Source organism: Aliivibrio sifiae, assembly GCF_002954705.1.
Classification (GTDB): domain Bacteria; phylum Pseudomonadota; class Gammaproteobacteria; order Enterobacterales; family Vibrionaceae; genus Aliivibrio; species Aliivibrio sifiae_A.
In genome coordinates, this window is the sequence record NZ_MSCO01000002.1 from 236496 (window position 1) to 294166 (window position 57671).

Sequence of the window (57671 nt, forward strand, 5' to 3'; positions counted from 1 at the left end):
CATCAACAAGATGCATGGATACAACAACATGTTCCAAGTCTTTTAATTTGGTCCTTAAATACTCAAGATAATTTATGGGCGTCTTATTCTACTGGTAAAGAGATGCTAGGAAGTGGTATTTCGGCGATGCCAAGCATGCATGTCTCGATGTCAGTGCTTATGGCACTAGGTGTCAGTTCATTGAATAAAAAACTAGGGTTTGCTTTTTGGGGTTTCACCTTAATTATTTATATTGGTTCATTTTTACTCGGTTGGCATTATGCAGTAGATGGCTTGGTGAGCGCTCCGATTACCGTATTTATTTGGTATTTTTGTCGCTCTAAATACGTTTAAGATAGGAAGAGAGTAGGGTAAATTCTCTCTTTCTATCAACTGATTATGATTTAAATAAATGAGATATTATAAGATCTAGACTTTCATTATCGATAGGTTTGGTTAAATAACCATCGCAATATTTTTTGATTTCAGTTTCTTCATCGAGCATTCCTTGGGCCGTAATTGCGATTACAGGGATATGCTTGGTTTTTTCTAAATCTTTTATTATTCTAGATAATTCAATCCCATCCATTACTGGCATTTTTATATCAGTAAAAATGACATCAGGAAGCCGTTTTTCATTCAATTTATCGAGAATGTCTTTACCATTACTGCCCTCTATAATGTTAAAATCATAAGGTTCTAATTTTTTCTTTAACACCTCACGGTTGAATGCAATATCATCAACAATAGCAATGTATTTTTTTGATTTTAACTCGTGAATCTCTCTTCTCATGTGGTGATACTTATTTACTATTTTACTTTTTATAACTTCTATATCTTTTAAGGTAATATAAATTGAAGTTCCAGTACCAACTTCACTTTCGATCGATATATTTCCGTTCATATCCTCGATTATTTTTTTTGTAATAAATAAGCCTAATCCTGTTCCTTGATCTTTATCTTTATCATATATTTGTTCAAAAGGATTAAAAATTCGTTCGATGTCTTTTTTTTCGATCCCTCTACCGTTGTCTGTAAACTCTAGCATTAAATCAGTCGATAGATTAGTGGAATTAAGATATTTTACTTTTATATTTATGTTTCCACCATTATCGGTAAACTTTATAGCATTACTTAAAATATTCATTACTATTTTATTTAGATTTTTCTTATCTATATTTAAATGGCTGAATTTGTTTTCTTTATAATCAATATTTATATTCTTTGAGTTAGATTGAAAACTTATTATATCAATGATATTAGTTATTATATTATCTATAGAGTTTGGTTCATTATTGGTTATTGTTTTATTCGCTTCAATTTTACTTAGATCTAAAATATCATTTACCATCTCTAATAAACCTTCTCCTGCTTTATATAATGTATTTAATGTTTTCTTTTTTTCTTCATCATCTTCTTTCTCAATAAGATATAAACTAAGACCTAAAATAGCATTAAGCGGAGTTCTAAGTTCATGAGATATATTTGCTATGAATTTTGATTTTTTTATGTTTGCTGACTCTGCTAGTTCTTTTGATTTTTTTAATCGATTAGTTCTATCATCTATTTTTTTTCTAAATCATAAACTAAAGTAGAGATATGTTGAGCCATTAAAGATACATTTCTTGCGAGTGTTCCAAGTTCATCTTTTCTATATAATAGAGGGTTATTATATTCATAGTTACCATTTTGTATTTCTCTTATCCATTGACTAAATAAAATTAATGGGCCTTTAATATAATTAGTAATTAGTGTTGATATAAATAGAGTAAATATTGTTAGCATTATAATAGAGCTTATTATTTTTTTTATAAATTCATTGGAGTTACTATGAATCTTATTTGTTATTTCTTCGCTATAACTTTTTGCTGTTTTTTTCTTAATTAACACAGCTACATTCCATGGATAATTATTTATAGGTTGCGTTGCAACAATATACAGTTCTTTCCCTAATCGGATCTCTGAATCCCAAGCCTTTTTAGTCGAGATGTTTCTCATTGTGATCATTTCATTAAATGTTAATTCTTCTATTTTTGTTATATCACTTAATTTTTCTTTATACTCTGATAGATACTGTTGTGCTTTTTTATTTTTAGTTACGACATTCATATCTTGATCAATAATTAATGAAATGAAGTCATTTCTAGTTTGGCTCTCTGAAATTGAATAGACAAGCCTTGTGATGTTTGTTTTAAAAGTGAGGTAAGAGCCATTACTTACTTTATATTGTTTAATAGTAAATTTATCATTTTTATTATTAAATATTATTTTATCATTCATTAAATATGTTGATGTAGAGTAATTTCTAAGTTCTTCATTTGATTTATTTAATACATATTCGATATTACGACTGTTTTTTTTTAGCATTGTGGCGTATTTTTTTGAGATGCGCTCTATTTCTTTTAATTTTACATTTAAATGGTTACTCATATCGTTTGCGTAGTGCGACACATTTCTGTGTATATACTTGTTTTCAACGTTTGTTGTGACTGATGTGATTTCTTTTTCATTGATTGCAATTATTTGATAGGTGGCGACAGATATGAGAATTGAATAGATCGTAATTGTACCGGTAAGAGCTACAAAGAATTTATTTTTTAAAAGCATTAATTGGCCTTTATTTATTATTATGTATGATAAAGAGTAATCTTCTTTTTAACTGTATTTTTTAGCATTTTTACTGGAATAGATTCTCTAAAATTGTTTTATTCGAGGTATTATATTGCTTTATTTCTCTTAATTTTTCAAATGATCCCATTAGGATGAAATTTTTTGTTCTGAGAAGGGGTAGTATGAATTGTTATTTAAAAATTGCATCTTATCTTTTATAGAGTATTTTTCGCTATCAAGATCATAAACAACAAGGTCTGGAAGGGGGAGGTCATGCGTGTCTCTCGTGGTTAAGCTGTGAAACTTAGCCACATTCATTGTTTTTGTTTCATGTACATCATTGAGTTCACGCAGTACTTTATTTGCTACTTCTTTGATTAGAAAATAATTACTTACTATTAATATATTCACGATTTGCTCAGTATGTATTGAATGTCAACGGACGATAGTAGTGATTATTGACTTTTGTATTGATAGCATTTTCTTAGATTGTTTATTTTTATGTGCCTATTGAGGAATAGAATGCTATGCGTGGAATGTTAAGGCATGAAAGGTAATGAGCAGTACTAGTATTGTACTGCTTAAATTAAAGGGGTTGCCTTAGAAGGTAAAGTTTACACCGACAAAGTGAATGCGGCCGTCGAAAGTACCATTTACTTTGACGTTAGGGCGGTTCATATCTACAGACCCAAGGTCTGCGTATTCGTAAAACATGTCCATCGTGATGTCATCCCATGAGGTAGATGCCCCCACTGAGTATCGGTATTGCTCGCCAACGGGTAAATCAACCCATTGGAGAGAAGGATCATCTTGCGGTGACGTTTCATGCGAGAAACCAGCTTTTAAGCGCCAATCAGAATTTAAGCGATAATCTGTACCTATTGCAAATTTCCATACATCATCCCAATCTCGTTGGATTTCCACACTTGGTAAATTTGAATTTACACTTAAAACGGTAGAATCCCAGTGACTCCAACGATGGAATTGTATGCTCGTAAGTAGGTTTAGATCTTTATTTAATGCATAGCTTGAGCTTATATCAATAATGTCAGGCATAATCATTTCACTAGACAGCTGTTGATCTATTCTAGCCAAGTCATTTTTAAATTCATGTTCTAGCTTTGAGCGGTAACTAAGACCAACAGACAGTTTTTCTGATGCTTGGTACATAGCGCCAAGATTATAGCCATATGCCCAATCAGAGTCTTGCTCTGCAGTGATTCCACCGCCCATCGATTGTTCGAAAGAAGCCCAACTTAATTGTAAACCAGCTCCAAGTGATAATTGGTCGTTAACTTTGTAGCTTAGTGTAGGGTTAATTTGCATGGCGGTTAAGCTGATGTCCTCTAATAAGTGGCTTCCTGCCCACTCACTGCCATAATCAAGGCTTGAACCTCCAATTGCCCCAAGAGCTAAACCAACATGTAATTTGTCCGTAATTTGCTGAACATGAAACGCACCAGCAGAAGGTAAAATAGAATGTGCTTTTCCATCTGCTGAACCATTTTGATCATTGAACTTCATTTCTAAATCAAAAGCCATGGTATTGATTGTTGTTTTGTTCTCCCCCATGTAAGACATCGTTGCAGGGTTTACCCACATTGCCGCTGCTGATTCAGTGTAAACAGCATCACCAGCGCCAGTTGTACCTGCATTGGCCACAACGGCTTCTTGAAGAAATAGTCCGCTAGAAAAGGCATTAAAACTAAGAAGGATAGCAGAGGCAGTTAAAGAGTAGTTAAAAATAGATTTCATGAAAGTGCTCTTATATCGATTGAAAATAGTATGAGAAAACCCCATCCTTAAATAAATATGGAACCTTTCCATATTTATCTTTTTTAATGATAAAGAAAAACACATAATCTTTAGGAATAATAAATATTCCAAATGGTTATAATGGTTCATTTAGAAGTGGTATGTAATATATGTATTACTCTTAATGTATATAATTAATGTCTCGTCATCTTAGGTGGTAAGATATTGTCGATTAGTTTTTCGAATCAATTAAATTTGGCCGAGTTCATGTATTGGCTGTTATAGGCTAATGTTATTTTTATTTCATGTCGTTTTAAATCACCCTCTACTTTGATTAGCGCGTATTTTTCTGGCTCTAAATTGTCCATTAAGCCTTGTGGTGTAATGAATAACATATCCGAGCTTTTTATAGTTTTTAGAATAGGGTTGACGTGCTGGCAACGAAGCATTGGTTTTTTATGTATGTACTGATTAACTAAGTGATCTTTTTACGCTAATCTGCCGTAATACTAAAAATATAAAGTTAAGGGGACTAACGATGATAAAACGTATAACAAAAATAGGTTTCATAGGAACAGTATTATTAATGCTAAGCGGCTGCTTAGGGATGCCAAAGGGCGTTGAACCCGTATCAGGGTTTGAGTTAAATCGCTATTTAGGAAAATGGTATGAAGTGGCGCGATTAAATCATTCTTTTGAAGAAGGGTTGAGTAAAGTCAGCGCCGAGTACAGCGTTAATGAAGACGGAAGTGTTAAAGTCATTAACCGAGGCTATTCAAAAGAAGACCAAGAGTGGAATGAAGCAGAAGGGAAAGCTAAATTCATTGGTGCAGAAGATCAAGGTTATCTTAAAGTATCGTTTTTTGGCCCTTTCTACGGTTCATATGTGGTGTTTGAATTAGATAAAGAAAATTACCAATATGCGTTTGTATCAGGCCCTGATCTTGATTATTTATGGCTACTCTCTCGAACAAAAGAAGTTGACCAAGAAGTGATTGAGCGTTTTGTATCAACGGCTCAATCATTCGGTTTTAAAACAAATGAACTTATCTTTGTTGAGCAATAATTAATTGTCGCGTTAGTTAACTGATATTGGATAGTCCAATCTATTAATTAGCGCGCTAATTTATGATGCGCACGAGAGAAGTGCCCTGCGCAAAACGCACCGACAATCGATAACTCACCTGCCAAACATAGAGCAGCACACACTTCCGCTAACGCTTGCGATTTGCCTGCACCGTACAGTCCCATCAATTCTAAACAGGCTTTTTGGCTTGGTAATCCAGTTCCACCGCCAACCGTACCCAGCATTAAGTTTGGCAAGGTTACACTAGCGTACAAGTCGCCATTTTTATCCACTTCAATTCGTGTCATACCAATAGCAGATTCAGCCACACATGCAGCGTCTTGCCCGCAAGCGATATAAAGTGCCGCAAGGGCATTGGCATAATGCGCATTAATACCGATAGTTCCACTGAGCGTTGCACCAACCGTACTCATTTGAGTAAATTGCATCATTTTTTCAGGAGTAGTGTGTAAGTATTTTTTCACTAACTCAGCGGGAATATGCGCTTCGGCAGTGACTTTTTTGCCGCGAACACTGCGTAGAGTTTGGCTGCTTGCTTTTTTGTCCCCTGATAAATTGCCATCTAAATAGGCATTTTCTGGAGTAATTGGAGAGTTCTCCATGATATAGCTAAACACGGCATTGGTGGCAATGGTTACCATGTTCTGGCCAGAAGCATCACCGGTTAAAAATTCAAAAACTAAGTAAACGTGATTGCCTTCAATACTGATATTAATGTCGCTGAGTTTCCCATGTGATGTGGTGGATTCTGCCAGTTGCTTGAACGTGTCGTATTGAGTAACAGCCCATGCAACAAACTGTCCGGCTTCAGCTAAACCATAGAACGCAAACGCAGGCGTGCGAGTAACCCCTTCATTTAATAGCATGGCACTTGCGCCCCCACTTGCCGTTAGCAGTTGTGCCCCTCGATTATAAGAGGCCACTAAAGCCGCTTCTGTAGTTGCAAGAGGTACTAAGTAATCATCATTGGCAAATAATCCATTCACACGTAATGGGCCAGCAAGACCTACTGGTAATTTCACCGTGCCAATAAAATGTTCGATATTCTTTTCGTACACATAGCTTTGGGCTTGAGTGTGCGGATCGAGTAATTCTGATTGTAGCTCGGGCTTTGCTAGTTTATCCCAACGGCGAGTAATGTTCTTTTCTGTTAGATAAGGGCTAGGAGTGATTTTATTGGTTGGTTTTTCAAAATGAGGATTGAGCGATTGCTCTAATTTATCTGCGGAGATATCGCCTCCTAAGATAGATACATAGTCACGGCGGTGCAGATTCAATTTTGGCATAAAACATATTAATTACAGCAAATGTTGAGAGGGATTTTACTGGGTAATGAGAGAGAAACAAGAGGCAGATATAAACGGTTACAGTTTGCTTCTATTTGTGACGCTGATTAGAGCGAAAATGAAGTGATAAAATCGCATAATAAAGATCACATTTATCGACAAGTTTTTTTGATTATCACGATAAATATTCATTATTGGACTACCTTTTAATTATGTTAGTTAATGCCGTCAACACTTCGCTAGATTGCGATGTTTGTTGGGTTATGCCTCGATATTCCAACGAGGTATTTTCTGTTGATGGCCCTATTGTGTGAGGTCTCTAGATTTGGAACATTCGGTTAATTTGGAACGCATCCGTGCTGAGTATAATGTAAAGCATTGGAGCCAAGGTTTTTACGGTATTGATGATAATGGTGAAGTGTATGTATCACCACGTAGTGAGGCAGATCATCAAGTCCCATTAAGTCATATTGTGAATCAGTTAGAGCAGCGAAATATTGGATTGCCTGCGTTGGTTCGTTTTCCTCAAATCGTACATCAGCGTGTGCATAGTATTTGTAATGCATTTAACCAAGCGATTGACGAATATCAGTATGAAAACCACTATTTGTTAGTGTACCCAATTAAGGTAAACCAACAAAAAGAAGTGGTTGATGAGATCTTGGCAAGCCAAGCGCAATTAGAACAGAAACAACTTGGCTTAGAAGCGGGCAGTAAACCAGAGCTATTGGCTGTTTTAGCACTTGCTCAAAAAGCAAGCTCTGTGATTGTATGTAACGGTTATAAAGACCGTGAATACGTACGTCTTGCGCTTATCGGTGAGAAGCTGGGTCACAGTGTTTTCATTGTATTAGAAAAATTATCAGAATTAGATTTGGTGTTATCTGAAGCAAAAGCATTAGGAGTAACACCAAGGTTAGGCCTACGTATTCGTCTTGCATCGCAAGGGGCGGGTAAATGGCAAGCAAGTGGTGGCGAAAAATCTAAATTTGGCTTATCTGCCTCTCAAGTACTAACAGTAATTGAGCGTTTAAAAGCAGAAGACCAATTGGATATTCTAGAGCTTGTGCATTTCCACCTTGGTTCACAAATGGCAAACATTCGTGATGTGCGTAATGGTGTAAGTGAAGCGGCTCGTTTTTATTGTGAATTACGTGATATTGGCGCAAAACTAAAATACTTAGATGTGGGCGGCGGCTTAGCTGTCGATTACGATGGTACGCGTAGTCAATCGTCTAACTCAATGAACTACGGTTTGGCTGAATACGCACGTAATATTGTAATGACCATTGGTGATATCTGTCAGTTGTATTCACAACCAATGCCAGTGATTATTTCTGAATCGGGTCGTTCATTGACGGCGCATCACGCAGTCTTAATTACTAACGTTATCGGTACAGAAAGTTATACACCAGAAGCAATAGAAGCGCCTCATGGTGATGCCCCTCTATTGTTACACAATATGTGGCGTAATCTAGAGCAACTAGAGAATGGTAGCGATGACCGCGCGTTAATTGAGATTTATAACGATACACAGAGTGATATTTCAGAAGCGCATAATCAGTTTGCTACGGGGATGATTAATCTCCAACACCGGGCGTGGGCTGAGCAAATGTCATTACGCATTAACTATGAACTTAGTGTGAAAATGTGTACGAAGAACCGCTACCACCGCCCAATTTTAGATGAGTTGAGTGAGCGTTTAGCTGACAAGTTCTTTGTTAACTTCTCACTATTCCAGTCATTGCCTGATGCATGGGGTATTGATCAAGTTTTCCCTGTATTGCCATTAAGTGGATTAGCCAATGCGGACGAACACCGAGCGGTAGTACTGGATATTACGTGTGATTCCGACGGCACGATTGATCAATACGTTGATGGTCAAGGCATTGAAACTACGTTACCAGTACCAGCGTGGAACCCAGATGAACCTTATTTAATGGGCTTTTTCTTAGTGGGAGCATATCAAGAAATTTTGGGTGATATGCATAACCTATTTGGTGATACCCACAGTGTGGTGGTTAATGTTGATGAACATGGTGCTGCAAATATTGACTACATTAATGAAGGCGATACCGTTGAAGATATGATGCGTTACGTGCATATTGATGTAGATTTGATCCGCCAAAACTACAAAGACATGGTCATGGCTAAAGTGTCAGCAGAAGAACAACAAAGTGTGCTTGAAGAGTTAGAGCAAGGCTTGATGGGTTACACTTATTTGGAAGATTTTTAATGAACGATTTATTCACTAAAAAAGATTATTCATTGTACTCAAATGCAATGACATTTATGCGTCGTCCATTGGTACAAAACCCAATCGATAATGATGCAGACATTGTTGTTTTAGGTGCACCGTTAGATATGGCTACTTCAGGTCGTCCGGGTGCTCGTTTAGGTCCTGATGCGATCCGTCGTGCGTCTGTGAATCTTGCGTGGGAAGGCAAAAAATTCCCATGGGATTTCAATGTATTTGAACACACTAAAGTGATCGATTCGGGCGATCTAGTGTTTGATACCGGTGATGCAGAAGACTTTACTGTGCGCTTAGAAGCGGCTGCTGATGCGATTTTAGATAGCGGTAAGACGTTATTAGGCTTAGGTGGCGATCACTTTATCACGCTTCCATTACTTCGCTCTTATGCTAAAAAATACGGTGAAATGGCATTGATTCATTTTGATGCTCATACGGATACCTATAGTCATGGTAGCCGTTACGATCACGGTACTATGTTCTATCATGCACCAAACGAAGGGTTAATTTCACCTGAGCATTCAGTGCAAATTGGCATTCGTACTGAGTATGATCAAAAAGATCATGGCTTTAATGTTATTAACGCGATGCAAGCGAATGACATGAGTGTTGATGTAATCATCGAGCAAGTGAAAGGTATTGTTGGCGATAAGCCAGTTTACCTAACGTTTGATATTGATTGTCTTGATCCTGCATTTGCACCGGGCACAGGAACACCTGTGTGTGGTGGCTTGAACTCAGATAAGATCTTAAAGATCATCCGTGGTTTACAAGGTATAAACATGGTTGGTATGGATGTGGTCGAAGTATCACCTGCGTATGACCAAAGTGATATCACTGCACTAGCAGGTGCGACAATTGCTTTAGAATTGCTTTATGTTTGGACTGCGAATCGTTTAAACAAATAAGGGTTCTTAGAGTTAAGTAAATAATATAAACCCGTTGAATGAGAGTTCAACGGGTTTATGCTTTTCAGGATTCAGGATTCAGGATTCAGGATTCAGGATTCAGGGTTTAAAACAGCGAGCTTGTGCTACTTGTGCTTTCTTGTTTATCGCTTGCATAACAGCATTAGGGTTGGCTTTATACAGTCGATTCAAAGACGTCGTTGTTTTTAATTCGGCCTGTAAATATGACGTGTAATCTTTGAATTCATTCATACGTTCAGTACCGTAATTCTGCTGACATGATTGAACCCAATTAGCGTAGTTCGTAAAAAACGTTGATGCCTCTTTAGTTGGCATTGCTGTCATCAAATACGCCATGTCTCGGCTGGTTTGAAAGTGCTGGAAATCAATCGGCGTATCCCAGTAGCCACCCCAATAAATGAATCCGTTTTTAGCAAAGATATTTATTACTTCCTCTGCAAATCCCTTTCTGTCTTCTTTACCTAAGCGCTGTAACATTCGGTTTGAATATTCATGACCTTTAAGTGGCTTAAATGTAGCGGTTCCCCAAGAGGTAAATTCAACAAATGGGTTTTGTAATGGGTTGATATCGACGGCTACACCATAAGCGTGTAATGAAAGAGAAGATTTACCAGTAATAGGGCGATAGTTGAATGCAGAAGTGTTATTAGCATCCATCGATTTGATATCGTCACCAGAATAGTTTTCGATTGGTTTTGCTTGAGCGATAGGAAAGCGTTGTTGGTATAACTCAGTAAAAATGTGATCAACATATGGAGCCACGGCATCTAAAACAACGATCTGACCTGTTGCTGTTTTTCCTTTAAAGTCATAATGCTTAAATGTGACATTCTTTAGACGATTACATTGTATTGGTGCTTTTGGTGTTATGACATTCTTATTTGTCATTACTTGGCATTGTGATGGTGTAACGTTTGAAACTTCCGCTATCGCAGATGCAGAGCAAAGCCCTAGAATTAATGAACCAATAAGATGAATTTTATTCATAAACCGTCCTAGCTATGAGTGTATTTTTGATTATCGAAAGATAATGCCATGCTTTCTAAATTGTTCCTAGAAACAAGAATACGAGTATTATTTACTCATGAATTGTCGTGATCTTTATTCCAAACCAGATATATTAAAGTTTTGCGAGCTGATAGGGTAAGAGTGGTAGACATACCAATGCGGGAGGGATAAAATTTTGCGCATTACTTAATGTCGACAGACAAAAAGTAACAACTATTGTAGTCATGGCATTGATGAGCATTCTTCAAAATTAGCCAGAGAGTCATACTTATCTGAATAGATTTCTTAAACGAGAGTTATCCAGATGAGTATCATATTATTGTCGATATAGACGTAGGAGTAGATAGTCATAATGTCGAACAAATTTAAAGCCGCCGTTGTAAAGTTTCGTGCTTTTCCTAGATACGTTCGCTGGAGTACTTACACGTTAAGTGCATACCTTTTTTACGCTGCTTTATTAGGGCTACTTGTTCCTTACATTGCGAAGCAACAAATTCCCGAGCAATTATCAGCCTTGATTGAACGTCCTGTTATGTTAACTGATATTACTATCAACCCTTTTACACTGCAGCTTGATGTTCACCAATTCGCTATTTTAGAAGATACGAAGCCTTTTGTTCAATTTGAACATGCCAGCGTTCAGGTTAATTTTTGGCAATCGATTTTTAATGCCGCTATTTCGGTTGAATATATTTCTCTTAATAAGCCTTACATTAATCTCGAACGTTTAAATAATACGAATGATTTGCTGTTTAATTTTAGTGATATTATCGATGCTGTTGCTCGTAATACGGTGACGACAGAAGAGCCAGAACTAAAGACTGATGAAGTCATTGATAGAAAAGCCCCGTTATTTCCAGTATTGATTAAACACACCGCATTAACTCAAGGTGATATTCGATTATTGGATGGAGTCACAGGAACTCAGCTTGCTTACCCAAATATTAATATCACGCTTGGTGAGTTTTCGACTCAAAGCTTGCTTACGGATGCAGAGAAAAAGAACGATTACCGCTTACATATTACTGATGTAGATTCTGGTACGGTTGAATTGACGGGCCAAGTGCAATTAAAGCCATTAGAAGTTGTCGGTGATATTGATGTTCAGCATATTCAATTACCACGTTTATGGGGATTCATTGAAAAAGACATCATCGCAAAACTAACGTCGGGTGAAGTGAGCTTCTCATCAAATTATCATATTGTGCAAACGATTGGTGAAACAGAAACGGATGATTCCATGAGTATCTCAACCGCAAAAGGAATGTTCTCGCTTAATGGTTTGAATTTTAATGCAAAAGATAAATCTATCGTATCGTTACCAAATCTTTCAGTGAATAATATTGCGACTAATGTTGAAAATCAGACCGTCAATATTGCTTCTATTACCTCTCAAGGACTGAATGTATCAGCGAAAGTAGACGATAAAGGCGCTGATTTAGTGACCTTATTCACGCCTACATTTATTTCTCAAGAGTCAGAGGCGCCAAAAGAGAAAAAAGAAGTCACACCAACAAAACCAGAACCTGAGAGTAATTCACCTGCGTGGTTAGTCACTCTTGATGGGGTAGAAATAAAAGATTACCAATTAAACGTTGAAGAGAAAGTCGTTACTAAAAAAGCCAATCAATGGCAGATCTCTCCAATTAATTTAACCACAAGTCAGATTGTAAGTGATTTATCTAAACCGATTGATTTTGATTTCTTTACCTCTATAAATGGTAAAGGTGATATTAGTGTTAAAGGTCAGGCTGATGCTAAGCAACAAGCAGTATTAGCCAACATTGATGTAAAATCATTGAAGTTAGCTCAGTTCCAGCCCTACTTGGCAACAGCGGTTAATACGACCTTAACCAAAGGTGAAGTGAATACACAAGCTAAATTGAATGCTAACGCAGAAGGTAGCGTTGAAGTTAGTGGTGGTCTGCAAGTCAATCATCTTTCAATTAGAGATAACAAGCTAAGAAAGCCATTTGTTAAGTGGCGTTCGCTGGCTGTGAATAAGTTTAATTTTGATTTACAGAAATCGAAATTAAACATTGATACATTAAGTTTAAACCAACCTTATGCTCGAGTTGTGATAAATGAAGATCGTAGTACTAATATTGGCGATTTAATCGTTCCTCAACCAAAATCAAAAAAAACTAAAACGTCATCGAAGAAAAAGAATGAAAAACCGTTTGATCTGAGAGTAAGAAAAATTGCGTTTAATAATGGTTCGGCGTTCTTTGCAGATAACTCATTAACTCCTAACTTTTCATCAGGAATTGAACAGCTAAAAGGCAATATTGGTCATGTGTCTAGTATTCCGGGTACAAAAGCAACGGTTGATATCAGCGGCAATATTGAAAAGTATGCCCCAGTAAAAGTGAAGGGTGAAATCAACCCATTACTTAAAGAGCCTTATTTAGATCTCGATGTAATCTTTAAAAGTGTTGAGCTAACTACGGTAAACCCTTATTCAGGTACGTACGCGGGTCATTACATTGATAAAGGACAATTAACGTTAGCGCTTAATTATCAACTAAAGAAGAATCAATTAAAAGGCGAAAACCATGTCATTATTGACCAACTGCAATTAGGTAAAGCCAGTGACAGTGATGTCGCAACCTCACTGCCGTTAGAGTTGGCTATTGCCTTATTGCAAGATAATAACGGGGTAATTGACTTAGGTGTTGAAGTGTCTGGGGATGTAAACGATCCTGAATTTAGCCTTGGTGCCGTTATTTGGAGTACGATTTCTAATATCATAACTAAAGCCGTGACTGCGCCATTTTCTTTTATTGCTGGTCTTGCTGGCTCAGATGAGGAATTGAATATTATCGCTTTTGATTTTGGTGCCAATACATTAACGGCTGAAGAGCAAGAAAAGTTAAAAACGCTTGGATCTGCGCTAGAAACTCGTCCTAAATTAAAGCTAACGGTCGATGGTGCTGTTAATGCTCCTGAAGACAGTAAGGCATTAGCTCTTGTGCAATTTAATCAACTTTTAGCTGATTCTGCACACATAACAGTCGCTGAATTACCAGTGAATTTAAGTGCGAGTACTATGCCAATTTCCGGACAATTATCTGATTCATTGCAAGAACTTTATCAAACTGAATTTGGTGAAAAAGCGAGTACAGTAGAAGATAAAATCGAAAATGAGCAAGATGAAAAAGGCGTAGAGTTAACTGATGAGGAGTTAGCGAAACGTTGGCATATTGCCTTATATAATTTGGTGCTCAATAAGCAAGATGTGAAGAAAGGTGATTTAGGGCAATTAGCTCAGCAACGAGCTCAAGCTGTAAAGGCTTATTTAGTTGACGTGGTAAAAGTCGATGCATCACGAGTGTTCTTATTGGACAGTCGATTTGATATTGAGCAAGACACGAGTAGCGTATTATTGTCCTTAGAAGCAAAATAAAAAGGTCTTGATTGAGAAAAAAATGGCATACAGATTAATTTGTGCGCCATTTTTTATTGTGAATGTAGAGCCTTAATTAAATTTAAAATGGCATAGGATATTTTCTAAAGACCGTATTAACATCAGCTAATACTTCTTCACTCAACGGTTTAGAAAACGCTTCAATATCTTCTTTTAATTGTTCTAGAGAAGTAGCGCCAATAATGGTTGATGTAACGCCATCCACTTGGTCACACCATGCTAGTGCAAGCTGACAAGGTGTGTAACCGTGTTTTTCTGCAACCTCAATATAAGCTTTGACCGCTTCGTTTGCTGCAGGAGTGTCTCGGAATATTCCATTACGTTGTGAATAGGTCCAGCGACTTCCTTCAGGCATTTTTCCATCCAGATATTTACCACTTAACATTCCCCCGGCTAATGGCGACCAAGGTAAATAAGCAACGTCTTCATGAATACAATTCTCAATTAAATATGGCCAATTTTTCGCGTGTAATAAACTGAATTCATTTTGAATTGATATTATTTTTGGCAAATCGTATTTAGCACTCAGTTTAAGATAAGTGTTAATGCCCCAAGGTGTATCATCTGATAACCCGATATGGCGGATCTTTCCTACTTTTATACAGGTATCTAATGCTTGTAAGATCTCAAGCATATTTGTTTCTTCTTTCTTTGCATCAAAATCATTGAATTTGAATTGATTAGGGAAGTGCTTACCAAAATGAGGAGAAGTACGATTTGGCCAATGCAGTTGGTATAGGTCAATATAATCCGTTTGTAAACGTGCAAGTGACGCATCAACCGCAGTAATAACCGCTTCACCAGTAATTGGACCTGCATTACGAACCCAAGGTAAACCTGGACCTGCAATTTTTGAAGCCAGAATAATCTCTTTACGGCGTTTAGGGTTTGCAGCAAGCCAGTTACCAATAATAGTTTCTGTTTTTCCATAGGTATCAGGGGAAGGTGGAACCGCATACATCTCAGCGGTATCGATAAAATTAATGCCTTGGCTAAGTGCGTAGTCAATTTGCTGATTGGCATCTTCTTGAGAATTTTGTTGCCCCCAAGTCATGCTACCTAAGCAAATACGAGAAACAGAAAGGTTACTACTACCGAGAGTTGAATATTCCATTTTAAGATAGTTCCTTCATTGAGCTTTAATTAATAAAACGTACCAATACCTTCCCTTCTTTTGAGATATTTTGTTTGAGGGTCAGTTGTAACGTGATGGTGACTGATATCGTTAGCATAACAAAAATAGCGGTCAAAATAAGTAACTGATATTTGATGGCGACCATAGGATTAACGCCACCTAAAATCTGACCAGTCATCATGCCAGGAAGGGTAACTAATCCAGTGGTGGCCATTGATGCCATGATAGGGGCAAAAGCTTTTTGCATTGCAGCACGGACAAAAGGAATGGTGGCATAGTGAGGTGAGGCACCAAGAGCAATTGCAGCGTGATATTCACTTTCACGCTCTTTAAATGCAGTAAATAGATTTTGTAGTGCGACGATATTACCGCTTAAGCTATTGCCCAACAGCATTCCAGCTAAAGGAATTACATATTGAGCGCTGTATAGTGGTGTTGGTTGAATGATCACCGCACTTAATAATATAACCAAGGGCAATAACCCTACTAATAAGCCAGTTGCAACGGGAATAAATAATCGTTTCTTTGGTAGTTTGGATTTTGCGATAATAGAGCTAGAGCCAATAGTTATCATTAATACAATCCATAGTGTGTTTAATAATGGGCTGTTTAATTGAAATACAAATTCTAGATATAAACCAATAAATGCCAATTGTACGATCATCCGGATCACACTTACTGCCACCTCTTTAGCAAGATCTAGCTGGTAGAGGCGATTAATCGTAAATGGGATAAGTAACGTAAGACTGAAGAGCCCCATTAATGTCCAACTGATATCTAAAGATTCTTGCATTAGTGATCTTAGTGGATGGCTGATAGATTGATTATCGCAAGAATAGAGAGGATTCTAAATAGAATTATTAAATTTGTAGTGTCCTATATCATGCTTTATTCTAATCATCGGCTTTCTCTTTATTGAAGGCTTATTTTAGTATTACCTCAGCAATGTTTTCCATGGACGCTGAGTTTATGATTTTTTAAAGTTGTCACTTTTCCGGATGAAAGTGTCACAATTATGGCGTATTTATCCTTTAGTGGCAACGAAAGTGTCACTTAAAAATATAGATTACTCCGTAATAATATAATAAAATATACAAACTTAAACTACAGTACCAAAAAGAAAAAACTGTATAGAACCGAAAAAAGAATTAATGGAACCTCTTTGCTGGCGACTAGACGCGTACAACTTCGCATAAAGTGTAGTTACGTTAAATTCCCTAGACCTTTAACTTAACCTGTTTTAATGCTTCAAAGATCATCAGTTTATCACTTTCTTTTAGGTGTGGGTTTGTCACTGACTGTTGAAAATATTCGTATTGGCTATCAGAAAAAGTTTGACCAGAACTTAAATATTCATAAATACTTTCATTAATTTCATATCCAAGTCTTAATAACTCAGGACGAACTACCGCCTTTAGGTCTCTAGCAATGAGCGCCTTTTGATTGTTAGAGCCGCTTAGTAAGTCCGCTCTAACTCGATATTGAATTGCTTTTGCTGATGAAATCAGGGAGCTTAGAAACATTTGAGAGCTTTTAACTTCCAGGCCAAACTTCTGACTTGTAGATGCTGATTTTTTTAACACTAACTCCTCCCTTTCCAGATCTTCAATGGGAAGATGGTGGTTAGCTTTGTATATAGCCACGTCAGACATAAAACTCATACGCTCATTGATTTTATTAAAAATATCCTTAGATAATTCATCAGCGTGGGAAGGTAAAACAAAAGCGATCAGTAAAAAGCTCAAAATTATTTTTTTCATTTAAATCTCCAAGATAAAATAAATGCTCATTTTGCAATGACGGAATAAAAATTTAAAGTATGGAGGTTAAAAAAACGGTGTTCATTATGTAATGCCACTCGCCCTTAAGCGAGTGGCATTACTGTTAATCAGCGGCTTTATATTCTTATTTTAAGTTATCTACAAAGAACGAACTATACGGAAACCTGTGTAGTTAGCACTTGTTGATGGTGATAGTTCCAGTGATTCATACACTTTTGCTTTGGTTGGTGCAAAGTTCCATGCTCCACCGCGAACAACGCCAGATTTTGTGCTTGTCCATTCCCAAACGTTTCCCGCTGTATCATAAATACCATAAGGGTTAGCACCAAAACTAGCTACAGGAGAGGTAGATTTGTTTGCCCAAGAAGAACCGCCCCAGCCAGTATTTGCGTTACCAGAGCCAATGTCTGAGCCCCACCAGTAAGCATCTTTACTACCTGCGCGAGCAGCCACCTCCCATTGTGCTTCAGAGGGTAATGCATAAGTAAAACCAGTTTGCTTTGTTAACCAATGCGCATAAGTTTCTGCATCTACTTTAGATATACATACCGCAGGTGCATTTTTTGATTGCTCAAAGCCCGGTTTACGCCAGTTTTGGTTTTGATGACGTTTCGTTTCACCGTCATTGATAGCATTACAGCCTGCGCCTTTCTCGGCTTCAGTGATGTAGCCAGTGCTCGCAACAAATGCATTAAATTGATTTACGGTAACAGGAGTCGCTGCAATTGAGTATGCTTTTGAAATGTTAATGTCTTGCTTGGCATTTTCACCGATATGATAATTACCAGAACCAATAACAACCATTTGTGGTGCTTGTTGATTATTAGTTAGAAGATCTGCAAATTTCTTTCCAGGCTTTGGGCGGTTCTCTTGAGTTTTAAGTTCAGCCCAAACGGTCATGTCTTTAGATAAAGTCATTTGGCGGCTATATGGTTCGAACCCTGATTTTTCAACAGTTACTTGGTGCTGACCAGCAGGAAGCATTACATCAACAGGTGTGCTGCCGTAGTTAACGCCGTTAACCGTTACATTGTCGTCATGACGATTGGAGCGAATAGTGATAGCAACCCATTTTTTCTCTTTTTTGATTTTATCATTAGAGGCTTGAGTTGTGCCTTGCTCGATACAATAGCGATTTTCTAAACCAAGCAGTTGACATGCTGCCGTTGAATTTGGTCGAGCGCGTAGAGACGCCTGAAGTTTAGTGGTGTAGCGGTTGCTGCCATTAAAGCCGCTGTCAATGATAGCGCTATCTAATACGTGAATATTTAATGACACATTATCAACATGTTGTTTTACAGTATCCATTTCAGTGAAACCGTTGATCAACTGTTGTTGGAAGTTATTAACCGCTTTTTGCATGCTTAGCGTTTTGCCTTGGCTTGCACAAGCGTTTAATGTCATGGACATCTTACAAGTAATAGTGTGAACAACATCCAGAGTATCTTGTGCTGCTAATTCTTCTTGTAGGCGAAGAACACGAGCTTCTTGACGAGATTCACCTAGAATTTCCAGTTCATCTAGAGAGCGTTGTTTTTTTGTGCTGCTTTCTTTAAGTACGCGACTTTGTTCTTGAATATCTTGTTGAATCGCTAGTTTAGCAACTTGGTTTTCTTTTACTTCTTTCCAAGAGTCTTGATACTGTTTTTGAAAAGGTGTGATATCAAGATCAGGATCATCAATCATGCGGTTGTATTGATCATCCAAGTTACGTTGAGCAAGTTTACGTTTAGCATCTAATTGACCTGCTTTTTTATCTAAAGCGTCGCTTTGGTTACGTAAATCACGCAATTGATTCTGGTTGTTGGCTACTGTGTTTTCTAGTTGCTTAACTTCACTGCGTTTATTTGTTAGCTTGGCATCAATTGAAGCAACAGAATCAACCGCAGGAGCAGTAGATTGAGTGTCAGTATTAGCAAGCGCAACAGAGGTAAAAAGTGCCGGCGATAACAGTAGTGCTAGAGCGGGTAGTCCTTTACGGTTCATAATTTTTCTGCTTTTAATATTAGACATAAATAAATTTTCATTCGGAAATTAGTGAATTAACGGTATCTGCATAGCTAACAGGCTGAGCATATGGTTACTTAGCTCAGAGCACATCCATGACGGTTAATCGTATATCGATACTGATCTGCTTAGACCATTAATAATAAAAATCTAAGCAGATGAGTATCAGTTATTCATAATTTTAACACTAATTATTAAAGCAATTTTTATACCAGATGTTCGTATCATAAAAAGAGATAGGTGAGATTTTTCTTGATCATCGTTTTGGAATATTAGAAGCATGATCAAGGTTAAAAATGGGATATCATTTTCTTAAAGGTGAGGTTGGTCGTTAATTGCATGAAAAGTAATGATTTTTATATTTGTAATGTCATTTTTTATTAAAGTGATTAATTGAGTTTACATAAGCTGTATTATAGATAAACCTGATCATGCTTTCGATAGTGAATTCAGAATAGATTGTTATTATGATCTTCGTTACACTCTTAATACGAAAATAAACAGTATATAAATGGATTTCTCATGGTTTTGGATTGGATTTCACCGGCACAAATTATCATGCTGCCGGAAGAAAGAGAGTTACATGCACACGAGCATCATCAATTAGTAATTGGATTAAAGGGACAATCTGAATTTGAGATTAATGGCGAAAGCAGCGTAATTTCCTCCGGTAGAGTTGGTGTTATCCCTTCTCATCAGCACCATTCTTTTTCAAGTTTGTATCAATCAGAAATCTTAGTACTTAATTTTCCTCAATATTTTCAAGATGAAGAGCTTGCTTCCCGCGTTAATTCCTTATTTGTTAATTCTGGTTATTATCAACTTGATGCGCAAATTCAAAACTTAATCCAGCTACTAGTTTGTGAAATACAAGCTAATCTTGATGATCATCTTTTGAGTAGGGCGTGTAGCGACACCATTATTGCCTTATTACACCGTCATTTAATTGATGAAAATGCTAAACGAAAACAAAATCGCCTAAATGCAGATGTGATCGACAATTTTATAACGCAGCATATCGGAACTAAGATCACAGTTGCTCAGTTGGCAAGCACTGTTTTTCTCGGTGAGAGTCAATTTTATGCCATTTTTAAGCAAGAATTTGGACAAAGCCCTCATCAGTACATTATTGAAAAGCGTATTGATTATGCCAAGCTATTACTTATAAAAAGTAATTTAAGTATTGGTGATATTGCACAGCAAACAGGCTTCTCTAATCAAAGCGCTTTTAGTCATGCCTTTGTAAAGCATAAAGGTTGTTCACCAAGTAAATATCGTTACGCCCACTTTATTCGTAACTGAAAAATACTGATTTTGTTCTCATTTTGTAACCGTATGGACGATTTAGCAATTTAATCATAGGTTTTGACAAGTATTTTATCCAAATAGAAAATAGACTCTTTCGCAATTAGCCTTAATAACGATCCGATTAATAAGAGGAACAGGTATGTTTCAAGCGAAAGATGTATTGTTGTCGTCCATTGTTGATCAACCATTAGCTGCGTTGTGGTCAACCATTTCTCCTCTTTATATGGTAGATGAAGCCAAATGGTTAAAAGAGCTGGTCCCATTAGCTCAACCTAGTGAACATGAAGCTAAGGTGATGCGAGAACAAGCCGCTGAACTTATTCAAAGAGTGCGTAACGATAAACAAGCAGTACAGATGATAGATGCTCTATTATTGGAATATAGCTTAGATACTAAAGAAGGTATCTTATTAATGTGCCTTGCCGAAGCCCTAATGAGGATCCCTGATGCGGCAACGGCAGATGCACTTATTCGTGATAAGTTAAGTGTTGCTGATTGGAAATCACATCTTAAAAATTCAGATTCTACATTTGTGAATGCATCAACTTGGGGGCTGTTACTGACTGGTAAAGTAGTGAGTATGGACGTTAAATCTGATGGTTCACCTTCTAATGCCATTAGTCGTTTAGTTAATAAGTTTTCAGAACCAGTGATCCGTCAAGCAATGAATCAAGCGATGAAGATCATGGGACATCAGTTTGTATTAGGCAGAACGATTGAAGAAGCGCAGAAGAAAGGTAAGCCTATGCGTGATAAAGGCTATACCTATTCATTCGATATGTTAGGAGAGGCAGCATTAACGCAATCTGATGCGCATAAGTATTTTAAAGATTATATTGTGGCAATTGAGAGTGTGGGGCGTGCTGCTAATATTGCAGGCTCTCCTGATCCTACCGTATCTATTAAACTATCGGCGTTGCACCCTCGTTATGAAATGGCGAATAAAGCCCGTGTAATGGGAGAAATGTGTGAGTCAGTCTTACAGCTTCTTGAACGTGCTCGTGAATTAGATGTAGGTATCACGATTGATGCAGAAGAAGCCGATCGTTTAGAATTGTCGCTAGAATTATTTGAAAAACTGTATAGCAGCGATATCGTTAAAGGCTGGGGTAAATTTGGTATTGTCGTTCAAGCGTATTCAAAACGCGCACTACCAGTGCTGGTTTGGTTAACCGCGTTAGCAAAAGAGCAGGGTGATTCGATCCCACTTCGCTTAGTAAAAGGAGCATATTGGGATACAGAATTAAAAATATCACAGCAATTTGGTTTTGCTCGTTACCCTGTATTTACAAGAAAAGAGGCGACAGATGTTTCTTACCTTGCTTGTGCTCGTTATCTATTAAGCGATCACGTTAAAGGCAATATTTTTCCTCAGTTTGCCAGTCATAATGCACACACTGTGGCAGCGATTGCTTCTATGGCAACGCATGATGAGTTCGAATTCCAGCGCTTACATGGCATGGGGGATGCGTTATACGATCATGCTATGGATATGTTTAACCGCAGCGTGCGAATATATGCGCCAGTGGGGAGTCATAAAGATCTATTGCCGTATTTAGTTCGTCGATTGCTTGAAAATGGAGCAAATAGTTCGTTTGTTCATCGTTTAGTTGATGCAAATTGCCCAATTGAAAGTTTGACAGAGCATCCGGTTGATACTCTATTAGCGTGTCCATCATTAGATAATCAATTAATCCCGTTACCGCCACATATTTTCTCTGATCGTAAAAATTCATATAGCATTAATTTTGATGTAGAGAGTGAAGCTCATCCATTTGAAGTGGCTATAAAAGCGAAAATGAAGACTTATTGGCAGGGGGGGGCTATTGTTAATAATGTTCGAGATTATGAAAGCATGATCAAGGATGGAGAGTCTCGACTTCATGTAATTACGTCTCCGTATGATCGTAGTAATAATGTTGGTTCATTAGTATGGAGTTCACAAGAACAGGTCTCTACAGCATTAACGGTAGCGGATGATTATTTCCCTACATGGCAGAAAACTCCAGTGACAGATCGTGCTGATTATTTGAATGCATTGGCTGATAAACTTGAAGAAAATATGCCTGAACTTGTCGCGTTGTGTCATAAAGAGGCAGGGAAAACCATTCATGACAGTATCGATGAAGTTCGTGAAGCGGTGGATTTTTGTCGTTATTACGCGGTTCAAGCAAAACTAAACTTTACTACGCCAGAAACCATTGTCGGTTTTGATGATATCTCACATCAGATAGCACGCCAAGGTCGTGGGGTATTTGTATGTATTAGCCCATGGAATTTCCCGCTTGCGATTTTCTTAGGTCAAGTCGTTGCTGCATTGGTTGCTGGTAATACTGTGGTTGCAAAGCCCGCGGAACAAACCTCATTAATTGCAGTGCGGTCGATTGAACTCTTATTAGAGACAGGAATTGCACCACAAGTTGTTCACTTACTCCCTGGGGATGGTAGAACGGTAGGTGCCCCATTAACGTCAGATCATCGCGTTGCCGGTGTTGCCTTTACGGGATCAACAGAAACGGCTCAGTTAATTAATCGCACATTGGCTAATCGCACATTTGAAAGTGAAGGTGTTTCGCCAGTTCCATTTATTGCGGAAACGGGTGGTCAAAATGCCATGATAGTTGATAGCACAGCATTACCAGAGCAAGTCGTTCGAGATGTTGTTCGTTCCGCTTTTGCTTCTGCTGGTCAACGTTGCTCAGCACTTCGAGTATTGTTTGTTCAAGAAGATATTGCCGAACGTATTATTAATTTAATTAAAGGTGCGATGACTGAGCTGAGTGTCGGCTTACCAGAGCTTCATAGCACTGATGTTGGTCCAGTGATTGATGCAAAAGCAAAAGAAAAGCTATTCGCGCATATTCAGCGAATGACAAAAGAAGGAAAACTTATAGCTCAAGCGACACTGCCTGATTGGTCAGAAAAAGGTGATTTTGTACCACCAAGCGCATTTGAAATTGATTCTATTAATCAGTTAGAAAATGAACAATTTGGTCCAATACTCCATATTGTGCGTTTTAAAGCGAGTGAATTAGATCAAATGGTTACAGATATAAATGCAACAGGATTTGGCTTAACAATGGGAATTCATAGTCGTAATGAAGTGACTTACAGCCGCATTGAGAAAAGTATTAAGGTAGGCAACTGTTATATCAACCGTGATCAAGTTGGAGCGGTTGTTGGAGTACAACCATTTGGTGGGCAAGGGTTATCGGGGACAGGGCCGAAAGCGGGGGGACCACGCTATTTATTCCGTTATACCCAAGCGGTTGTATCTAATTTTGTATCGAATAAATGAGAAAGGAGAACCTTATGACAACTATTACTCAGATTATTGATTCTGCTCTTTCTCAAGGTCATGCCGAGTGGGCAGAGCATTCATTTTCTCAACGTGTAGAAAAGCTACTTCAATGGTCAAATCATTTAGCTGAACATCCTGATTTTGGTGTACTTGCTGCAAAAATGGTGCACTTTCAATGCCAAAGAGCATTGAATTTGATAGCTGAAACAGAGTTGATGCCGGGGCCAACAGGTGAAAGTAACGAACTCTATACGGCTCCAAGAGGTGTTTTTTACATCACATCGGATAATAAAGCATCAGTTGTTGCTATTGTTGGGCAAATAACTGCGGCATTGGCCGCTGGAAACGCTATTATTGTTGCCCTTCAAAATGAGGAGGCAATGATTGCCTCTGTGATCGTTGAAGGTTTGCATCAAGCAAATGTGCCTAAATTAACGGTTCAACAGGTAAATGCCACAGAAACAGATGTTGATGATGTTCGATTAGCGGGGGTTTGCTTTGTAGGAAGTAAACAAAAAGAAATAGAGCTTAATCAACAATTAGCAAAACGAGATGGATTATTAGCGCAATTGATCGCAGAAACAGATCAAGAACGTTTAGCAAACATTACTGACCCCCATTTTGTTCTACGCTTTATTACAGAGCGTACTCGAACAATAAATGTGACAGCAGTCGGCGGTAACGCAACTCTGCTAGAACTTGGAGGCGGTAACCACTAAAAAGTTAATAATTAAATGCCCCATCGTCGTTATTGCGCCATAACAATAGGGCCTTGATGCTCATACATAGTAGTAACGACGTTAAATTTACTGCCAAATCAAATAAAGGAAATAAAATGATAGAAAATAATTTTGCCATTACAGGTACGTTTATCGCCTACCTGATAATGATGCTTGCCATTGGTGTATACGCATATAAGCGAACGAGTAGTTCATCAGATTACTTTTTAGGTGGTCGTACATTAGGTCCTTGGCCTGCGGCATTGTCTGCAGGTGCTTCTGATATGAGTGGCTGGTTGTTGCTTGGTTTACCTGGATACGCTTATGCGGCAGGACTTGAGTCATTATGGCTTGCTGGTGGTTTATTATTAGGAACGTGGTTGAATTGGCTGATTTGTGCTAAACGTTTAAGAACGTACAGTATCACAACCGATGATGCGCTTACTTTACCTGAATTTTTATCTCGTCGCTTTAATGATAATTCAAAACTTATCCAGACAATTTCTGCATTGTTTATTCTTCTTTTCTTCCTTTTCTATACGAGTTCAGGTTTAGTTGCTGGCGGTAAGTTATTTGAAACTGTATTCGGTCTTGATTACAAAGTTGCGGTCGTGATCGGAACGCTTTGTGTTGTATCGTACACTTTATTTGGTGGATTCTTAGCGGTAGCTTGGACAGATTTAGTTCAAGGATTATTAATGTCTGCTGCATTAATGATTGTTCCAATCGCAGCAATGCAAGGTGGCTTTGGCCAACTAAGTTCAGATTTAACAGCCATCAATCCAGAGTTGATGACATTATGGACAGGCATGGATGGTAACCCATTAAGTATGGTTGCGATTGTTTCTTTGGTTGCTTGGGGTTTAGGCTATTTTGGTCAGCCGCATATTTTAGCTCGTTTCCTTGCGTCTCGTACAAATAGAGAATTAACAACGGCTCGTCGTATTGCTGTTGTTTGGACTGCTCTTTCAATGGCTGGAGCGGTATTGGTTGGCTTAGTTGGTTTGCTTTATGTTAATGGTTCAATGAGTGGTGAAGTGATCGATGGTGAGAAAGTCTTCATGCTATTAGTTAATGCGATTTTCCACCCAGCAATTGCGGGTGTGCTATTAGCCGCGATTTTAGCAGCAATAATGAGTACTGCGGATTCACAACTGCTTGTGTCTTCTTCTGCATTGTCTGAAGATCTATACAAACAATTAGTTAAGAAAGATGCAACAAGCAAAGAAATTGTTAATGTAGGTCGTTTTGCTGTTGTTGGTTTATCCCTGATAGCACTTGCACTAGCGATGAACCCAGACAGTTCGGTACTTGGTTTGGTCTCTTATGCATGGGCTGGCTTTGGTGCTGCGTTTGGTCCTGCTATTATTTTAAGCTTGTACTGGAAAGGCATGAATCGTAACGGCGCACTTGCTGGTATTGTTGTAGGTGGCTTAACTATCGTTATTTGGAAGCAGTTAACGGGTGGTATGTTTGATGTGTACGAAATTGTTCCGGGGATCATCTTTGCCACTGTTGCTATTATCGCAGTAAGTAAACTAACGGGTGAACCAGAAGAAAAAGTTCGTAAGCAACATGAGCAATATAAGCGTAACTTAATTGAATTCGAATAAGCCAATGTAAAAGTGATTTAATATGAAAGCCCCATTTAGAGTTTCCTCTACTTGGGGTTTTTTTGTATGTTCAATGAAATGAAACTGTTACAATCCACGTACTTCAAAAAGAAATAAAAATTATAATCATTAAAATTGCATTACTAGGAGAGTAAACATGAAATTAATTCGTTTCGTGCTTGGAAAAGTCATTTTAGGTTTGGATTGTGTATTTTCACCTTCAGGTGTAAAGCGTGACCCAGCGAAACAAATAGAAATAGACGCAGAAACGGCGAACTATTCACTATACCAATTTGAAGCATGCCCATTTTGCGTCAAGGTTCGTCGAACTATTAAGCGTCAATCGCTAAAGATCGAGCTGCGTAATGCAAAAAATAATGAACAGCATAGATCTGAATTATTAGCGGGTGGAGGACGTGTAAAAGTGCCGTGTTTACGCATTGATAAAGATGGTGAAACAACATGGATGTATGAATCATCAGATATCATGGCTTTTTTAGAAGAAAAATACCCTTAAATCTCATGCGGTTAAGGTAATACTAAAGTATTATAATGAGGCGGGTCTATCTAGGTTCGCTTTTTTTTATGTTTTTTTTATGTGAAGATTTAAGTGTGTTATTTATAAGAATTGATTGTTAATAGTTCTATTACTAATCGTTTTTATTACTTTATGAGACTCAAGTCACAAAAAGCTTGGTTTTAAGTTACGGTTCAGTTAAACTGTCTTACGTGACTTGATTCACAATAAAATAAAAACACATTAGGCTAGTTATTATGGAAAAAATGAGTATGACTCATAAATGGTCAATTAAAAACTGTCCCAAGGATATAGAGAGCCAAGTTTTATCTGTTATTGGACTAATCGATAAGAAAGGTTCTGCATCAGACATGGATCTTTGCAAGATCTTTGGTGAAGTTCTATGGAGTGATGGGAAGTATTTCAATTCTCACGCATTTCGCTTCTTATTTGATCATGAGACTCTTTCATGTGAAGTAACGAAGAGACACTTACACTAAAGTAAACAAGCTATGTATTTTTTAAGGCCATTATTATTCCCCAATAATGGCCTTTTTTAATACTTAAATATTTTATAATTACCTGTCATATCTACTTTTCTATAGCGCACATTGACATTATTTTTTTCTTTATCCCTACATATAGTGCGCCTTTACAATCTTTACTTTTTTATTCTAGCGAATGAGAGTGATTTTCATTATAGTAATAACTTAAATACGAATGGTTATCACTTGAGTGTAAAGAATATGAAAAAAAGTATCGCTACAATGTTATTTGGTTTGATGTTTTCTGCGTCTTCTTATGCAGAAACCATTACCGTTTCTCACCAATTAGGTAAAACGACGCTTGAAACTAAACCTCAGCGTGTGGTTGTTATTGGTACAGGAACATTAGATGCAATTGACTATTTTGGTATTAAACCTGTAGCGGTTACTCAAGCAACGACAATGCCTTCCTATCTTTTGAAGTATAAAGCGAAAGAGTTTGCGTCTTCTGGCAGTTTAAATGAACCGGATTTTGAAACTATTTATATGCAGAATCCAGATGTGATCATTATTGGTTCTCGTGCGGTTAAAGCGTATAAAGAGTTATCTGAAATCGCACCAACAATAGTATTTACCGCTGATTCAAATAGTTATTGGAAAAGCACACAGCAACAATGGCGCATGCTAGGCAATGTCTTTGAAATCCAAGATAAAGTAGAAAAGAAAATTGCTAGTGTAGATACTGAGTTCAAAGCGATTGCTGAACACAACAAAAAAAATAATGTTGCTGCGTTAACAGTAATGAGTGCTGGCGGGAATATCACGACTTTTGGTGCTCACTCACGCTTTTCTTCTATTTATAAAGATTTCGGATTTCAAGAAGCGGTAGAAGGAATTAAAGAATCTCGCCATGGTGATTTAGTTTCTTATGAATTTATCCATGATGTAAATCCATCAAACCTTCTGATTGTAGATAAAGATAAGCTAATTAATAAAGACAAAAGTCGTACACGTGAAGAGTTTGCTAATCCATTGGTTAAAGCTACTGATGCTTATAAAAACGACAGTCTAACTTACCTTGATATTAATGCATGGTACCTAGCAATTGCAGGTGTTACGGCAACAGATCAAATGATTGCTGATGTAAAACAGTCTATTCATCTTTAATTTATTTTTTTATTCTCCTTTAAAGCGTGTTGTTTCTTTGAAATAGCACGTTTTGTGCAGGCTGAGGTTAGCTTTGAAAAAGTTATTGCTTGTTCTTATTGTATTGAGTTTTTCTTCTGTATTTATCGGTGTGGCTGACTTATCTTTGTCGGCCATTTTTCGTGGTGATACAGAAGCGTTAGAGTTACTTGTAGTAAGCCGTTTTCCGCGTTTATTAGCTATATTATTATCAGGTGCAGGTCTGAGTATTGCAGGCTTAATCATGCAACAGATCAGTCAAAACCGATTTGCAGCCCCTTCAACCTCTGGCACCATAGAGTGTGCGATGTTTGGTTATGTTTTGAGCTTAGTTTTCTTTGGACATGGTGATAACTTATTTTTAATCTTTGCTATGGCAATTGGTGGAACGCTTCTTTTCATTCAATTTATTCATCGTATTCAATTTAAAAATGCTATCTATGTACCATTAATTGGTATTATTTTCGGTAATGTAGTCTCTTCTGCTGCGACATTTGTTGCCTACAAATATGATGCAGTTCAAAACCTTTCAGCATGGACCGTGGCTAATTTTGCCAACATTCTTCAAGGCAACTATGAGCTGTTGTATATTGCAGTGCCAATCTCTGTCATCAGTTACTGGTATGCCACTCGTTTATCTGCGGTTGGTATGGGTAAAGATTTCGCTACCAATATTGGTCTGAATTATAAGCAAATCCTATTTCTCGGCATTATTTTAGTTTCAGTTATGTCAGCAACGGTAGTTATGATTGTTGGTCAATTGCCTTTCCTTGGCTTAATAGTTCCAAACTTAGTTGCACAATTTTACGGTGATAATCTACGTAAAAATATCCCATTAACAGCTATTGTTGGCGCGATTCTAATTTTAGTGTGTGATGTAGTAGGCCGTGTGATCATCTTCCCTTATGAAATTCCAATCTCGATGATCATCAGTATTCTTGGCGGCGTAGTGTTTATTTTCTTCATCATGAAAGGAAAGCAAAATGTCTGATTCAATTAAATTAACGGCATTGGCTTTCATTACCGTTTTATTTACGTTTCTGTTTATTGGTATTGGACTTGATGCATCCAATTATGAATACTTTTTATCTCGCCGAGTACCTAAAGTATTAGCGATGATCTTAGCCAGTATTGCGATTGCACAGTCATCTTTGGTATTTCAAACCATTACGCATAACCGTATTTTGACACCAAGTATTATGGGTTTTGATGCTTTGTATTTGATGACACAAGTTCTCGTTGTCGTGATCTTTGGTAGTTTCAGTGTATTTCTATTAAATCCTTTCGTTAACTTTGCAATGTCAGTTGTGATAATGGTCGGTTTTTCCCTATTGTTATTTGGATTTTACTTTAAAAAGAGCAACAGTAATGTAATTACCTTATTATTGCTTGGTGTGATTTTTGGGCAATTATTCTCGAATATATCTTCTTTCTTCATGATGTTGGTTGATCCAAATGATTTTGCGTCGATTCAATCAAGTATGTTTGCGAGCTTTAATAATATTAATAAAGAGTTAGTGTATTTCTGCGTTATTCCTTTATTGCTTATTAGTGGGGTATTGTTCCGAATGTCGGCTATCCTTGATGTATTTTGGCTTGATAATGATAACGCCATAAGTTTAGGTGTTGATGTAAGTAAGGTAACTAAACACGTACTTATTTTAGTGGCGATTCTAATTTCGGTATCTACAGCGTTAGTTGGTCCTGTGATGTTCTTTGGTTTATTAGTGGCAAACTTAGCTAAAGAATTCTTTCATACTTACCGTCATCGAACTTTGTTATTGGGCAGCAGTTTAATGGCGATGTCTATGTTGCTTTCTGGGCAGTGGGCCATCGAAAACATCTTTAAGTTTGAAACAACATTAAGCGTAGTAATTAATTTTATCGGTGGTTTGTATTTTTTATCACTGCTAGTTAGACAAAAAATTCAATAGAGAAACGTATGATTTCATTATCTCAACTATCTAAATCATTTGGTCAACAAAAAGTGGTTGATCAAGCTTCTGCTTCTTTTATTAAAGGTGAAGTGACGTCGATCATTGGACCTAATGGTGCTGGGAAAAGTACCGTACTATCCATGGCAAGCCGCTTATTAGCCAAAGACAGTGGCAGTGTGCTTATTGAAAACCAAGAAGTGGTGGATTGGGATACAAAAGCTTTAGCGAAAAAGTTGGCTGTACTTCGACAGTCAAATAATTTAAACATGCGCTTTACGGTGCGTGAGCTTGTGGCATTTGGACGTTTTCCTTATAGCCAAGGCAAACTAACAAAGCATGATAATGAAGTGATGGATAAGGCGATTAATTATTTGGATCTTGAATCTATTCAGAACAAATACTTAGATCAATTAAGTGGTGGTCAGCGTCAATTGGCCTTTATCGCTATGGTAGTTGCACAAGATACTGATTATGTGTTTTTAGATGAGCCGTTAAATAATCTAGATATTAAGCATTCATTGCAAATCATGAAAAACATTAAAACGCTGGCTCATGAATTAGGAAAAGCCGTAGTGATAGTGATTCATGATATTAACTTCGCGTCGTGTTATTCAGATAACATTGTGGCACTTAAAAAAGGCAAAGTAGTTGCTAACGGCACCGTTGCAGAAGTGATCAGAAAAGACGTGTTATCAGAGATATACGAAACTGAATTTGATATCCATGAAGTTAATGGACAGCGTATTTGTATGTACTACGGTCAATAAAGGATTAAGTAATGAATAAGAAACCCTCACCACGCGTATTAACGGTTATTAATAGTACTCAACTAACTGAAAACATGCAGCGCATTACGTTTAAAGCCAAAGATCTTTCTAATTTTGACATGGAAAGTGAAGGCGGTTACATCAAACTGATGTTTAATGAAAATGGCGGCACGGATCTTTCTGGAATAGAAGAAGGGACTCGACCAATGATGCGTACTTATACTGTTCGCCATTTACGCCAAGCTCAAAATGAGCTAGATGTGGATTTCGTTCGTCATCACCATGCGAATACAGTGATGAGTGCTGAAACAGGCGGCTTTGCTTCTGCTTGGGCTCAGAATGCCGTAAATGGTGATACGATTTCAATCGCAGGTCCTGGTTGTATCAAAGGGCTTAATCATAATGCGGATTGGTTCTTTTTAGTGGCAGATATGACAGCGCTACCTGCTTTGTCTGCAAAGCTTGAAGCACTACCAGCAACAGTGGTAGGCTACGCTGTGATTGAAATTAACCATCAATCAGATAAACAGAAGTTAACTAAGCCACAAGGTGTTGAGGTTGTGTGGGTACTAAAATCTGATACGACTAGCTTAACGGATATTGTGCAATCACAAGAATGGAAAGTAGGCCGAGTTGCTGTATGGAGTGCTTGCGAATTTAATCAAATGAGACAGCTTCGTACGTATTTCCGTAACGAAAAAGAAGTCGATAAAGATGATCTTTATATCAGTAGTTATTGGAAAGAAGGCTGCACTGAAGATGGACATAAAGTGGCAAAGCATGAAGATCAATTAGCGGATGATTAAGATTAACTTTGCGTGATGCACCACATTTCTTTAGATGGATTACACCTATACTGGTAAACAATCTAATAGAAAAGGAAATGCCAATGCTAAATGAAAACCATGCTTTTATCTTAGATTTTCCAGAGCTTAAATTAGACATTGTTCAGCTAAATCATGACGATCCCGCATTCAAAGTTGAACTTCAAAAATACCATCAATTGGATTATGACATTCGAGAGTTAGAGATATCAGGAAGTCCCATTGATGATGAAAACATGAATCAACTTAAACATCAGCGCATGGAGTTAAAAGACATCCTGTATAAGCAGCTGACTAAGCAGCTGACTAAGCATCATGAAATGGTGAGTAACTAATCTCCATTTAATACCAATCGTAGTAAATAACTGATCATCCTAACTGGTTAAAATGCTAGATAACTGCGTTGAAATTTTTGATTGTAGAATAACTACTTATCAAAAAAATTCGTCTTGTTCTCAAGCATTTTTCCTTCGCTAGTCCTGTTCACTTACTTACTGTGATTGGTATAATTCTTCAGTAATAACTAACGAATACCCACAAAAAAGCCGACTTATAGACAGTCGGCTTTCTTATATCATTTTACGACTAATAATAATTACGCTTTGATAAGTAAGCTTGCTTCTTGTTTGGCTTTTTTGGTTTTAATTTGAGCTAAGATCACACCAGAGATAACCATTAACCCGCCCATTAAATGATAGCTCTCAATCTTCTCATCCAACAGGATTGCAGCAAGTGATACAGCAACCACTGGTAGTAAGTTCATGAACATCGCACTTGATTCTGCGCCAATAACATCAATGGCTTTTACCCACATCCAAGGCGCTAAAATAGAAGCGGCAATTGAAGCATACATAATGAGAGGGATAGAACTTTCTGTTGGTAATAAATTCTCGCTAGTTAGCCATAGTGGAGCGAGCATAGCCACTGCAAATACACCTTGCATATAAATTAACTGCCAACTTGTAATTGGCATTTTCCAACGTTTTAGTAATACACAATAAGTTGCGTAGCAAAGCGCAGCAATGACCATTAAACCATCGCCCTCTGTAATAGGTTGATGTAAAAAGAACGTAATATCACCATGACCAAGCATAAAAGTAAGACCTGCCAATGAGATTACCGCACCAACAATACTTAATTTAGAAATACGTTTACCTAATAAAGGTAAGCTAAGAAAAATACTGATTAACGGCACTAAAGAAGTTATCAATGACATGTTAGATGCAGTGGTTGTTAAACCGGCGTAATAGCCTAAAGATTGGTTTAACACCATGCCAAGTAGCGCCAAAAATGCCAATTTAGAAAGGTAAGGGCGAATAACATGACGAGATTTTATGACAGAAGGCAAACAAAATGGAGTCAATAAAAGCATTGCAAATGCCCAACGATAAAAGCTCATAGCACTTGGTTCTATAGCCGATGCAGCCATTTTATTGATGATAGAGTTACCACCCCAGATCAGGACGGTAAATAGAGGTAATAGATAATACATGTGATCTGCATCTCGTTAATAGGTAATGAGATGCAGTTTGACAGGTCTATTAGAATATATATATCTTTAATCAGACATTTTGATTTAGTAGGAAGACATTATGATACTAAACCAGATTACGGCTACATTTTGTGTTTCATTCCAGCCATTACTTTTTTCACTGGTGCTTTGAACTGTTCTTTATCACCATTTTTAAAGTTTAGTGTTACGTCAATAAATTCTTTCTCTTTTAACGGGCCTGTTAATTCAAAAAGCATAATGTGTAATCCACCCGGCTTTAAAACCGTGTCAGCATTCTTTGCAATTGTCATTGATTCAACTTCACGCATTTTCATCATGCCATCAGTTTTTATAACAGTATGCAACTCAACTTTGTTTGCGGCTGAGGTTGTGGCTGATACCAGTGTTCTATCTTTATCCCCGCCATTTTTAATTGTCATGAAGATTGCACTATTTACCGCATTCGGTGGAGTTGCACGTACGTATGGATTCTCAATAACTAACTCACTTTGAGCAAAAGCGGTTGAACTTAGTAACAGTGCACTTAGAGCAAAGATTGTTTTTTTCATTAGATATTCCTTTAAAGGGTTGTGGTCAATTATTGTGAAAGAGAAAGTATTGTTTCTACGATTGGATCTGGCGTCGTGGTGTGGGGTACTTTTGTTATTAATGTACCGTCGGGTTTTAAAAAGTAAAAATAAGAAGAATGGTCAATCGTATATTCTAAAGCAGAGTCTGCGAGCTCTGTTTTATGAAAGATAACGTTATAGCGATCAGCTAATGTTGTTACTGCCTCTATAGATCCAGAGCTACCTTCGATGGAGGAATGAAAGTAGTGAGCGTACTCGGCGGAATGCTCAGGACTGTCCCTTTCAGGATCGAGAGTAATAAATATTGGACGAAATTGAGTTAGTGTGTTGTTGTTTATTTGATTTAATGCTCCAGAAAGCATGGCAAGAGAGGTTGGGCATACATCAGGACAACGAGTAAAGCCAAAATAAACGATGCGGATACGAGGATCACTAAGGTCAAAAAGATCGATTTTTTTATTTTCTAACCCGTAGAGTGTTGAGTCTGCTTTTGAATAGGATAGATAGGTTTGCTTAGCGCCAAATCCTAATAGGATGAGTGCGATAATAAGTATGAATTTTTTCATTGTACGACCTTTAATGAAATAGGAACTGAGTTTGAACCGTTACTGATGCTTCCAACCCATGTCATGGTATTTTGGGTACATATTGGCAATAGAATCTCGCCTTCATAGGTTTGATTTGTTGTTCTATGCAATTGAAAGAGAGGTTTTCCTATTGACATATCAAGCCCCTCAAGAGAAACAATAATATTTTCAGTTGTAGAATTTGGCCAGTTAACGGTAATCGCGCTAGGCTCTAAAGGCGTTAATACGTCTCTTTCTAATCTAATTTGGACGCCGTTTTTTGCGCAAATATCACTAGATAGCTGACAGCTTTCCTCAACAGTGACTTGTGGAGTTAGATGACTTTTTATTAATGTTGTTAATTCTGAGAAGAAGAAACCAATAATGAATAAGGCGATTACCATTAAAATTTTAATTGTAGAAGTAAGCATTTTCATATGGATAATCGTTCAAAGAGAAAGTATGTAAATGGTAACATAAGGTAAATTCTGGATAGAATACTTGTTGTGGTAATGTGAGCTTAGTTAATAACCTAAAGCAAAGGTGAATGAGAAATGAACAAAAAACGATGTGAATGGGCTGAAGTATCGGATCTTGATCGAAATTATCATGATAATGAATGGGGTGTGCCAGTTTACGATGAACGTAAATTATTTGAATTCTTAACCTTAGAAGGCGCACAGGCAGGTTTAAGTTGGTCGACTATTTTAAAGAAACGTGAAGGCTATCAATTGTTATTTGATAATTTTGATATTGTAAAAATCAGCCAGTATGATCAAGTAAAAGTAGAAGCTTTAATGTTAGATGCACGCATTGTACGTAATCGATTAAAAATTAATTCGGTTATTACTAACGCTCATGCATTTATCAAAATCCAAAAAGAGTTTGGTGGCTTCTCTCAGTATCTATGGAGTTATGTTGAGAATAAACCGATTATAAATCATTGGACAACAATGGCTGAAGTACCCGCAACGACAGAGTTGTCGGATAAATTAAGTAAAGACTTAAAGAAGCGTGGTTTCAAATTTGTGGGATCCACTATTTGTTATGCATTTTTACAAGCGACAGGTGTCGTCAATGATCATTTGGTTAATTGTCCTTGTTATGTTAAAAGTAACATATAGATAACATTTAAGTATTGGTGACTTAGATGATGGGAGAGTAATAGAAAGGGAGGGACAATTATGGATAAAAAATCCTTACCAAACTCAGACGAAACAATTATAGAAACTGTGGATATTGATGGGACGTACCAAGAAGAGTTACGTAAAAAGGAAGAACGACGTAATTATCCCTCAAAACCTATCTTGTATGAGAGAAGATTTAAAGAAGATCGTCGTTATAAAGATAAGATAGATATCAAAATATAAATCTTATATTTACTTATTGAGTGTGAACTAGGTCTCGTTTTTTATATTTGTCAGGTCGTTGTAAACTTTCTCATTTTAAATGCTTGCAAGTCCGAAAATCGCTTGTATTCCATACAAAATAGGAGGATTATCCGATTTCCTTTTCACTTGTATCAAAATGTTTCTACTATGAACCAGTTCGACTCTTTATTACCGCCACAAATGGCTGAACGCGCTGCTGAAGTTGGCGTAGCAAAAGCAACTAAAGATCCATTTAAATCATTCTTATTAGCCATTACCGCTGGTATACACATTGGTATTGCTTTTATATTTTATACTACGGTAACCACTGGTGCTGAAGATATGCCTTGGGGGATGACTCACTTTGTTGGTGGTCTAGCTTTTAGTCTTGGCCTGATTTTAGTAGTTGTTACTGGTGGTGAACTATTTACCAGTTCGGTGTTAACATTGGTTGCTCGTGCAAGCGGTAAAATAAGCTGGAAAAGTTTATGCGCTAACTGGGCTGTTGTTTATATTGGTAATTTCATTGGTGCTATGCTGCTAGTTGGCATCATGCTAGTTGCAAAACAATACATGAGTGATGGTGGTGCTGTTGGTATTAATACCATGAAAATTGCACAACATAAATTGCATCACGGTTTTTGGCAGGCGGTTGCGCTAGGCCTTATGTGTAATGTTTTAGTGTGTGTTGGTGTATGGATGACATTCTCAGGTCGTACATTAACGGATAAAATCTTAGTAATGATTCTTCCTGTTGCTATGTTTGTTTCAGCGGGCTTTGAGCACTGTATCGCAAACATGTTTCAAATCCCAATGGCTGTAGGTATCAAAACATTTGCTTCTCCAGAATTCTGGGCTACGAGTGGTTATACAGCATTAGATTTCGCAGATTTAACATTACATAATTTTGTCATTAATAATCTTATCCCTGTGACAATTGGTAATATTATCGGTGGTGGTATCTTCGTTGGTATGGGTTACTGGATCATCTATTTACGTGAGCCAAACCATCATTAATTTGATGCGCTAACTGCTTATGTAGATTTTAGATAAAGGAAAGGAGCGTATTAAACGCTCCTTTTTTATGCCTGTTATTTAGTAATTTTCAATTAGTGGTTTACCTTGATTCTAAAGAACATTGCATAAAAGAGTGGAATAACCACTAATGTCAGTATGGTTGCAAACAACAAACCAAACATAATAGTCACTGCCATACTTTTAAAGAATGGGTCGATAAGCAGGGGAGCAACACCAAGTATGGTTGTTAGTGCTCCGAGTAACACTGGTCTTGCACGGCTTAATGACGCATCAATAATCGCATTATAAGGGTGCTTTCCATTTGCTACTTCAACATCCGCTTGGTCAACAAGTACGATTGCGTTTTTTACCATCATACCAATAAGACTTAAGAACCCAAGTATCGCCATAAACTCAAACGGCGTTTGGAATATGACTAATCCTATTGATACACCAATGATCGCAAGTGGTGCGGTTAACCAAATAACCAATGGTTGACGTAGTGCGTTGAACATGAAAATAACCGCTAAGATCATCGCTGCAAACCCATAAGGTGCCGAAATAACTAATCCTTCATTAGCGTCTTTAGAGGCTTTATATTCCCCGTACCAAATCAATTGGTATCCAGATGGTAGTTCTATTGCTTCAACTTTCTCTCTCACTTGTTTAAAGGCATCAGCAGTCAGTACTCCAGGTGCAGGATCAGCTTGCACTAAAATTGTCGGCATTCTATCAATACGGCGTAGAATCGCATCTTCCCAAACTAAATTTGATGATTCAATTAGTTGGCTTACTGAGATAAAACTGCCGGTTGTTGGGCTAAAGACCTCTGTATTTTCTATCGCACGTTGATGATTACGCTCTGTTTCTGGTGAGCGAGCCACAATCGGAATTAAGTCATTACCTTCACGATAAACGCCAACGTTTCGCCCTGATAATGTCTGAGCGATAGCTTTATTTATCTCTTGTGTGGTTAATCCAAATTGTTGTGCTTTTTCTTCTGAAAACTGAGGACGCAGCACTGGCACTTGTTGACGCCAGTCGTCTTGTACAGCAATCAATTGTGGATCATTAAGCATGATCGCTTTTGCTTGCTCTGCTAATTGGCGCAATACATGGCTATCTGGTCCTTTAAATCCAGCTTCAATTTTTTTACCGCCCCCGCGACCTAGCATGAATTTCCAGACTTTAATCGAGGCATCGGTGTATTTTTCATCAAGCTCTGTTTGTAGCTCAACTAGCAAAGGCGCAATGTTTTTATAATCGTCGATATCAATCAATAACTGACCGTAGCTTGGATTGCGAGCTTCTGGTGAGTAAGTCAGCATAAAACGCAAACCGCCTCCACCAACAAAACTCGTGATGTTCGTGATGCCTTCTTTTTGTTTCACATCTTGTTCTATGACCGCAATAGTTTGCTCTGTGCGCTTAATGTCTGAACCTTGCGGTAAATACACATCAACCACAAATTGAGCGCGTTGAGACTCTGGCATAAAGCCAGGTGGAATATAACGAACACCATAAATAGAAGTAAATAAAACAATCAGTAAAAGGCTTAAGCTGATACCGCGATGCGCTAGTACCCAAGTTAATAATTGACGGTATTGTTGGCTAATACGGCTTGGTGGTGCTTGGTTATCTATTGCTTTCACGGTTAGAAAATCGTGGCATAGCATTGGCGTGATTGTAATCGCAAATACCCAACTTAATAGCATTGAGTATAAAATCACCCAAAACAGAGACCCTGCGTATTCGCCCATGTCTGATGGAGAAAGACCGATAGCACTGAAGGCACAAATACCTACAACCGTACCGCCCAGAAGAGGCCATTTAGTTGCATTAACGACATCTGAAACGATCTCATCACGGCTGTTATTTGGAGTGGTTTGTAAGCGTACTAAAATACCATCTGTCACGACAATCGCATTATCTACCAGCATGCCTAATGCAATGATCAATGCACCCAAAGAGATCCTTTGCATTGCGATGTCTTGGATTAACATGATGCATAATGTACCTGCAACCGTTAGTAGCAAAACAAAGCCAATGATGATGCCTGAGCGTAACCCCATAAATAGCAGTAAGACGACAAATACAATCACAACAGCGGCAATGAGGTTATCAATAAAGTTAGTTACCGACGCACGAACCGAATCCGATTGCATAGAAATGACATTCATCTCTATCCCTAATGGACGTTGACCTTCTAGCTCTGCAATACGCGCTTTTACAGCATCGCCCATATCAACCACGTTACCGCCTGATACGTTTGAAATACCAAAACCCACAGCACGTTCACCGTTGTAGCGAACCAGCATAGAGGTCGGTTCTTGGTAGCCACGAGTAACCGTTGCAATATCAGCTAAACGAAGGACAGTATTACTATCCCCAAGGTTTACTTGTAGGTTATTTAAGTCATTAATTGAGTTAATCCCTGAGTTTGGGATCACAGGAATACGCATTGCATCCGTTTCAATACTTCCGGCAACCGTTACGATGTTTTGCTTTTGTAGTACCTGATACACTTTCTCAGCAGAGACGCCAAATTGTGCCATACGCTCGCTCGACATTTCAACGAAAATGGTTTCTTGGCGCTCGCCTAGTGTTGCTGTTTTTGCAACACCAGGGACAAGAACAAGTTCACGGCGCAAATCATCGACATAATCTTGCAGTTGTTTGTCACTAAAGCCTTCGCCTGTTACGGCAAAGAACAGTGAGTACACATCAGAAAAGTCATCATTAACAATCGATGCGTTTGCTCCTGGTGGTAATAGTCGCTGTGCATCCCCAATTTTACGGCGCAGTTTATCCCATACTTGTTGTAAAGCGGCTTGGCTTTGGGCAAATTCAAGTTTGATTTCAACCGTTACTTCAGACATTCCCTGTTTAGAGACGGATTTAACTTCTTTTACTTCTTGAAGTGATTGAACGGCCCCTTCAATAATGTCGGTCACTTCGTCAGATACTTCTTGGGCAGTAGCACCAGAGTAAGGGGTATTAATGACTGCTTGGCGAATGACAAACTCAGGATCTTCAAAGCGACCTAGTTTTAAGTAGCTTAAATAACCACCAAATAAGATCAGAGTGATAAGCACCCACACTGAGGTACGTTTAGTAATAGTATAACGTGCAATGTCCATTTCTATTCCCCGTGACTCATTGCTGATTGTTCAGAATATGGTTTTACGATCATGTCGGTTTTAATGCTGGTGACACCGGCAATGATAATGCGCTCATTCATTTTCAAGCCTTGAGTAATAACCACTCGGTTTGTCAGTAATTCACCAACATTAACCGCGCGTTGTTGTACTTGGTTTTGTGCATCAACAACCCATACAAATTGACCACCTTTGTTGTTTGGAACTATTGCCGTTAAAGGCACGGTAATTAATGCATTTTCTTCTGCTGTTCTCTCTGGATACACAGGAATAACTTTTACCGTCATCCCCGGCAATACATTAAAACCACCTAGGTCTTTAAATGTAAGTACCACTGGGTAGGTTTGAGTTATTGGATCGGCTTGGGTGCCATAAGTGCTTAGTACAAGAGGGAAACGCTCATTGGGAATTGCACTGATCTGAGCTATTGCTTCTGATCCTTTCAGTTCACCTAGCATCACATTGTCTGGGATATTGATAAGCACTTCTAAGTTATCAAGATCATGAATAGTCAATACCGGGATATTTGCTTGTATTTGCACATGATTGTCGATCATCTTACGACCAACAATACCATCAAAAGGAGCGGTTAATTGGGTGTACTCTAATTGACGCTTTGCTTCTTCTCGTCGATTTTTTGCTAAGTTGAAACGAGTACTTAACGTATCTAAATCACTTTTAGAAATGGCTTGGCTTTTTTCATAAATTGCTTTGCCACGGTTGTATTCTGCTTGGCTATTTTTATATTCAACACGCGCTGATTCTAGTGCGGTTTTCGCATCACGAGGATCTAATTGCGCCAGTAATTGTCCTTTTTTTACTTGTTGGCCTTCTTCAACAAGTACGTTAATAACACGTCCATTCATCCTAAAAGCTAAATCAGCACGTTCGGCAGAGCGTACAACACCGTTAAAATGTAATTGCGTATTTATACTTGGGCTAATCACTTCAATAAGTGCAGGACGAATAGTGTCGACTTTTGCTGTTTCTAATTGTGCTTCGTTTGAATCACAACCAGAGATCATTAGTGTGCCAATCGCAAGGCTGATAACCAGTGCGGTTTTCTTCATTAACATTACAGTCGAAATACGTGAGCTCATTGACTCATTCCTCATGAAAAGAGTAGTTGGTTGAATATAAATTAGTCGAGCAAATTATTTTTTAATTACACAAAGTAAACTCGAGAGTTTATTTTATGAGTTAAATCTTTAAAAGTAAACTCGAGAGTTTATTTTATGAGTTAAATCTTTAAAAGTAAACTCTCGCGTATACATTTTTATTCTGAACGAGTAGAATGAAGTGAATTTATTGATGGAGGGACTATGAAAAAACTGACACGCTCACAGCAAAAGCACCTTGATATAATCAATGCTGCTAAAGAAGAATTTATTGAGCATGGTTTTCTTTCTGCCAATATGGATAGAATTACCTCATCGGCTGAAGTGTCTAAACGTACCCTTTATCGTCATTTTGAAAGCAAAGAAGTGTTATTTGAATCGGTATTAACCATTATTAATGACTCAGTAAACGAAAACGTTTCTTATCAATTTGATGAGGGAAAAAGTACGAAAGAGCAGCTAAATGAGATTGCGTATAAAGAAATCGAAGTACTTTATCAAACCTATGGTATTGCGCTCGCTCGTACCATCGTTATGGAGTTTTTACGCCAACCAGAAATGGCAAAAAACTTAATTAAAAATATCTATAGTATTCGCGCGATAACTCAATGGTTTAGTGCAGCAATTGAAGCGGGAAGGTTAAAACAAGTCGATCCCAAATTAATGACGGATGTCTATGTCAGTTTGTTTCAAGGGTTGTTCTTTTGGCCTCAGGTCATGAATTTGGACACTGAGCCGACAGGTGATGTGATGAAGAGTAAGGTTGATACGGTGACGTCTATTTTTATTCAATCTTACGGTATTAAGTGAGATTAATTTTCGCTATAAAAATGGCGATTAAGATAGAGAGGCATCGCTCTTTTTCTTAATCGCCATTTTTGTATTGATAGTGTTTTATATATGCAAATTAGAAGATTACTTCTCGTTTTTCTTTGCGTACATTTCTAAGCCAACCACTAAACCGATACCCAGAATAACACCAACAACAGCAAAACCAATAAGCGCAGGTTGTTGCGTCACTTGCTCATAGTTAAATGGAGAGAGGTTGTGTTCAATTAGAGGTACTAACTCGCCTTTTGAATTTGTACGCCATTCAATGACTTCTTTCCAAGGCCAAATTTTTCCTAATGTGCCGGCCATTAACCCCGTTAAAAAGATTAAGGTAATGTCTCGGAATCTTCTTAGTAAGAAAGACAAAACATGAGAAAAACTTAATAGACCAATGACACAACCTGAAGCAAATAATCCCATAGTCACTAGATCAAGAGATTTAACAGCACCAAGCACAGGGCTATACATACCAATAAGCAGAAGAATGAAGCTGCCTGAAATCCCTGGTAAAATCATCGCACAAATTGCAATTGAACCAGCAAGAATATAAGTAAAGGTTGATGGTGTCATCGTCATTGGGTTTAGTACCGTAATGCTATAAGCAAACGCGGCACCCGCTAATAACATAACAAAGCGATCTAATGACCATTTCTCAATTTGTTTTGCGATATGAATGATTGAGATGATGATCAAACCAAAGAAGAAAGACCATAGAGGAATAGGGTGCGTGTGTAGCATCCATGTGATGAATTTTGCGAGTGTTAAGATGCTCGTTAAAATGCCACCAAAAAGAGAAATAAGGAAAAAACCATTAATGTGAGCAAATACTGCTTTAAAGCCTTCGCGTTTCCATAATCCGAAGATAGAAGGATTTATACGTCGAATGCTTTCTAAAAGCGTGTCATAAATACCAGTAATAAAGGCAATTGTACCACCAGATACACCAGGAACAACATCAGCTGCGCCCATTGCCATACCTTTAAAGAATGTCGTTAAATAGTTCATTTTAGCTCTACAATAGATGAAAAAAAACTTATGCATAATGCACGAAGGTACGTGATTATACATAAGTTTTTGTATAAAAAATGTCGTAAAATTAATTATCCCAATATTACTAACGAGATAATTGCTAGTATGTGATTACTTCATCATACTAACTAACTCATCAGCCATCGCTATGGCTGCTTTTCTATTCGCTAAATTAAGCTTTTGGTATAGATTACGAATATGAGTCTTAATGGTTGTTGGTGCAACATCAAATTCAACCGCAATTTGCTCATTACTAAACCCTGAATAAATTAAGCCAAGCACTTGCCACTCTCTATGGGTGAGAGGACTGGTGCGGATCAGTTCTGGGACTTCTGGATTATTGACGACCTTTTCAATGAAAGCCTCATCAAAATGCGCAGAACGAGCCCGTTCATTATTGGATAATGCTTTCTGTAGTTGTTCAATTCGGTGTTTTTCAAGTTCAGTGATGTTTCCCTTTTGCTGCAATTTAGCTAAAGGTTTTAAAATATTTCTTCCGGCCATTAGGAAGCTACCAATGACTCCTGTTTGATTTGATTGTTTAATGGCAAGATGCATCGCTTCAATAGATTCACTAATTTGCTTGTTTTCATACAATAGAACCGATTCCATAATTGCATTACGATTAATATCAGTTATTAATTTATGTTGCTGTGCAATGGTCTGTGATGCTTTTAGGGTATTTATCGCGGTTTCGATATCGCCTAAATGGAAATGTGCGCGTGCGATATTTCGCCATTGAAGTTGAGTAAAGTGGTTGCAACGAGTCTCTGGTTTTTCAGTATGAGCTAACCAATAGCTAATGGCTTCGGTATTCCCTTTTGCTTGCCAATAGAATAGCTGGGCAGAAGAAGCATTGGCTTTCCAATCGATATGGTAATCAGCTTGACTTAACAATTGCTGACACTTCTCAAGATATCGCTCTGCTTTATCTAACTCTCCACGAGCAACAGCCAGACGTGCTAACATTGAATACCCACGTAGGTGTTTAGTTTCATCAAATGGGGAGAGTACGTCTAACCCCTTCCATGTATATTGTTCTGCTTCATCAAATCGAAACCAGAACCAGTAAATCTGAGCTCGTGCACGTAATAAAAATTCATGCAATGGCAACTGACCTAAGTCTTGATCTTTAATTAATTTAAATCCGTTATCTTGTAAATCAAAAGCTGCTTGCATAAAACCTTGAGCCATTAAGATTTCACTTTGTTGCAAGATAGCCCATAACGCTTGATGATAAATACCATATGTCATGGCCATTTTTTCAGTTTGTTGCATCAATGCAAGTGCTTGTGCAAGGTTACCGGATACATGGTGATACTCACCAATGACTGATGTGGCGACAATACGACTACGGTATTTATTGGTTTCTAATTCTTCAAGGGCTTTTTCTGCAAAGGCAAGAGCAGCTTCTGGCTCATTCTTATTTATAGCAACTTGAGCGCGCAGGGCATCAAGCTCACCTTGCATATGCCTATCTAACGTAATATTCCGTTGAGACATTTCTCGCTGACCTTCAGAAATCAAGTCATCTACTTGTAAATAGTTGTGCTGGCTCTGTGCTAACCATGCACGAATAATAACCAATCGAGGTGAAGTAAATAATACCTCTGGTTTAAGTGCCTTAATCGTTGATTCAAGTAACGTAAGTTCGCCATTATTAAATAGATGCCAACCATGTTGAGTCAATATCTCAGCGACTAAAGTATCGTCGTGGGCATTTTTGGCATGGCGTAGTGCTTGGTAAATATTATTATTAGATAACCAGGCATGAGCGGCTTTTTGTTGCAGCTTGATTTCTTCATGCGCGAGATGGTTTTGGCGTTGATGTGTTAAAAATTCAGCAAATAAATTATGGAATTTATACCACTCACCTTTTTCACCATCACTATTAATAAATAAGCCAAAACGATTTAAGTTTTCTATTAATAGTTGAGCATCGTTTCGTCCTGTCACACTTGTTAATAACTGAGTACTAAAATGTTCAAATACGGCACAGCGCATTAAGAATTGTTGTGTTTCTTTATCTAAATGGTCAAAGACCTCCTCTGCAAGATAGTCCCACAAATGAGCATGATTAAGTTGCTCCATTGCTTGAGCTGAATTACTTAAAGACTGATTATTTTGAATACTATGCAAAGCGATTAATTGTAAGGCTGAGGGCCAACCTTCGACGTGTTCTCGTACGTGGGTAATTGCTTCTTGATCTATATCGTCATTGAGGCGTTGATTGAAGAATAAAGATGTTTCAGATTGATCAAACGCTAGGCTTTGATTGTCTATTTCAATTAATAGATCTCGAACACGTAAATTTGCCGTGTTAAGAGGAGGTTGGGAGCGACTAGTAATAACAAGAGTGAGATTATCAGGTAGGTGTTTAAGGAAAAACTTTAAACCTAAATGAATCGCTTCATTGGTGATTAGATGATAGTCATCAAGTACAAAATACGCTTCATCTTGAAATGGAATTAACTCAGTAAAGACTTGAGAAAATAAACTTGATAAAGAAGCAAACTGACGTTTTTCGGTTAATGCTTTGGAGTGTTGAAGTTCTAACTCGGTAGCATTGCTGATGGTTTGGATAAAGTACTTTGCGAATTTGAATTCATCATTATCGCCTTCATCGAGGCTGTACCAGCCAGTGGCTTTTTTATTTGATAGCCATTGTGCCGCCATTGTCGTTTTACCGTAGCCTGCGGGAGATCGAAACAAAACAAGCTTGTAATGCATTGCATCAGACAGTGTATCTAACACTCGTTGTCTGATGATTGCGTTATGCAAGCGCCTTGGGAAATGTAATTTCGATGGTATTAACATAATTATTGTTCTTCTTAAAAATACTAAGAAGATTATCCTCAATAATGAGAAAAAAGGTATCCTCTACGCCCTATAAATGTGATCTAAGTTCTCTTTTAGTTATGGTTTAATTTATAAATCAAGCGCTTCTATTACGGTGTTGAATGTAATTTTCTTAATGTTTAAAAATGTGATCTTGTTATCATTTTGTGTTTTATGCTGTAAAAGTGTGTTTATTATCACGCCTAATCTCTCTGTAAGCCTACAAAGTTTGATTTTTGTCACACTATCTTTTCTTCTTTTAACTACGCCTTATTCCGTTTTATTCTCCTCCCCCTTAGGAGGAGGATGTGGCCCCTAGACGAAACAGGCAGGATTGATAACAGTTGATTTATGAACTTTCGTGAGAGACAAAAGATGAAAAAGAACAACATCAAAAAATTTGATAAAGCGGCATTTCAAGCTTCTGTAAAACAGCATTTGGTAACAACTTTTGGTGCTGATGAAAAAACAGCAACATCAAAAGTATGGTACTTAGCCATGGGCAAAGCCCTAGCTGAACTGACGACGTTTGATCTTGTTAACACTGAAAATGATGAGAAAATTAAGAACGCACGAAGCGTAAACTACTTATCATTAGAATTTTTGATTGGTCGTTTAACAGGAAACAACCTAATTAGCATGGGTCTTTACGAAGACATTACGAATGCAATGGGTGAGCTAGGACATAATCTAACTGATTTATTAGAAGAAGAGCGCGATCCTGCACTAGGTAATGGTGGTCTTGGTCGTTTAGCTGCGTGTTTTATGGATTCTTTGGCTGCACAAGAGTTTCCAGCTATTGGTTATGGTCTTCATTACGAATACGGTCTGTTCCGTCAATCTTTTGAAGATGGACGCCAACAAGAAGCACCAGATGCATGGTGTGGTGTCGAGGGTTATCCGTGGGAGGTTGCACGTCCAGACTTCGCTCAAAATGCAGGATTTTACGGTCATGTAGAGACACATATTGTTGACGGTGAAGAGAAGCGTCGCTGGGTTCCTAGTATGTCAGTAGAAGGCATGCCTTGGGATTTACCAATTGTAGGTTATGAAAGCGACACAGTTTACCCATTACGTTTATGGGAATGTCGTGCAAAAGCGCCTTTCAGTCTAGCAAGTTTTAATAATGGTGATTATTTTGAAGCGCAACATGCGTTGATTGATGCGGGTAACGTAACGAAAGTCTTGTACCCTAATGATAACCATGAAAAAGGTAAAACACTGCGTTTAATGCAGCAATACTTCCATTGTGCATGTTCTATTGCGGATATTTTGCGTCGTCATGATGCGGCAGGTCATAAAATTGAAGATCTTCCAAAATACGAAACGATCCAATTAAATGATACACACCCAACGATTGGTATTCCTGAGTTGATGCGTATTTTAGTGGATGATCGTAATTTAACGTGGGATGCGGCTTGGGCTATTTGTTCTAAGACGTTTGCTTACACGAATCACACATTACTTCCTGAAGCATTAGAAACGTGGAGCGAATCGCTAATTTCTCGCTTGCTTCCTCGTCACATGGAAATCATTTATCAGATTAACTACCTGTTCTTAGAGGGCGTGAAACTTAAATGGCCTGGTGATGTAGATAAGCTGCGTAAGCTTTCTATTATTGAAGAAGGCACACACCGTATGGTGCGTATGGCGAATTTATGTGTAGTGTCTTCTTACGCGGTAAATGGCGTAGCGGCACTTCACTCAGAGTTAGTTAAGCGTGATTTATTCCCTGAGTTTAATGAATACTTCCCAGGTAAATTAACGAATGTGACTAATGGTGTAACTCCGCGTCGTTGGTTGAAGTTTTGTAATCCAGGTCTTTCTAACTTAATTTCAACGAAAATTGGTAATGGTTGGCCTGCAGATTTAGATCAATTGCGTGATGTCGCAAAATTTGCTGATGACGCGAAATTCCAAAAAGATTTCATGGCAGTTAAGAAGCAAAATAAACAACGTTTAGCTGATTGGGTTCAAGAGAACATGGGTATTGAATTAAATACCGACGCAATTTTTGATGTTCAAATCAAACGTTTGCACGAATACAAACGTCAGCACTTAGATCTATTAAATATTCTTTCTTTATACCACCGTATTCTGAATGAACCTGGCTTTGATATGCATCCTCGTGTGTTCTTCTTTGCGGCGAAAGCAGCACCGGGTTACCACTTAGCAAAAGAGATCATCTTTGCTATTAATAAAGTGGCAGAGAAAGTAAATAACGATCCTCGTGTATCTGATTTCTTAAAAGTGGTCTTCATTCCTGATTACCGAGTGAGCATGGCTGAAATCATTATTCCAGCAGCTGACGTTTCTGAGCAAATCTCTACTGCAGGTAAAGAAGCATCGGGCACTGGTAATATGAAAATGGCGTTAAACGGTGCACTGACTGTCGGTACGATGGATGGCGCAAACGTTGAGATCCGTGAAGAAGTTGGTGATGAAAACATCTTCATCTTCGGTCTGGATGTTGATGAAGTGGAAGCGCTTAAAGCGTCTGGTTACAAACCATACAAATATTATGAAGCCGATTCATTGCTGCAAGCGTCGTTAGATCTTCTTGCTGGTGATGAATTTACTCCAGGTAAAGTAGGTCTGCTATCTGCAACACGTGATAATTTACTTTATGGTGGCGACCCATATTTAGTATTGGCTGACTTTGCTGATTATGTTCGTGCTCAAAATGATATTGATGCGGCATATCGCGACCAAAAACAGTGGGCAAAAATGGCTATTTTAAACACTGCTCTTGTAGGTAAATTCAGTTCTGACCGTAGTATTCGCGATTATGTAAATAACATCTGGAAACTCGAAGCGGTAAAACGTTAATTTGATTTAGAAATAGATAAATGAGGGCAGTATTATGCTGCCCTTGGAGAAAAAGCGATGAAAGATAATAATGTACTACATCAAATCGCAGAGCAGGCTGGGCTAGCAAATAGTTACGTAAGTGCTTGGGGCGATGAAGCAAAAGTCAGTGATGAGACCTTAACTCGTTTACTGGCTTCTTTAGGTTATGACACTAAGAATGATAAAACATTGATTACGTCTTCTGAAAAAATGCAGAAGAAAGAGGTGTTAGCGGCAGTAAAAGTTATTAGAGATAACGAACCTCTGCATGTTGAGATGCACCTAGGTAAAAGTGCGCGTATTAGTGAATTCAGTTGGAAAGTAACGACAGAAGAGGGCGAGATCCTTGAGGGGTACTTACAATCTCAAGTTGTTGCTGATGATCGTGATAATGGTGGTGTATTATTATTTTCTTTACCAATTTTACCTTGGGGTTACCATACATTAGAGATTATTCGCAAACGCCGTAAAACACCGTATGTAATGACATTGATTGTTACTCCAAAAGTGTGTTTTAAGCAAGATGCGATCAATCAAGGTAAAAAAATGTGGGGGCCAAGTGTTCAACTTTACACTTTAAGAACCTCCCATAACTGGGGGATTGGTGATTTTGGCGATCTTAAACAGCTTGTTGGTGATATTGCGAATCGTGGTGGTGATTTTGTGGGGCTCAACCCAATCCACTCATTGTTTCCTGCAAACCCTGAAGGCGCAAGTCCATATAGCCCATCGTCACGTCGTTGGTTGAATATTTTATACATTGATGTGTGCTCAGTACCTGAATTTGCATTATGTAATCAAGCTCAAGAGTTAGTGGGTAGCGCTGAATTTCAACAGCGATTAAATGAAGCGCGTCAATCTCATTGGGTGAATTACACGGAAGTGTCATCTCTTAAAATGAGCGTATTACCTTTTCTTTTTGAAGAGTTTAAAACGCGTCATATCGACAAAAACAGTGCTCGTGCAGATGCCTTCTTAGCATTTGTAGAAGAAGGTGGAGAAAGTTTGCTTCATCAGTCAGCTTTTGATGCACTGCATAATACGCTTTATACACAAGATCAAAGCATTTGGGGATGGCCTGTATTCCCAAATGAACTACAGCATTTTGATAATAAACAAGTACAGCAATTTATTACGGATAACCGTGAGCAAGTTGATTTATACATGTACTTACAATGGATCGCATTTACACAGATTAATGACGTTCAACATTTTGCTGAAAATAAGGGCATGAATGTTGGTTTATATCGTGATTTAGCGGTAGGTGTTGCAGATTCAGGGTCAGAAACATGGGCCGATCATGGTAATTTATGTCTGGATGTTAGTATTGGCGCGCCACCTGATATTTTAGGTCCTCTAGGTCAAAATTGGGGATTACCACCATTAAATCCTCATGCGTTAAAAGCAACGGCTTATGACGCTTACATTGAATTACTTCGTGCAAACATGAAAGCATGCGGTGCCTTGCGTATTGACCATGTATTGGGTTTATTACGTTTGTGGTGGATCCCTAAGGGTGAAGACGCAACTAAAGGCGCGTACATGTACTACCCAGTAGAAGACATGTTATCCATCCTTGCTTTAGAAAGCCATCGTCATCAATGTTCTGTTATCGGTGAGGATCTCGGTACAGTACCTGATGAGATTGTTGATTTATTAGCGGATGCTGGCATTCACTCTTATAAAGTATTCTTCTTTGAAACAGCAAAAGATGGTGGGTTCTATTCACCGACGCATTATCAAGAGCAATCGATGTCAGCACTATGTACTCATGATATGCCGACATTACGTGGCTTCTGGCATTGTGATGATTTAAAGATGGGCGAAGAAATTGGTCTTTATCCAGATCCTGAACAATTGAAGGAGCTATTTAAAACTCGTGCTGAATCAAAGCAAGAGATACTAAATAGCGTTGATTTTCATGGTTACCTTCCAGAAGGCATCGGTCGTGATGCGTCTTATGTTCCTATGGATAGACATTTAAGTGATGCACTTCAGTATCATTTAGCAGCAGGATCGAGCACGCTTCTCAGTTTACAGCTTGAAGATTGGCTAGAAATGGATAAACCAGTTAACATACCGGGAACTGTTGATGAATATCCAAACTGGCGTCGTAAGTTATCAATTACCTTGGATGAAATATTTAATCGCCAAGAAGTAAATGAGTTAACTAAGCGTTTAACTGACATTCGAGCTCAAGCTAGCCGAAAATAATAGGAGTATTTACGTTGAACTTACTTGTTGAACGTAAAGAAAAGGACATTTACATGCAGCTCGAAAGGGCTGCATTTTCAGATCCATTTTCTTTTCTAGGTCCACAATATCAATCTAAAGACATAGCGTTGCGTGTTTGGCTTCCAGGAGCCACTTCAGTAAGCGTTCGTCTCGAATCACATTCTGATTATCCTCTCAGTCCTGAATCCTCTTGTTCTGGTATCTTTGTTCTAAACCAATCGCTTGATCTTACAAGCTTGCATTACCAACTTGTGGTTGACTGGAATGGAACAGAACAAATTATTGATGATCCGTATCAATACCATAATATCTCTCCAACTGATGCTCAAGCTCATAAGCCAAAAGAGATGTATAACCATTTAGGCGCACATTTAATGTCGGTTGAGCGAGATGGCAAGAAAACTCAAGGCGTACGTTATGTTGTCTTTGCTCCTAATGCTTCCTCTGTCAGTGTTATTGGTGATTTCAACCAATGGGATGGCCGTCGGCATTTAATGCAACGCATAGATAATGGACTTTGGGCGTTATTTATCCCTGAACAAACAGCAGGAACCAAATATAAATTTGAGCTAAAAGGACCGAATGGGGAAGCATTGCCTCATAAAATGGACCCATTTGGTGCCTATAACGAGCAATACCCTTCTTTTTCTTCTGTGGTTTATGATCAAAAAGAATATCAGTGGCAAGACAGCACATGGCAAACTCGTCCTGTAACTCAAAAGCAGAAAGAAGCGTTATCTTTTTATGAATTACATGCTGGTTCATGGAAACGAAACGAACAGGGCGATTTTTTAACCTATCGTGAATTAGCTGAGCAGTTAATTCCATATATCGTTGAGATGGGTTATACGCACATTGAATTGATGCCAGTTTCAGAACATCCGTTTTATGGTTCATGGGGCTATCAACCTATTGGTTTATTTTCTCCAACGAGTCGTTTTGGTACACCTAATGATTTCAAATTCTTTATTGATCAGTGCCACCAAGCGGGTATCGGTATCGTTCTTGATTGGGTCCCAGCACATTTCCCATCAGATTCGCATGGCTTAGCGAACTTTGATGGTACATCGTTGTTTAATGATCCAGATCCACGTCGTGGTTGGCATAATGATTGGCAGAGTTTTATTTACAATTATGACCAACAGCACGTACGTGAGTTCTTAGTCTCAAATGCTTTGTACTGGTTTGAACATTTCCATATTGATGGTTTACGTGTTGATGCTGTTGCGTCAATGCTTTACCTTGATTATTCACGCGATGATGGTGAGTGGATCCCTAACTGGGATGGTGGTAACCATAACCACGGCGCAATAGCCTTGTTAAAATGGATGAATGAAGAAGTATATTCTCATTATCCAAATGCAATGACTATTGCCGAAGAATCAACCGCATTCCCTGGTGTTTCTGCACCAACATTTGATGGTGGTTTAGGTTTTGGTTTTAAATGGAATATGGGCTGGATGCACGATAGCCTTAGCTATATTCAAGAAGATCCAATTCACCGACGTTATCACCATGACACCATTACTTTCCCAATGGTATATGCATTTAGTGAAAATTATGTATTGTCACTTTCTCATGACGAAGTAGTGTATGGCAAAGGCTCTATTCTAGATAAAATGCCGGGTGATGAATGGCAGAAAACAGCTAATATGCGTGCGTACATGGGGTATATGTATGGACAACCAGGTAAAAAGTTAAACTTCATGGGTGCAGAGATCGCTCAAAGTGCGGAATGGGATCATGACAGTCAATTACAATGGTTTTTAACGCAATTTGAACGCCATTCTGGTATGCAATCTCTAGTGCGAGATCTAAATAAGATGTATACGTCTGAGCCTGCATTATATCAAAATGATTGTAGCCCAGTGGGTTTTGAGTGGCGTTTGCAAGACGAAGCTGAAATGAGTGTACTCGCTCATGAACGCTTAGGTGATAACGGTGAACGTATTTTAGTTATTAGTAACTTCACGCCAGCACCAAGAGAAAATTTCCGTTTAGGTATGCCTGTTGAAGGCGATTATGAATTGATTTTAAATAGTGATGCTAACTTCTATGGTGGCAGTGGTTACACTGTCGTTAGTGAGGTGAAAACAGAATCTATTGAGTCTCAAGGTCTACCACAATCTATTTCAATCACATTACCTCCATTGTCGACAATGTTTTATCGCTTGAAGTAACGATTCAGTTCTAAATAATGAGAATCCCTGAATAATTATGTTGTTCAGGGATTTTTTTAATTTCTTTATTCTACTAATAAATACTCATCAAAACCAATCTTGGTTAAATTTTCAAAGGCTTGCCAAACATCATCGGGAATATTCTGTGCTACTTGATACCCTAATGTTGGGTATACCTTCAAACGATGTAATTCGCCTAGAATAATACTAGCGATATGATCAAATGTAACATCTTCAGTCGGGTAATTGATGAAAGTAATATTAGGAGATGAAATACAGAATTCTATATCGTTCCAGTTTTTTAAGAATGTTGCGAGTAATCTTCTCTCCATATACGGTTTTTGAACTAAGAGTAGAGATTCAACCTTAATGTTTTTTTCTTTTAATAAGGCTTGAGTGAAGAATATATTTTCGCCAGTATTTGTAGCCTTTGTTTCAATTAGAATCGCAGAAGAGGGAACCCCCATGTCTTTAGCAATATTAGCAAAGGTTTCCGCTTCACTTAATGTAAACAACCCTTCTGTTGCTCGACCTTGGGCGCCTGAAAAGATTAATAATGGTGCATAGCCATCCAAATACAGTTGTGCTGCATGTTCAGCAACACGTAAGTCATAGCTACATAAAACAAAAATAGCATCACTTTTTTTAATTGGCTGATTAAGTAAATGGTAGTCCCATACCAATTGCAACTGCTGGAAAAGTGAAGGTGACATAAAAACCTCGAAACTTTATATGAATAATTTGATAATTACATAAGGTCTGTTGATTATGCAAATGCTCTATTTAGGTAGTCATACCGTATTTTGGTTTGTGTGTTTTATGTTAACGTACAGTTAACCTATAAGTGGTAAATATTGAGCTGATGCACATTATTGATTGAATCTTTTTTGTAAATAAATTGAAGTTACATACTTCACAGTTTTGTAATCTAAATGTGTTAAGTTAATCCCAAAATAAACAGATATAAGTAATATTTTTAATAATTACTATTTTAATTATAAACGTTGGAGAGAAAATGGCTGGTGTATTAGGAATGATTTTGGCTGGAGGTGAAGGCTCACGTCTTCGTCCATTAACAGAGTCACGTACAAAACCTGCAGTACCGTTTGGTGGTAGTTATCGTTTAATCGATTTTGCCTTAAACAATTTTGTAAATGCAGATTTAATGCGTATTTATGTATTAACTCAGTTTAAGTCACAATCACTATTTCAACATATGAAAAAAGGTTGGAATGTAAACGGAATTACAGATCGCTTTATTGACCCTGTTCCTGCACAAATGCGTACAGGTAAACGTTGGTATGAAGGTACTGCGGATGCGATTTATCAAAACATTAGTTTTATTGAAGCGTCAGAACCTGAACATGTATGTATCTTTGGTTCTGATCATATTTATAAAATGGATATTCGACAAATGCTTGATTTCCATAAGAAGAAGCAAGCAGCACTGACTGTTTCTGCACTTCGTATGCCTGCGAAAGACGCCAGTGGCTTTGGTGTTATTGAGGTAGATGAACATGGAAAAATGATTGGCTTTGAAGAAAAACCAGCAACGCCAAAGTGCATTCCAGGACATCCAGGTATTGCTCTTGTTTCAATGGGTAATTATATCTTTGAATCTGAAAGCTTGTGCAAAGAGCTTAAGTACGACGCAGATCTTGCTGATTCATCACATGACTTTGGTAAAGATATCATTCCTAAGATGTTCCCTGAAGGAAATGTCTATGTTTATGATTTCAGTACTAACCATATTACGGGGGAAAAAGAAGAGGTATATTGGCGTGATGTAGGTACGATTGAATCGTACTGGGAAGCACATATGGATTTACTACAGAAAGATGCACCATTCTCTCTTTATAACCGTAAATGGCCGCTACATACTTATTATCCGCCACTTCCACCAGCTACATTTAGTGATTCAGATAATGGCCGAGTGCAAATTATTGATAGCTTAGTATGTGGTGGTAGTTATGTTCGTGGTTCTCGTATCGAGAAATCAGTTCTAGGTTTCCGTAGTAATATTGCTTCAGCGTGTGATATTAGCGAAAGTATTCTTTTAGGTGATGTAAAAATCGGTAAAGGTTGTGTTTTACGCCGAGTTATCATTGATAAAGGTGTAGATATTGCCCCTGGAACTGAAATTGGTGTTAATCTTCAAGAAGATAAGAAGAGATATCATGTTTCAGATAAGGGTATAGTCGTTATCCCTAAAGGAGAGAGAATTGGTTACTAAGACGCTTTCAATTTTATTTGTAGCATCTGAAGTTGAAGGGTTGATTAAGAGTGGAGGCTTGGCAGATGTTGCCAAGGCTCTGCCTAAGTCACTTAAAAAGTTAGGACATCAGGTTAATATCGCAATGCCTGCCTATAAGACGATTTCAGGTCGAGATGTTACTGATATCATACTGGAAACAACATTAGAGCATTGGCCACATACGCCTTATAAAGTAAGAGCGCTAGAAGTGGATGGTATTTCTGTGTTTGGTATTGAGTGTGCTGAGTATTTTGACCGTGCGGAAATGTACGTTGAAAATAATCAAGCGTATTCTGATAATGGCGAACGATTTGCTTTTTTTAGTGCAGCTTGCCTAGATATGCTACCAAAACTTAATGTTCAACCAGACATTATTCATGCGAATGATTGGCATACAGGGTTAGTTCCGTATCTACTGAAAAAACGTTACGAAAATGACGCTTTCTTTTCTCATACTCGTTCAGTTTTATCGGTCCATAATGCGGTGTTTAAAGGCATTTTTCATTATGATGAGATAGCATGTCTTGCTGAGTTTAAAGCGCATTATGTACCTGAAGCTGCTGTAAGTCATAGTCATATTAGTATGCTAAAAGCAGGAGTATTGTGTGCAGATAAAATAAATGCAGTCAGCCCAACTTATGCGAAAGAGCTGCTAACGGAGCTAGGCTCTCATGGTATGGCAAGTGATTTCCAAGCGAGAGAATCAGATCTATTTGGTATTCTAAATGGATGTGATTACAGTGAGTGGAGTCCTGAAATTGATAGCTTCATTCCAAAACAGTTTAAAGCAAACCGTATTAGTATGGTTCGTGGCAAGAAGGCATGTAAATCTGCACTGCAAGAAGAAGTAAATTTACCTCAAAAAGAGGTAGCGATGTATGGAATGGTTTGTCGTTTAACGAATCAAAAAGGCATTCATTATCTATTACCTATTTTAGAGCAATTCTTAAATAATGATGTTCAAGTTGTGATTGTCGGGACAGGCGATCCTGTTCTTGCTAACCAACTCGCAGAAATTGCGGCAATAAATAGTGATAAATTTGCTTTTGTAGAAGCGTATAATAATAAGTTAGCGCATTGGGTTGAAGCTGCATCGGATTTCTTTTTGATGCCATCAGAGTTTGAACCGTGTGGATTGAATCAAATCTACAGTATGGCTTATGGCTCGCTTCCAATTGTTCGTGAAGTTGGTGGTCTTAAAGACAGTGTGACTGATTACGACAGTGATATTGATAATGCCACAGGCTTTAGTTTTAAAACACCGGAGCCTGTAGAGTTGTTATTAGTATTAATGCGCTCTTTATTACTTTATAGCCAAAACCTAAATGAAATTAAGCGTGTGCAATTACATGCTATGAAGCAAAGTTTTAGTTGGGATGATGCGGCAAATAAATATGTTGAGATGTATTTATCTTAAATCTTTAATTGCAACGTATGATGTATAACAAAAGGAAAGGCACTTTGTCTTTCCTTTTTTATTTTGACCTTGATAAGTTTACTAATCCAGGGCGAACGCATGAGTTATCATTCTGTTAATCGTTACACTTATTTAACTCATAAAAATACTTACCAGCAAAAATAGAGGTTAATTCTTAATCAATTATTGGTGGTTAAGTGTGAATACAAAAACGCAGATTAGCTTCTATTTACATTTTCAACTCGTTTCGTTAACAAAAATTCTACTCATGCGTTCGCCCTGTTTACTAATCAGTATAGAGTATAATAAATTCTTGCTGAAATTGTATCTTACGCTTACTTGGGTATAGAATAACGCTCTTTACTGGCTAGGTATCGAATCGTGATTTCAAAACTACCTAAATGGGTCGAATACGGCACCTTTTTTCTAGCTCTCTTAGCTGGAATTACTAACTCAGTGGGCTTGCTGGGTTTTCAACATCAGTCAATTTCTCATCTTTCAGGGACGGCAACGTTACTCGGCACACAGTTGCTTAGTTTTAATGAGGAAACATGGCACTTACTTTTTATTATATTTAGCTTCATTTTAGGATCTTCATTAAGCAGCCTTATTGTTGGGTGTACCGCGTTAAAATTAGGGCGCCGTTATAATTTTGCTTTAGTTATTGAAAGTCTATTACTTTTTACAGCGATGTTTGTATTGAATGAAGGTAGTCAATGGGGGCATTATTTCGCTTCTGCTGCATGTGGTTTACAGAATGGTTTAGTAACAACTTATAGCGGGGCAGTCGTCCGAACGACTCATGTTACTGG

General features: G+C 37.9%; 46 protein-coding genes and 1 pseudogene (1 of these 47 only partly in view). 27 read left to right on the top strand and 20 right to left on the bottom strand.

Going from position 1 to position 57671, the window contains the following annotated elements:
• A partial coding sequence (locus BTO22_RS12085) for a phosphatase PAP2 family protein (RefSeq protein ID WP_181044642.1) occupies window positions 1-333 on the top strand: 333 nt, incomplete at its 5' end.
• A 43-nt stretch (window positions 334-376) separates the two neighbouring features.
• Here the strand turns inward: BTO22_RS12085 and BTO22_RS20205 are convergent.
• The 5 genes and pseudogenes from BTO22_RS20205 to BTO22_RS12100 all read right to left on the bottom strand — a co-directional run bounded on the left by BTO22_RS20205 (window position 377) and on the right by BTO22_RS12100 (window position 4344).
• A complete protein-coding gene (locus BTO22_RS20205; RefSeq protein WP_258132579.1) occupies window positions 377-1330 on the bottom strand; it encodes an ATP-binding response regulator in 954 nt (317 codons plus the stop codon).
• Window positions 1331-1351: 21 nt separating this feature from the next.
• Window positions 1352-1546, bottom strand: a pseudogene (locus BTO22_RS20340) (histidine kinase dimerization/phospho-acceptor domain-containing protein); the annotation flags it as partial.
• On the bottom strand, window positions 1543-2586 hold the full coding sequence (locus BTO22_RS20215; RefSeq protein WP_258132580.1) for a HAMP domain-containing protein: 1044 nt from the start codon (window positions 2584-2586) through the stop codon (window positions 1543-1545). The pseudogene BTO22_RS20340 and the gene BTO22_RS20215, both read right to left, overlap by 4 nt.
• A gap of 150 nt (window positions 2587-2736) precedes the next feature.
• Window positions 2737-3000 (bottom strand): hypothetical protein, encoded by a 264-nt coding sequence (locus tag BTO22_RS12095; RefSeq protein WP_258132581.1) that lies wholly within the window; start codon window positions 2998-3000, stop codon window positions 2737-2739.
• Window positions 3001-3189: 189 nt separating this feature from the next.
• On the bottom strand, window positions 3190-4344 hold the full coding sequence (locus BTO22_RS12100) for an OmpP1/FadL family transporter (protein ID WP_105055737.1): 1155 nt from the start codon (window positions 4342-4344) through the stop codon (window positions 3190-3192).
• A 538-nt stretch (window positions 4345-4882) separates the two neighbouring features.
• Between BTO22_RS12100 and BTO22_RS12105 the strand changes: the two genes are divergently transcribed.
• Window positions 4883-5410 carry a lipocalin family protein gene (locus BTO22_RS12105; RefSeq protein ID WP_105055738.1) on the top strand — a complete coding sequence of 176 codons (528 nt, stop codon included), beginning with the start codon at window positions 4883-4885 and terminating at the stop codon, window positions 5408-5410.
• A 47-nt stretch (window positions 5411-5457) separates the two neighbouring features.
• Here BTO22_RS12105 and BTO22_RS12110 read toward each other — a convergent pair whose 3' ends face one another.
• Entirely contained in the window at window positions 5458-6717 is a 1260-nt protein-coding gene (locus tag BTO22_RS12110) for a hydroxymethylglutaryl-CoA reductase (RefSeq protein ID WP_105055739.1), read from the bottom strand.
• Between the two features lie 343 nt (window positions 6718-7060).
• Here BTO22_RS12110 and speA point away from each other — a divergent pair, with 343 nt between their 5' ends.
• Window positions 7061-8953, top strand: a complete 1893-nt coding sequence (gene speA, locus BTO22_RS12115) for an arginine decarboxylase (RefSeq protein WP_374954021.1) — start codon at window positions 7061-7063, stop codon at window positions 8951-8953.
• The gene (speB, locus tag BTO22_RS12120; RefSeq protein ID WP_105055741.1) at window positions 8953-9879 is read left to right on the top strand and encodes an agmatinase; all 927 of its coding nucleotides are present in this window, start codon (window positions 8953-8955) and stop codon (window positions 9877-9879) included. Before speA ends, speB begins: the two co-directional genes overlap by 1 nt.
• A 99-nt stretch (window positions 9880-9978) precedes the next feature.
• Here speB and BTO22_RS12125 read toward each other — a convergent pair whose 3' ends face one another.
• Entirely contained in the window at window positions 9979-10887 is a 909-nt protein-coding gene (locus BTO22_RS12125; RefSeq protein ID WP_105055742.1) for a M15 family metallopeptidase, read from the bottom strand.
• Window positions 10888-11260: 373 nt separating this feature from the next.
• Between BTO22_RS12125 and BTO22_RS12130 the strand changes: the two genes are divergently transcribed.
• Window positions 11261-14314, top strand: coding sequence for a DUF748 domain-containing protein (locus BTO22_RS12130; RefSeq protein WP_105055743.1), 3054 nt, complete (start codon window positions 11261-11263; stop codon window positions 14312-14314).
• A gap of 82 nt (window positions 14315-14396) precedes the next feature.
• Here the strand turns inward: BTO22_RS12130 and BTO22_RS12135 are convergent, their stop codons facing one another.
• The 4 genes from BTO22_RS12135 to BTO22_RS12150 form a co-directional block, all read right to left on the bottom strand.
• A complete protein-coding gene (locus BTO22_RS12135) occupies window positions 14397-15449 on the bottom strand; it encodes an aldo/keto reductase (protein ID WP_105055744.1) in 1053 nt (350 codons plus the stop codon).
• Window positions 15450-15474: 25 nt separating this feature from the next.
• Window positions 15475-16263 (bottom strand): ABC transporter permease, encoded by a 789-nt coding sequence (locus BTO22_RS12140; RefSeq protein WP_105055745.1) that lies wholly within the window; start codon window positions 16261-16263, stop codon window positions 15475-15477.
• 424 nt (window positions 16264-16687) lie between these two features.
• Window positions 16688-17230 (bottom strand): chorismate mutase, encoded by a 543-nt coding sequence (locus tag BTO22_RS12145; protein ID WP_105055746.1) that lies wholly within the window; start codon window positions 17228-17230, stop codon window positions 16688-16690.
• A gap of 159 nt (window positions 17231-17389) precedes the next feature.
• On the bottom strand, window positions 17390-19264 hold the full coding sequence (locus tag BTO22_RS12150; RefSeq protein WP_105055747.1) for an SUMF1/EgtB/PvdO family nonheme iron enzyme: 1875 nt from the start codon (window positions 19262-19264) through the stop codon (window positions 17390-17392).
• Window positions 19265-19780: 516 nt separating this feature from the next.
• Here BTO22_RS12150 and BTO22_RS12155 point away from each other — a divergent pair.
• The 12 genes from BTO22_RS12155 (at window position 19781) to BTO22_RS12210 (ending at window position 32249) form a co-directional block, all read left to right on the top strand.
• Entirely contained in the window at window positions 19781-20560 is a 780-nt protein-coding gene (locus tag BTO22_RS12155) for a helix-turn-helix transcriptional regulator (protein ID WP_105055748.1), read from the top strand.
• Window positions 20561-20705: 145 nt separating this feature from the next.
• A complete protein-coding gene (gene putA / locus BTO22_RS12160; RefSeq protein ID WP_105055749.1) occupies window positions 20706-23864 on the top strand; it encodes a bifunctional proline dehydrogenase/L-glutamate gamma-semialdehyde dehydrogenase PutA in 3159 nt (1052 codons plus the stop codon).
• A 14-nt stretch (window positions 23865-23878) separates the two neighbouring features.
• Complete coding sequence (locus BTO22_RS12165) at window positions 23879-24586, top strand: aldehyde dehydrogenase family protein (RefSeq protein WP_105055750.1); 708 nt, start codon at window positions 23879-23881, stop codon at window positions 24584-24586.
• A 116-nt stretch (window positions 24587-24702) separates the two neighbouring features.
• A complete protein-coding gene (gene putP, locus BTO22_RS12170; RefSeq protein WP_105055751.1) occupies window positions 24703-26199 on the top strand; it encodes a sodium/proline symporter PutP in 1497 nt (498 codons plus the stop codon).
• Window positions 26200-26356: 157 nt separating this feature from the next.
• Complete coding sequence (locus BTO22_RS12175) at window positions 26357-26716, top strand: glutathione S-transferase N-terminal domain-containing protein (RefSeq protein WP_105055752.1); 360 nt, start codon at window positions 26357-26359, stop codon at window positions 26714-26716.
• A 272-nt stretch (window positions 26717-26988) separates the two neighbouring features.
• The gene (locus tag BTO22_RS12180; protein ID WP_005423266.1) at window positions 26989-27216 is read left to right on the top strand and encodes a hypothetical protein; all 228 of its coding nucleotides are present in this window, start codon (window positions 26989-26991) and stop codon (window positions 27214-27216) included.
• A 246-nt stretch (window positions 27217-27462) separates the two neighbouring features.
• Window positions 27463-28368: a siderophore ABC transporter substrate-binding protein gene (locus tag BTO22_RS12185; protein ID WP_105055753.1), complete on the top strand. Its 906-nt coding sequence runs from the start codon at window positions 27463-27465 to the stop codon at window positions 28366-28368.
• 73 nt (window positions 28369-28441) lie between these two features.
• Window positions 28442-29377: an iron chelate uptake ABC transporter permease subunit VctD gene (gene vctD, locus BTO22_RS12190; RefSeq protein ID WP_105055754.1), complete on the top strand. Its 936-nt coding sequence runs from the start codon at window positions 28442-28444 to the stop codon at window positions 29375-29377.
• Window positions 29370-30320, top strand: a complete 951-nt coding sequence (locus tag BTO22_RS12195; protein ID WP_105055755.1) for an iron chelate uptake ABC transporter family permease subunit — start codon at window positions 29370-29372, stop codon at window positions 30318-30320. Before vctD ends, BTO22_RS12195 begins: the two co-directional genes overlap by 8 nt.
• Before the next feature lie 8 nt (window positions 30321-30328).
• Window positions 30329-31090: an iron chelate ABC transporter ATP-binding protein VctC gene (gene vctC / locus BTO22_RS12200; RefSeq protein WP_105055756.1), complete on the top strand. Its 762-nt coding sequence runs from the start codon at window positions 30329-30331 to the stop codon at window positions 31088-31090.
• An 11-nt stretch (window positions 31091-31101) separates the two neighbouring features.
• On the top strand, window positions 31102-31896 hold the full coding sequence (locus tag BTO22_RS12205; protein WP_105055757.1) for a siderophore-interacting protein: 795 nt from the start codon (window positions 31102-31104) through the stop codon (window positions 31894-31896).
• Between the two features lie 83 nt (window positions 31897-31979).
• Entirely contained in the window at window positions 31980-32249 is a 270-nt protein-coding gene (locus BTO22_RS12210; RefSeq protein WP_105055758.1) for a YdcH family protein, read from the top strand.
• Between the two features lie 260 nt (window positions 32250-32509).
• On the opposite strand, the gene BTO22_RS12215 is transcribed toward BTO22_RS12210, so the two are convergent.
• The 4 genes from BTO22_RS12215 to BTO22_RS12230 all read right to left on the bottom strand — a co-directional run bounded on the left by BTO22_RS12215 (window position 32510) and on the right by BTO22_RS12230 (window position 34999).
• Window positions 32510-33406: a DMT family transporter gene (locus BTO22_RS12215; RefSeq protein WP_105055759.1), complete on the bottom strand. Its 897-nt coding sequence runs from the start codon at window positions 33404-33406 to the stop codon at window positions 32510-32512.
• Between the two features lie 122 nt (window positions 33407-33528).
• Complete coding sequence (locus tag BTO22_RS12220) at window positions 33529-33975, bottom strand: copper chaperone PCu(A)C (protein WP_105055760.1); 447 nt, start codon at window positions 33973-33975, stop codon at window positions 33529-33531.
• A 29-nt stretch (window positions 33976-34004) separates the two neighbouring features.
• A complete protein-coding gene (locus BTO22_RS12225) occupies window positions 34005-34562 on the bottom strand; it encodes an SCO family protein (protein ID WP_105055761.1) in 558 nt (185 codons plus the stop codon).
• Window positions 34559-34999, bottom strand: coding sequence for a hypothetical protein (locus BTO22_RS12230; RefSeq protein WP_105055762.1), 441 nt, complete (start codon window positions 34997-34999; stop codon window positions 34559-34561). Before BTO22_RS12230 ends, BTO22_RS12225 begins: the two co-directional genes overlap by 4 nt.
• A gap of 117 nt (window positions 35000-35116) precedes the next feature.
• On the opposite strand from BTO22_RS12230, the gene BTO22_RS12235 reads away from it, so the two are divergent.
• The 3 genes from BTO22_RS12235 to focA all read left to right on the top strand — a co-directional run bounded on the left by BTO22_RS12235 (window position 35117) and on the right by focA (window position 36949).
• The gene (locus BTO22_RS12235) at window positions 35117-35686 is read left to right on the top strand and encodes a DNA-3-methyladenine glycosylase I (protein ID WP_105055763.1); all 570 of its coding nucleotides are present in this window, start codon (window positions 35117-35119) and stop codon (window positions 35684-35686) included.
• 60 nt (window positions 35687-35746) lie between these two features.
• A complete protein-coding gene (locus BTO22_RS12240; protein WP_105055764.1) occupies window positions 35747-35932 on the top strand; it encodes a hypothetical protein in 186 nt (61 codons plus the stop codon).
• A 168-nt stretch (window positions 35933-36100) separates the two neighbouring features.
• Window positions 36101-36949, top strand: a complete 849-nt coding sequence (gene focA, locus BTO22_RS12245; protein WP_105055765.1) for a formate transporter FocA — start codon at window positions 36101-36103, stop codon at window positions 36947-36949.
• Between the two features lie 92 nt (window positions 36950-37041).
• Here focA and BTO22_RS12250 read toward each other — a convergent pair whose 3' ends face one another.
• Entirely contained in the window at window positions 37042-40089 is a 3048-nt protein-coding gene (locus BTO22_RS12250) for an efflux RND transporter permease subunit (RefSeq protein ID WP_105055766.1), read from the bottom strand.
• 2 nt (window positions 40090-40091) lie between these two features.
• Complete coding sequence (locus tag BTO22_RS12255; protein WP_105055767.1) at window positions 40092-41207, bottom strand: efflux RND transporter periplasmic adaptor subunit; 1116 nt, start codon at window positions 41205-41207, stop codon at window positions 40092-40094.
• 222 nt (window positions 41208-41429) lie between these two features.
• On the opposite strand from BTO22_RS12255, the gene BTO22_RS12260 reads away from it, so the two are divergent.
• A complete protein-coding gene (locus tag BTO22_RS12260; RefSeq protein ID WP_105055768.1) occupies window positions 41430-42035 on the top strand; it encodes a TetR/AcrR family transcriptional regulator in 606 nt (201 codons plus the stop codon).
• Window positions 42036-42140: 105 nt separating this feature from the next.
• On the opposite strand, the gene BTO22_RS12265 is transcribed toward BTO22_RS12260, so the two are convergent.
• Both BTO22_RS12265 and malT read right to left on the bottom strand, forming a co-directional pair.
• Entirely contained in the window at window positions 42141-43061 is a 921-nt protein-coding gene (locus tag BTO22_RS12265) for a DUF368 domain-containing protein (protein ID WP_105055769.1), read from the bottom strand.
• Window positions 43062-43196: 135 nt separating this feature from the next.
• Window positions 43197-45902, bottom strand: coding sequence for an HTH-type transcriptional regulator MalT (gene malT, locus BTO22_RS12270; RefSeq protein ID WP_105055770.1), 2706 nt, complete (start codon window positions 45900-45902; stop codon window positions 43197-43199).
• A 396-nt stretch (window positions 45903-46298) separates the two neighbouring features.
• On the opposite strand from malT, the gene BTO22_RS12275 reads away from it, so the two are divergent.
• From BTO22_RS12275 to glgB, 3 genes are read left to right on the top strand one after another with little or no spacing between them, the layout of a single operon-like run.
• Window positions 46299-48752: a glycogen/starch/alpha-glucan phosphorylase gene (locus tag BTO22_RS12275; RefSeq protein ID WP_105055771.1), complete on the top strand. Its 2454-nt coding sequence runs from the start codon at window positions 46299-46301 to the stop codon at window positions 48750-48752.
• Between the two features lie 57 nt (window positions 48753-48809).
• Window positions 48810-50987 (top strand): 4-alpha-glucanotransferase, encoded by a 2178-nt coding sequence (malQ, locus tag BTO22_RS12280; protein WP_105055772.1) that lies wholly within the window; start codon window positions 48810-48812, stop codon window positions 50985-50987.
• Window positions 50988-51040: 53 nt separating this feature from the next.
• Window positions 51041-53188 carry a 1,4-alpha-glucan branching protein GlgB gene (gene glgB / locus BTO22_RS12285; RefSeq protein ID WP_105056556.1) on the top strand — a complete coding sequence of 716 codons (2148 nt, stop codon included), beginning with the start codon at window positions 51041-51043 and terminating at the stop codon, window positions 53186-53188.
• Between the two features lie 65 nt (window positions 53189-53253).
• Here glgB and BTO22_RS12290 read toward each other — a convergent pair whose 3' ends face one another.
• A complete protein-coding gene (locus BTO22_RS12290; RefSeq protein ID WP_105055773.1) occupies window positions 53254-53901 on the bottom strand; it encodes a YdcF family protein in 648 nt (215 codons plus the stop codon).
• 302 nt (window positions 53902-54203) lie between these two features.
• On the opposite strand from BTO22_RS12290, the gene glgC reads away from it, so the two are divergent.
• The 3 genes from glgC to BTO22_RS12305 form a co-directional block, all read left to right on the top strand.
• Window positions 54204-55421, top strand: a complete 1218-nt coding sequence (gene glgC / locus BTO22_RS12295) for a glucose-1-phosphate adenylyltransferase (RefSeq protein WP_105055774.1) — start codon at window positions 54204-54206, stop codon at window positions 55419-55421.
• On the top strand, window positions 55411-56859 hold the full coding sequence (gene glgA / locus BTO22_RS12300; RefSeq protein WP_105055775.1) for a glycogen synthase GlgA: 1449 nt from the start codon (window positions 55411-55413) through the stop codon (window positions 56857-56859). The genes glgC and glgA overlap by 11 nt, the downstream gene beginning before the upstream one ends.
• Before the next feature lie 381 nt (window positions 56860-57240).
• Window positions 57241-57671 carry the 5' portion of a YoaK family protein gene (locus tag BTO22_RS12305; protein WP_105055776.1) on the top strand. 235 nt of this gene lie beyond the right edge of the window, so the window shows 431 of its 666 coding nt (coding positions 1-431); it begins with the start codon at window positions 57241-57243; its stop codon lies beyond the right edge, outside the window.

Excerpts from the sequence above, each read along its gene's own strand:
- BTO22_RS20205 (WP_258132579.1), bottom strand. The coding sequence starts at position 1,330 with ATGGTAAATGATATTTTAGATCTAAGTAAAATTGAAGCGAATAAAACA.
- BTO22_RS20215 (WP_258132580.1), bottom strand. The coding sequence starts at position 2,586 with ATGCTTTTAAAAAATAAATTCTTTGTAGCTCTTACCGGTACAATTACG.
- BTO22_RS12100 (WP_105055737.1), bottom strand. The coding sequence starts at position 4,344 with ATGAAATCTATTTTTAACTACTCTTTAACTGCCTCTGCTATCCTTCTT.
- BTO22_RS12105 (WP_105055738.1), top strand. The coding sequence starts at position 4,883 with ATGATAAAACGTATAACAAAAATAGGTTTCATAGGAACAGTATTATTA.
- BTO22_RS12110 (WP_105055739.1), bottom strand. The coding sequence starts at position 6,717 with ATGCCAAAATTGAATCTGCACCGCCGTGACTATGTATCTATCTTAGGA.
- speB (WP_105055741.1), top strand. The coding sequence starts at position 8,953 with ATGAACGATTTATTCACTAAAAAAGATTATTCATTGTACTCAAATGCA.
- BTO22_RS12125 (WP_105055742.1), bottom strand. The coding sequence starts at position 10,887 with ATGAATAAAATTCATCTTATTGGTTCATTAATTCTAGGGCTTTGCTCT.
- BTO22_RS12130 (WP_105055743.1), top strand. The coding sequence starts at position 11,261 with ATGTCGAACAAATTTAAAGCCGCCGTTGTAAAGTTTCGTGCTTTTCCT.
- BTO22_RS12135 (WP_105055744.1), bottom strand. The coding sequence starts at position 15,449 with ATGGAATATTCAACTCTCGGTAGTAGTAACCTTTCTGTTTCTCGTATT.
- BTO22_RS12140 (WP_105055745.1), bottom strand. The coding sequence starts at position 16,263 with ATGCAAGAATCTTTAGATATCAGTTGGACATTAATGGGGCTCTTCAGT.
- BTO22_RS12145 (WP_105055746.1), bottom strand. The coding sequence starts at position 17,230 with ATGAAAAAAATAATTTTGAGCTTTTTACTGATCGCTTTTGTTTTACCT.
- BTO22_RS12150 (WP_105055747.1), bottom strand. The coding sequence starts at position 19,264 with ATGTCTAATATTAAAAGCAGAAAAATTATGAACCGTAAAGGACTACCC.
- BTO22_RS12155 (WP_105055748.1), top strand. The coding sequence starts at position 19,781 with ATGGTTTTGGATTGGATTTCACCGGCACAAATTATCATGCTGCCGGAA.
- putA (WP_105055749.1), top strand. The coding sequence starts at position 20,706 with ATGTTTCAAGCGAAAGATGTATTGTTGTCGTCCATTGTTGATCAACCA.
- BTO22_RS12165 (WP_105055750.1), top strand. The coding sequence starts at position 23,879 with ATGACAACTATTACTCAGATTATTGATTCTGCTCTTTCTCAAGGTCAT.
- putP (WP_105055751.1), top strand. The coding sequence starts at position 24,703 with ATGATAGAAAATAATTTTGCCATTACAGGTACGTTTATCGCCTACCTG.
- BTO22_RS12175 (WP_105055752.1), top strand. The coding sequence starts at position 26,357 with ATGAAATTAATTCGTTTCGTGCTTGGAAAAGTCATTTTAGGTTTGGAT.
- BTO22_RS12180 (WP_005423266.1), top strand. The coding sequence starts at position 26,989 with ATGACTCATAAATGGTCAATTAAAAACTGTCCCAAGGATATAGAGAGC.
- BTO22_RS12185 (WP_105055753.1), top strand. The coding sequence starts at position 27,463 with ATGAAAAAAAGTATCGCTACAATGTTATTTGGTTTGATGTTTTCTGCG.
- BTO22_RS12195 (WP_105055755.1), top strand. The coding sequence starts at position 29,370 with ATGTCTGATTCAATTAAATTAACGGCATTGGCTTTCATTACCGTTTTA.
- vctC (WP_105055756.1), top strand. The coding sequence starts at position 30,329 with ATGATTTCATTATCTCAACTATCTAAATCATTTGGTCAACAAAAAGTG.
- BTO22_RS12205 (WP_105055757.1), top strand. The coding sequence starts at position 31,102 with ATGAATAAGAAACCCTCACCACGCGTATTAACGGTTATTAATAGTACT.
- BTO22_RS12210 (WP_105055758.1), top strand. The coding sequence starts at position 31,980 with ATGCTAAATGAAAACCATGCTTTTATCTTAGATTTTCCAGAGCTTAAA.
- BTO22_RS12215 (WP_105055759.1), bottom strand. The coding sequence starts at position 33,406 with ATGTATTATCTATTACCTCTATTTACCGTCCTGATCTGGGGTGGTAAC.
- BTO22_RS12220 (WP_105055760.1), bottom strand. The coding sequence starts at position 33,975 with ATGAAAAAAACAATCTTTGCTCTAAGTGCACTGTTACTAAGTTCAACC.
- BTO22_RS12225 (WP_105055761.1), bottom strand. The coding sequence starts at position 34,562 with ATGAAAAAATTCATACTTATTATCGCACTCATCCTATTAGGATTTGGC.
- BTO22_RS12230 (WP_105055762.1), bottom strand. The coding sequence starts at position 34,999 with ATGAAAATGCTTACTTCTACAATTAAAATTTTAATGGTAATCGCCTTA.
- BTO22_RS12235 (WP_105055763.1), top strand. The coding sequence starts at position 35,117 with ATGAACAAAAAACGATGTGAATGGGCTGAAGTATCGGATCTTGATCGA.
- BTO22_RS12240 (WP_105055764.1), top strand. The coding sequence starts at position 35,747 with ATGGATAAAAAATCCTTACCAAACTCAGACGAAACAATTATAGAAACT.
- focA (WP_105055765.1), top strand. The coding sequence starts at position 36,101 with ATGAACCAGTTCGACTCTTTATTACCGCCACAAATGGCTGAACGCGCT.
- BTO22_RS12250 (WP_105055766.1), bottom strand. The coding sequence starts at position 40,089 with ATGGACATTGCACGTTATACTATTACTAAACGTACCTCAGTGTGGGTG.
- BTO22_RS12255 (WP_105055767.1), bottom strand. The coding sequence starts at position 41,207 with ATGAGCTCACGTATTTCGACTGTAATGTTAATGAAGAAAACCGCACTG.
- BTO22_RS12260 (WP_105055768.1), top strand. The coding sequence starts at position 41,430 with ATGAAAAAACTGACACGCTCACAGCAAAAGCACCTTGATATAATCAAT.
- BTO22_RS12265 (WP_105055769.1), bottom strand. The coding sequence starts at position 43,061 with ATGAACTATTTAACGACATTCTTTAAAGGTATGGCAATGGGCGCAGCT.
- malT (WP_105055770.1), bottom strand. The coding sequence starts at position 45,902 with ATGTTAATACCATCGAAATTACATTTCCCAAGGCGCTTGCATAACGCA.
- BTO22_RS12275 (WP_105055771.1), top strand. The coding sequence starts at position 46,299 with ATGAAAAAGAACAACATCAAAAAATTTGATAAAGCGGCATTTCAAGCT.
- malQ (WP_105055772.1), top strand. The coding sequence starts at position 48,810 with ATGAAAGATAATAATGTACTACATCAAATCGCAGAGCAGGCTGGGCTA.
- glgB (WP_105056556.1), top strand. The coding sequence starts at position 51,041 with ATGCAGCTCGAAAGGGCTGCATTTTCAGATCCATTTTCTTTTCTAGGT.
- BTO22_RS12290 (WP_105055773.1), bottom strand. The coding sequence starts at position 53,901 with ATGTCACCTTCACTTTTCCAGCAGTTGCAATTGGTATGGGACTACCAT.
- glgC (WP_105055774.1), top strand. The coding sequence starts at position 54,204 with ATGGCTGGTGTATTAGGAATGATTTTGGCTGGAGGTGAAGGCTCACGT.